Raw genomic sequence first — 57,671 nt, 5'->3', positions numbered from 1 at the left:
GCGGGCCACCTTCATGGGTCATCATGTCGCCAAGCTCTGCTACACTATCAGAAACATCAGCTCTGAAGAGATTTTCGCCAAAAAATTGTTTCATCACCGCTCCAGCTGGATGGCGATCATAGAAATGGCCGTTGTGGTGACCAGGCGTACTCAAAATTAAATCATCCTGGTCCGCAAAAGCAGTCAAATCACGTAGAAATTCTGGGACAACTTTTAGTTCATATTTGCTGGCTAATCGATCAATCAGCTCAGTCATGTTCTTTTTTTCATCGTAAACAATTAAAGGCACATCCAGCCTCAACTCTGTCGTCCACAAGTTGTGCATAGCTCGTGCTCGGTTGTCACCTTCTTTGATGACAACTGCCGCTAGGTCCGCACCATTAAGCTTTTCCTCTAATTCTATTGCCGGCCAATTTTTAGGTAAAAATGGCAATAGCTCTTTTCTTGCTGCAATCTTTAAATAATGCATCGGTATTTTTCCCTTCATATCCTTGATAAGTAAATTATACATTGTAAAAACTCTGGTATTGTAGTTTTATTTTCTATAAAATAACCTTCGGAGTAAAAAAGGACAAAGTATGTATTTACTAGATAGATTTTTAAAAAGAAAAAACAAGTCGCCTTCGTCTTAGTATCACCAATGGTCTAAATATTAGTGATAAGAGGAGAAAAAATGACTGAGGAAAAAAGTAAAAATAATTATATGGGTTGGATAACCCTCTCGATGTTCGTCTACATCACCGTTATTAGTTTTGAAGATCCATTCTATCCTTACCAAGAATATGGACTATTTGTTTTGGTATTATGGATCATCATGTTGCTGTTTTACCAATTGCCATACACTATGATTGCCACAGAACTTGGTTCTGTATATGCCGGAGAAGAAGAAGGTGGTATGGCATCCTGGATCAGACGCGGAACTGGGAGCGATTTTTTGGGTTATGCAACTGCTTGGATGTATTGGGCTCAGACCATTCCTTATTTGATTGACTGTGCTAGTTCAGTTGTAGTTTCAATTTCATGGGTTATCCTAGGAGACCGATCCCTGGGAGACCGTATGTCACCAATGGTCTTTAGTTTGATTACTTTCTTGATCATCTTGCTATTTTTGATCTTTGACAATACGGTTAAAGATGCGCTAGACGCTACTTCTTTATGGAGTGGAATTGCAATGGTTGTGATGACGATTGTATTCTTTGGCATGATCGTTTGGTCATTGACTCACGGCGGACATATTGCAACTAAGCTTACTTGGGATAACATTAAGCCACACCTTGACTTACACTACTTCTCAAGTGCCAGCATGTTGATCTTTGCCATGTCTGGTGCCGAACTAGTTGCGCCATACATCTCTCGCTTAAAGCATCCCCGCAAAGAATTCCCAAGAACTATGTGGTTATTATTCTTTGTTACTGCTTTAATGGTAATTTTAGAAACATTAGGTTTAGCAGTATTGTTTGATGCAAAACACATCCCTAACGACTTCAAGATGAACGGTGACTACTACGCCTTCCAATTATTGAGTCAAGAAGCCGGCATGGGTAACAGCTTAATGTTAGCTTACTCACTAGTATGTTTGGTCAGTTTGCTAGCACAAATCGCAGCTTTAATCGATGCAGCTAGTCGTTTCCTTGCTTCTGATACTGCAATTAACTACATGCCAAGTTGGTTATTGAAGAAGAACAAGAATGGTCGCCCAATTAACAGTTACATTTTTACAGCAGGTACGACCCTATTCCTAGTTATCTTAGGTGGTACCTTACCTCAAATCAATGACTTCGTTAACTGGTTATTGAACATCAACACCATCGTTTCGCCTTACAAGACCTCCGTTGTCTTCCTATGCTTCCTAATCATGAGATATAACAAGAAGCAATTCAGCAAAAATGAATTTGTCTTCATCAAGAACCGTAAAGGTGCCTTGGCAGTTGGTTGGTGGTGCTTCCTTCTAACCTTCATTTGTGCCACGATGGCCTTTTTGCCACAAAATGGAAAATTCGGAACTGCTACCTGGTTCCATCAATTATGGATGAACATTATTGTTGTTTTATTCCTATTCGGAACAGGATTTATTTTGCCCCTTCTTCGCAAGCTTGAAGTAAAACGTCAAAAATAATACTCCAAACTAAAAGCAATGAATCACTAATTGTCGTGATCTATTGCTTTTTTGTATAGAAATTATTTCTTCAAAGTCTTATTTACCACGACTAGACAGATTACACCAATCAAGCTGTAAACTGCACCTGCATATCCCGTGGTAGTAATCGAGGTAACTCCCGCAACTTGCGCTGCTGTGAAGGATCCAAGCGAAATTCCTACATTGGCAAAAATTGAGTTCAGCGATGAAGCCAAATCAAGCGACTGTGGATAGTCTTGGCTTGCCACATCAAGGAAAAATACTTGCGTAGATGCACCATAAGCTGAAATAAAACTCGACAGCAAAAATGCAAGCACATAAGCTAACCAGCTGAAATGAATGAACACACTTAGCAAAATCAAAGTCAAAGTCATTCCAGAGTAAATGTAAGGCAAAAGCTTCATGCCACCCTTGTCTGCAATTACCCCTCCGACTTTATTCCCAATAATTGAGGCTAAACCGAGCCCCAAGAGTAGCCAATTTAGCCAAGAATAACTAAAATGCATTTCATTAGTGATCAATGGCCGAATGTAAGTGTAATATGTATATTGAGCTGCACAAACCATAACGACGAAAATAACTGAATAAAGAATCCGGCGATCGGCAATCAAGGCGAATTGATTGCTTTTTTCAGTGGTGTTTTTGCGCTTAAGATCGGTATTTCTTGGCACTAACCCAATCAATAGTAGCAGACAAATTACAGTCAAGATAGAAATCAGCCAAAAACTCATATGCCAAGAAAAATAAGTACTGATCATTGTCCCAAGTGGTACCCCAACGACTGAGGCAATACTAAATCCAGCAAAAATCCAAGATAAAAGCGAAGCCCTTTTATTAATTGGAGCGATAAAATTACCGAAAATGAGCACAATAGAGATAATTGTCCCGGCAGTGCAAGCTGTAACAATTCGCGAAAAGAGCAAAGAATAATAATTGCTAGACATCGCAGTCCAAGTATTTCCCAGCAAAAAAATCATAATTAGAACAAATAATAATTGATGGCGCTTAAAATGATGCGCTAGACTTGTGATAATCGGCGTTGAGATTGCATAAACAAGTGCAAATAAAGTTACGATATAACCCAAACTTGATAGCGAAGCATGAAATTCTTTGGCAATATCGGGCAAAACACCAACAATCATGTATTCATTGCATCCCAGCATAAAAGCTACAAAGACAAATAGAATCGAGCGTAAAGTGTACTTTGACATGGTAACATGGTAAAACCTTTCTTTTGGATTACTAAAATTATAGTTTTTATCTAGGAATTTTTAAAGATAGAAAATTTGATCTCATTTTGATTGATCGTTTTCAGACATACTTATACAAAAATAGAAGCCATAAAGATAAATGGCTTCTATTTGATTAGCTGAAAATTTTTAAGATTCTACATTTACAGCCATACTTCTTCCCTTTGCATAGTGTACAGCTAGGCCAATTGCTAAACCGATAAGTGCTGGTACTAGCCATGACATGCCCATTTGAGCAAGTGGCAAATGAGCTCGAAGACTTGCTACAGCAAGACCGAAACTGCTCTGACTAACAACACTTGGAAAGGCTACAACCATATCTCCCAAAGCTGGTACGACTGTAAATAGAATTACAAAGAAGTAAACTACGCTATCCTTATTAAATAGTGGCGAACATACTGATAACAAAATTAATACCATTGACAATGGGTATAAGAACATCAACATTGGCGTTGACCAAGCGATGATTTGATCTAGGCCAAAGTTAGCAGCAAGAAATGAAGAAAAACAACTTAGGAAAAGCCAAGTATGATAGCTTACCTTTGGAAAATGTTTATGGAAGTCTTGAGCAAAAGCTGCTACTAGACCAACTGCTGTAGTCAAGCAAGTAACTGTCAATAGCAATGCTAGTAGTGCTTGCCCAAATACCCCGCCATAAACATTAACAATTTGGTTAAACGCAACGCCGCCATTGTCAGATACTGAAAAGCGACCTAGCGACATGGCTCCCATTAAGATTAATAGCAAATAGATAAAACCGATTGCCGATACTCCAACAAAACCTGATTGAGCAACTACCTTGGAGATTGTTTTTGAACTCTTAAAGCCCATTCCCCTAATTGCTGTAACAACCGTAACACCAAATGCAAGGCCGGCTAAAGCGTCCATTGTATTATAACCTTCCAAAAAGCCATTAACTAAGGCAGAATGTTGATATGCCTGAGTTACTGTAGCCACTTGAGGATTGCCTAGAGGATTAAGAAAAGCAACAACAAATACCAAAAATAACAAGCCTAAAAATAGTGGATTTAAAACCTTACCGATATTAGACAAGATATTGTTTTGATGGTAGGAAAACGCAAAAGCTGCTGCAAAGAATAATACTGAAAAGATGAGCAAAGATACTTTTTCAGCATTTTGTGGTACAAATGGTGCAATACCAACGGTGAAAGAAACAGTTGCTGTTCTTGGAGTACCAAACAACGGTCCAATGGTCGCATGAATCAAAACCATAAAAACAACTGCAAAAACTTTACCTAAAGGCTTACCAATATCATAAACTCCTTCAGAGCGAGTGATTGAAACAGCCAATACCGATAAAAGTGGCAACAAAACTCCGGTAACCAAAAAGCCGGCTGCAGCTAAGAGCCAATTCTTCCCAGCTAGTTGTCCAAGGTGAAGTGGAAAAATTAAGTTCCCGGCACCAAAAAATAGACCAAATAGTAGGGATGCAACAACTAAATATCCCTTCCACGTTAATTTCTCTGATGTTGAATCTTTCATAAATACAACTCCTTTTTCACTTTCTTGAAAACAAAAAATCCCTCAACCAGAATAAAGTCTGATTGAGGGACGCTTGAGCGTGGTACCACCCTGTCTTCATATCACTATTGCTAGCAATATCTCTACACGTGCAGCCAGTAATCCTGGCGATACGTCGGCACTGTAATGGGTGCTCCCACTCCTTCTTACTATAAATTAAGAAGTTGAACTCAAAAGTGATTTTCGCCTAAACTTTATTTATCTCCTTGCACCTAACGAGACTCGCTGAAAACTTGGATTAGGTTACTCTTCTTTATCTTTGTCTTCGGTTAATTAAATTGTTAATAATTATTTTAATCGGTTATCGGTGTTTGTCAACATGTTTTTGTAATTATTTTTTAGCTAATAATTTAGCTGTGCGGTTTTATTCAAATAACTTTGCCATATATAGAAAATATAATCAATAAAATATTTCTATCATTTCCCATGTATATTCTATTAGAAAACGCTTTCGGTTATTTATACCATAGATTGTGAAGGAATTAATTTTGTATTGATGAGAAAAGGTGTTGCAGATGAGCAATAAGAAAAATAAATATCTTGGGACTGCTGGTTCAGTCTACTTTTCATATTTTGTGATGGGTTTGGGGGATGTCCCTACTTGCACAATTTAAATCAGAATTTGCACAAATTTGGCATACAAATATCGCTGGCGTTTTAGCAGTTGGTGGGGCTGTTGGTATCGGTGGTATTTTATCAACTTTGATTACTGGGCCAATTTCAGATAAGTTTGGTCGGCGTGCATCGGCAGTGATCGGCCACTTAGGATAGACAATCTACTACATTAGGCTTTTATTTGCACCAAATCAAACTGTTGCCTATATCATTGCTATAATTGGCGGTATCTCCAATTCATTTTTGAATGCATCTAATTTTCCAACCTTGATGGAAATTTTTCCTCAATCTTCATCAGCAGCCGCTTTAATGTCAAAATTTGCAATTAACTTAGGACAGTTCTTCTTGCCAGTAGCAATTCTGCTCGGTGGTTTTGTTGGTGTACCATTTAGGGTAGTCTTTATGTCAACTGGTATTGTCTACTTAGTACTTGCTACACTTTTAGCATTTCTGCCTTACCCTAAACAGGTTCAAAAAACTGCGAACAATGAAAAAAATAGCAACAATTCTGTCCAAAAATCGTTTAGTCTTGGTACAATTTGCCTAGTTTTTATGGGCTTTACCACCACTGCAGCTTTTTTGCTTTGGATCAATACTTACCAAGAGCTTGCAAAATCATACGGGATTGCTCAGCCAAGTACCTTGCAATCTGTTTACGCAATTGGTGCCTCAATTGCTGTTTTGTTCAATTCATTTATTTTGAAAAAAGGCATTAAAGAATTAGATATTTTAATCTACTACCCACTAATTAGTGCAGCTAGCCTATTATTGGCATATGCTATCAATGCTCCATGGATTTTATATGTAACTAGTCTATGCGTCGGTTTCTTTGCAGCTAATGGTCTTTACCAATTAACTTCAGCTGTATTGGGAAATCTATACCCAACCATGAAAGCTACGACTCAATCATGGGCGGGACTATTTTCAGCTTTTGCTCAATTTGGCATTATTTCAATGGCAGCTTGGATTACGGCAATCGCAGGCAATGCAGCTCCTAAATACATCCTTTTATTGAATGTTGCCAATATGGTTTTAAGTACTGCATTAGCACTATTAGTTAAACGCGATAGTAAAAATCATTAGTAATATACGAGGTAGGTAAAATGTCAGAAAAAGATATTATAATTATGCGAGATGGCTTGAAGTTAGCAGCTAAAGTGTCAATTCCAAATACTGAAAAATATGATGTCGTAATCCTAGCTTACGGCTTTATCGGTATGATGGATCCAAAAGTAAATGACCTACTTCCAGTTCTATTGCAGAAAAAAGGCTTAGCTACAATTAGATTCGACTTTAATGGACATGGCCTTAGCGATGGAATGCTTGACAATATGTCAATTTTCAATGAGCTAGAAGACTATCAAGCAATTATGAACTATGCCCTTCAGCTTGAAGGAAGAGATCATCTTTATTTAATCGGTCACTCTCAAGGCGGCGTTGTTTCTTCAATGATGGCAGGCTACTACAATGATCTGGTTGATAAGTTGGTTATTATGTCTCCAGCAGCTGCCTTAGTCGATGATGCAAAGATCGGCACTTGCATGGGCGTTGACTATGATCCAAATAACGTCCCTGAAAAGCTTGATTTCAAAGATTTTCAGTTGAATGGCTGGTACTTCAGAACGGCGAAATTTATCAACGTTTACGAAACAGCTAAGGTATTTCATGGTCCAGTTCTAGCCTTGCATAGTGAAAATGACAAGATTGTAAATCCATATGCAAGCCGCCACTTTGAAGCTGTTTTGGATAACTGTGAATATCACCTTGTTCCTGAAAGCGACCATGGACTGCATCAAAATAGAGCCGAAGTTTATGATAGAGTTGTCAACTTTTTGACTAAGTAGATATAAAACTTTTATAAGCAAATACCCAGGTAATCAAATCGATTGCCTGGGTATTTTAGCTAGAGGGGAGATCTAGTTTTACTTATCTTTTTTCAATATCGCCACCAGTTGCTAAGTAACCAGAAATTACTGGAGGAGTGCCCCATGGAATGATGATGTAAGTTGAATTTACTCAGTGCAAAGAAGTTGCGATATAAGCTAAAGTAGTAGCTACCATTGGCGTTAAAACAAATGGAATTGCATAAACTGAGTTAAATACGATTGGCATATCATACATCATTGGTTCATTCACTATAACAGTATACTTATTCATGTTCTTGCAAAAAATCAACTACTGCGCCATAAAGATTGGCATCGCTTCTAAATTTACATAATTCAACCTTAGGTTCAATGTCTGCAATGGATACTCGAGCTGTAACTTGTTGTATTTTTTCACGCAAAAGTGGTAGCAATCGTGGATTATTGGATACTCCGCCACCCAAAATAAATTTTTCAGGATCATAAGAATATTGTAGATTATAAATTGCAACTGCAAGAGATTCTAACATTTTTTCACGCAAATCATGTGCAAGCTGATTGCCTTGATCTGCAAGATCAAATACTTCCTTGCCAGTTAAATCCTCATCCGTAATTTCATTATACTTCCGCGCCAAATTGACTGGTGAACATGCTTCACTCAAGGTTTCGTGGTCATTTACCTGCATAAAACCAAATTCACCACCGTAGAGATGACTACCATGAAAAATCTTTCGATTGATGATAATAGCTCCGCCGACTCCTGTTCCTAAAACTAAGAAAAGAATATTCTGGTTATCTTTTCCAGCTCCGTAAGCAACTTCAGCTAGTGCGGCGCAGTTAGCATCATTTTCAACACTTACAGGCAAACCAAATAATGCTTCTAATTTATCAAAAATAGGAAATCCATGAATATATGGAATAGCACTTGCACCATCTATGCGCCCTGCTGACTTATTAACTGCACCAGGAGAGCTAATGGCAACGCCACTAATATCACCATATATATTCTTGATTTTTTCAACTTTAATCTTTAATACATCATAAAAATCATCAAGATTATCAGGTGTTGGTTCACTATCCATAGTAACCAACTTCTCATCAACCCATGCACCAAACTTAATACTGGTGCCACCGATGTCAATAACTGCTAAATTTCTCATCCTTAATGTTCCTTTGTCATATTTAATCATGAAATCTATGCTTTTATTATAAAGAAAGCCTTTTCAATAGCAAATATTTGTATCGAAAAAAGTATACCTTTTGCCCAAAATAAATAGGCATTGATTAAAAACCTGAATCAATGTCTATCTATTTTCTACGCTAGATTTTCTATTTTTCTACAAATAGTTCAACCTTCTTTTGACTCTTAACCTCAAATAAACCTTTATCTGAGATTTTTAGATTTGGCGAAACTAATAGCGATAAAGTTGAAAAGGACATAATTTCATTAGTATTTTTGTATCCCAAATCTCTCATCGTTTGTCTAATTTCGCCAATTTGTTTACCTAATACTTCAATTGGTTGATCACTAACAACTCCCCCAATTGCTAGTGGAGCATTTGCAACAATCGTATCCCCTTTGGCAGCAATGTAGCCGCCTTGCTGGTTAATCAGTTTATGCTGGATTTTAATCATGCCTGAAATGTTGGTACCCATCACCATCAAATTATGATGATCATGCGCCCAAGTAGCTCCCACTGCGCCATCTCCACTAATAGCACGATCCACCAATCCTAATTGGTATTGCCGTCCATCAGACTTTCCATAGCGCTCTTGAACCAGAATTAACGCCAGGCCTGCTTGTTTCCATAGAACTTTGTGATCCTTAACTTCAACTTTTTTCTGTACGTAGTTGGTAAATGTGCCCACTTCATTAAGTTGCATGACATTAGCTAAAACTGCCCCATTTTGGACTAAGTTGGTGGTTAATTCTAAATCTTTTTCAGATAATTTAGTCGCAATAACTGAATGTCTTAATTCTGGTAAAAATTCATAATCTGCTTCTTGATAGTCTGTCAAAAATGGTTGGCCATTTTTGTAAACTTTAGAAATTGCAAACTTTTCAAGATTGTCCAAAACAACAAAATCAGCCACTCTTCCTGGCGCAATTGCTCCACGATCCCATAATCCCATATGCCGAGCAGGTGTATAAGTAGAAATATAAATTGCGTCCTCTGGTTTCATCCCCATTGCAATAGCTTTTTCGACTAAAGCATTCAAATGACTAGTAAGTAAAAGATCTGGCATAGAGTCATCCGTAACTAAGGCTACATGCTCAAAATATTGATGATTGATAATGGTATCTAGCACTTCTTGATGCATGGATTTAAGCTGAAGCTCAACAAACATTCCATTACGGATCTTTTCATCAACTAAAGCAGCCGTTTGCTGAGTATGGTCTGTTGTTACACCTGAAAAAATAACTTTTGCTAAGTCTTCTCCGCAATAGGCTGGAACATGTCCTTCTAGTGGCATTGTAGGTCGAATTTTTTGGCAGGTATTAATAATATCTTTGATCAAAGTTGGCCCTTCTGCCGTCATCTCTTTAAAGTTCATTACCTCACCTAGACAAATAAATCTAGGATCTTTTAGCAACTCTTCAACTTCATGAACACCAATTTTTCCACCTGTTGTTTCCAGTGCTTCACTTGTTGAAGGGACTGATGAAGGTATACCAAAGAAAATATCTATCGGCGATGGTTGATTGATAAAGTTCTTTAGTCCAGCTATTCCAGCAACATTTGTAATTTCATGGTCATCAGCTACGATAGTTGTAGTTCCATATTTGCCAATAGTTTTACCCATAATTTCTGGAGTAGTCATCGAACTATCAATATGCATATGAGCATCAATCAATCCTGGAATAAGATATTTTCCAGATAAATCGATCACCGTTTTGGCTTCAATATTTGGTAATTCTCGATCAATCCAATAAAACTTGCCATCCTTAACTGACACAGTAACCTGTTCAAATTTTCGCAGAAAAACATTGAACACGTTGGCATTTGTTATTAATAAATCTACCTTGGTCATAATCTCACCTATAAAGAAAGGGGCGACTATTGCCAACCCCTTTAATAACTATTGATTCATAATCTTATTCCATTGATTAATCCATGAAGACATATGGTCATTTACATAGAAGAAATCAATTGTCTTTGCTCTCTTGGCAACATCACCATAGGTTTTATTAGCAGCTTCACTATCAGTCAATTTTACCGCTGTATTTACAGGGGCGTTGTTTAGTGACTTGGCACCTGCAACCTTCTTTTGAATCTTTTGACTCAAACGGAAATCAATATACTTGTAAGCAGCATCCTTATTCTTGCTATTCTTCAAAATAGCTACATTGTCATAGTTAGCATAAGTTCCAGATGCTGGCACTACATATTTCAAATTTGGATTAGTTGCTTGAAGCATCCCTACTGCATAATCACCAACAACTGCTGCTTCAATTTCACCCGTCTTAAACATATTGCTTAAGTCAGAGCTTTGAGCATAAGTCTTAACTACATTAGGCTTCAATTCTTTCAAGGCCTTAAAAGCTGCAGCGCCATTATCACTAGTTACGGCTGTTTTGGCATGGTCACCTGCTAAGTAAAGCATAGCTGGGCCAAAAGTAGTAGTGATGTCTGGAATTGCAATCTTTCCTTTTAGATTTTTATCCCATAATTGATTCCATTCCTTGAGATTTACCTTTTTTGGGTTATAAACAATCCCGATACTATTTAAAGTATAAGGAACAGAGTTTGTTTGCTTTGCCAACTTTTGTTGCGCACTAGATAAATATTTGAAGTTCTTCAATTTGCTGAAATCAAGTTTGGCAAAAAGTTTCTTCTTAGCGCCAGTTACTGCATTGTTTTGAGCTAATTCAATTACATCAACGCCTGAATTAGGATTGTGTTGAATTTGCGTCAATCGAGTCGAGCTATCGCCAAATTGAGTTGATACCTTAACGCCATTTTCTTTGGTAAAAGGCTTTAAAACATCGTTTTGCATTTGCTTAGTAGAAAGACCAAAAGTTGAAACAACGATCTTTCCACCATTTGAACTTGAGCCTGCTGAACATGCGGAAGTAGCCACTGCAACTCCAGCAACAATTAAACCTGCAGCTAAAACGCCAATTTTTTTGAGCTTCATAAAATTTCCTTTCAAAAATCCCAATAACTATTCTGACAGTGCATGGAGATGTTTAGCTGGTAAGAACAAGCTTACTTGTTCTCCCACTAAGCGCATCTTTTTGCGACTTTCCTCAACTTGAAATTCACCTAAGTCCGTTTTGATCCGATATTTAAAACTTTGACCTAGATATTCATTGCTGATAATCGTACCTGACATAACATTTTCAGCTTCATCTTGGCTCGTTATTTCAATATTTTCAGGTCGAATTGTCAGCAGCTTAGCATTTTTACATTCATCAACTGATTCAAAGACTCTTCCTTTCACTTGAATACGATGCTTATCGATTAGCTGAGTTTGCTCAAAATGAATAAAGTTGTCATAGCCAATAAAACGGGCTACATATTCAGTCCTAGGATGATGGAAAATGTTTTGCGGAGTATCAAATTGATCGATCTTGCCTTCCTTCATGATCATAACTCGATCTGAAATCGCAAAACATTCTTGTTGGTCATGAGTGACAAACAATACTGTCATCTTCAATTTCTGTTGTAAGCGACGAATCTCTTCACGCATTTTTAAGCGCAATTTTGCATCAAGATTGCTCAGTGGTTCATCCATTAGCAAAAGTTGCGGATTGATCACCAAAGCTCTAGCTAAAGAAACTCTTTGCTGTTGTCCACCAGAAAGTTGAGCGGGATATTTTTTGACGTATTCAGTTAAACCAGTAATTTCCAAGATCTCTTCAACTTTTGTTTTTATTTCTGACTTATTCATGCCGTGCATTTTTAGTCCAAAGGCTACATTTTCAAAAATATTAAGATGCGGGAACAAGGCATAACTTTGAAAAACCATTCCAAAATTCCTTTTATATACTGGAACCTTCGTCACGTCCTTATTATCAACTAACACTTGACCAGAACTTTCATCTAGCAAGCCTGCAATAATCCGCAAGGTTGTAGTTTTACCACATCCTGATGGTCCTAAAATCGAAACCAACTCTCCATCTTTGACAGAAAAAGAAATATCCTGCAAAATTTTGTTTTTTCCATCATATGATTTTGCTAATTTTTTTACTTCTAAATTTGCCACGTTTTTCTCCTTATTTGGTTAGGCTCTTAAGACCAATCGCCTTTTCTACTAAAAACATCATTAATCCAGTGAAGACCATCAATAGTACTGAAATTGCAGAAACTGTTGGATCATAGTTATTTTGCAAATAATTAAGGATCGCAGGTGGCAACATTGTCAAAGATGGTCCATTCATAAATAGCGAAATTGGCATATTGTTAAATGAATTAATAAAACACATCATGAATGCTGCGATAATGCTAGTCTTAATATTCGGCAAAACCAATAAAAAGAAGGTCTTTCTTGGCGAACAACCATAAACCCAACCAGCCTCTTCAATATGTCGATCTAAAAGCAACATACTAGCCGTGATCAGCCGAATTACATAAGGTAAACAAAGCAGAAAGTGTCCAATAATTAAGCCAATGAACACTGGGATTCTAATGGTTATGACGATGGTTTGATAGAGTGCAAAGCCAATAACAATTTCTGGTATCAAAGTTGGGCTTAAGAAGAATGATTGAAACCATGATGCTTTGGGAACATTGAACCGGGTTAAGGCGTACACAGCAGGGATGCCAATAATTAAGGCCAATCCACTAGCAATCAAAGCAACTAATAAACTTGATTCAAACCCAGCAATAAAATCTGGTTGTTGAAAAATATTGGCATACCAATTAAAAGTAAAGCCTTCGATAGGTAAGGAAATTGAATTTTGCGTGTTGAATGAAGTAATAACAACCAATATCAATGGCAACATTAGAATTGCTAATACAATTATGGATATTACGGTCAATATTTTGTTTTTGGAATTAAGCAAGACTTGGCCTCCTATCTAACATATGGCTGATGCGTCTCATTAACCACATTGAAAATGCCGAGATTAGAATTAAGACAATTGCAACCACACTAGCACTCTGCCAATTTCCAAGGGTCATTGCTTGTTGGTAAATCAGCGTTGACATCACTAAATGACGATTACCACCTAAAATTTGCGGTGTCGTATATGCTGTCATTGTTCCGGCAAAAACTAAGATACATCCCGTAAAAATTCCAGGAGTAAGCTGAGGAATTAAAACTTTAAAGAAGCTAGTCAATGGTGTTGCACCTAAAACTGCAGCAGCTTCTTCAACCTCAATATTCAATTCCGAAATACTGCCAATCAGGGAAGTAATCATAATTGGCAAAAATAGATAAACAGATCCGATCACAATTGAAATATTTGTATAGAGAATAGATACTGGCTGATTGCTAATATGCAAGGCCATAAATAACTTGTTTAAAATTCCATCCTTGCCCAAAATAATTATCCAGGCAAAGTTTCTTACGACCGCATTAGTCAGCATTGGAAACAAGATCAGCAAACTTAAAACTTGCTTCACTCCTACTTTTTGTCTTGCAATCCAAAGCGAAACAGGCAGACCTAAGACTAAAACAATGATGACAGTTATCACTGAAATCATGAACGTTCTAGCAATAACTTGCAGATTGTACGAGTTTTGTAAAAATCTAACATACTCAGCAAAGACGTTCCCTTTGGCTTGGAAAGTAGGAATTGCTATTTGGATCAGTGGGAAAAAGGTAAAAATCAAAACTCCTAAAAAAGCTGGAACAATTAAATGTATCGCTGATCTATTGTTCATATTCGTCCTCCTTTATAGCTAAAATTATACAATATCAGCTTATTAAGTCAACAAAATACGAATAATATAGGTAAAATAGTCTTATATCGTGCAGTTTTTAAGTCGGTATCGAAACAAAAAATAATCAGGTAATCGATATGAACTCATAAATCTGATCTCTTCAGTCGCATATTAATCTTCGTTCGATAGCTGTTTCCTTAATTTCGATATACCAAGTTGTATCATCCTCTTTCTGCCCATCCAGATAACATTCCATAATACTTCTGTTTATACCGATTTTGTCTTATTTAAATAATTTGGGCATAAATAAAAACCTCGAAATTTTTGTCCGAATTTCGGGGTTCATATCATGTTTGCTTTACTTTTTCAATATTTTACTTTTATCAATTCTAGAGGTGCCAACCTTACCTGAATAACTGCTAAGTCATCCATAAATTCTACTTCAACTTCATCAACTTGATATGCATCTTTTTTATATCTAGTAACTTCCACCTGGTGATTTGGTTTAAGAGTATAATGCCAATTTATTTGTTCATATTCATCCAAAGTAAAGTTAGCTATCCAAAGTTCACGACGCGTACGATCAATCTTCAGTTTAACATTTGGCATCTCCGTTAAGTAATCAACTGGTCCAATTTCATCAAGCATCTGCTTAATTAGTCCCTCCTTATAAGATGAATATTGTGCTTCCCAGCCATACTTTAAATCTGCACTTATCGGTAAAAGTATCGCCTTATGATCCACTATCGTCATCATATTTCCTAATTTCTGATCAATTGAGTTATAAGCTGAGGTCCATACTTGTACGTCAGCATCCTTTTCATAATCAAGAGATAGATAACTTCCAGTATGTTGCAACATAGTGACTCTTGGATCTTTAACATTGTTAACTTGACGTCCATCTGCTTGTTCAAACGATTGATAAGCCGTCTTAGGTTGATACCATTGAGCTTTGACAATATGCAAAAGTTCATTAGCCAAGCCCAAATCAATGATAGCTTGAACACTTTCACCATCAAGTAAAATCTTATTGCTTGCAAAAAGATACCTAATTTCTGCCTTAGGCAGTCCACGAAGCAATTGACCTGAAATTGCTAGTGTTTCATTTTGAATATTATTAACAGTAGCGTGATCAATCGGCAATATCGTTGTCGCTATGCCGAATGAACTTAATAAACTAGCCCATTGTTTATCCTGTGGCAATAATTCATCAACCAACTTGCCTGTGATAGTCTGACCATAAAAAACAGCATCTTGATCAACTAAAACCTTAACACCAGCTAAACCACCAACATCCATCCTAATTTCTGCCAATTTTGAGACAAATGGTTTAATTTGGCTTAACAAGCGACTATAATCCCAGCTATCGTTAATACCATTGCCCATCATGTCAAAGATATTTAATAAAATACCCTTAGCCCCCAATAAAGCAGTAGTAATAATTTGAAAGGCGATGAAATTATTGGATTTTACTTGCCTAGTCCACATACTATTTTCTAGTTCAGGATATAATTCAGCTTTTGCTCCTGCATAAGCTGCTGTAATGACGCTATATTTTTCAAAATCTCGGCCATACATTATCGGGGATACTTCGTTATATGCTGGCAAATGTGGACGAACTACTCGGGGGTGTTGCGCTTTTTTGCCTCTTTGAGCATCTAACAAGCCCGCCCAATCTCTTGCCTCAACTGCATGCCAATCTGGAAACGAAGTCATTTGCCCTAGATCAGTTTCAGGACTCACTTCATGAACTGCTTTCTCGATCAATTGTTCAACTTCAATCATTTCTTTGCGCGCTTGATTTAAATAAATCTTGCGCTCGTCCGTTACCTGCCCTGGGGCTAGCAACGCTTTGACGAATTCATGCCTTGTCACTTTTTTCCCTAATTTTTCCTGATATATCTTCATATGTCGTGGACAAAAGCACATTAATTTTAGAGGTGAATGATTATAATGTCTGAAATCATCTTCTAGCCACAAACGCTTAGGGTGGATTGAGGCATATTGCGTATATCTTTCTACAAGATATTGGCGCCATTTAGGATCAGCTGGACAAGCCATATCTTTAGCCTTATTGCCTTCAATATCAACAAAAGTATCAAATCCAACTTTATTATCTATTTTAAATCCTCTATCTGAATGCATGATGGTAGTCCATGGATTTAAACTAGTAGTTATCCCCATATCTTTCAATTTAGCTTGAAGCTCTTTTATTTGATCTAGCCAGGGCTGAGTTTCTTCTCTTGTTAAGTGACTATGGTTTAACTCTTCCGCATTGATAATAAAGCAAACATCATCAATCTGCGCACTCTTAACAAAATTGAGTAAAGCTGTATCCTTTTCCGCAGAATTGTGTCTTATATCAAAAACATATCTAAGAGAGTACTCGAACATTTTGTATATTCCTTTACTAAAAAAGGGTAACAGCTTCATTCAAAATCTATTACCCTAAATTCTTCTATCCTACTTTTTCATATTAGCTAAGAAATTATTTACGTCGACTATACCGTTCTTAGCAGCTAATACATAAGCTCCTTCTGTACCTACCATTTGAGAATTTACCCATTCAATAACCATTGCCAAATTCATTCCAACAATCAAATGAATTTTTTTGCCACTCATAATCAAACGACTAATAGTATTAGCAGGAGTGCCACCCATCAAATCAGCGAAAACTAAGATTTCATCGTCATTACAAGCTTCAATTTCTTTATTAAACTTAACTTCAAAATCTTCAGGACCTTCTTCAGGCAATAGACAAACTGCATGAACATGTTCTTGTGGTCCCATAATCAATTCACAACTCTCCTTAACTCCAGCTGCCATTTGTCCATGACTAATCAATATTAAATCTTTACTCATAACTCTTCTCTCTTCCATATTTAGTTTTATTCAATTAAATTCTTAATCGATATATATTAGCCTTCAATCCAATATGATTTGGTAAGAAGTCATGTTTAAAATAATTCAAATCTAGAGGTGACAGTGATTAAAGGCTAATATATAACGACCAAGACTACTCATGATCGTTATATTTTTTCTATGCTTTAGTTAAAACTCCAAGTCCACCTAAAACAACACAAAGTACTAACACAATTAGAATTGCCTTGGTTGAAGTCATATTCTTTTTACCCAAAAGCCAGTAAACAAAACCAACAATTGCAGCAGGTAATAACTTAGGAATAATCATATCCAAGTCATTTTGAATATTTACAGAAACTCCACCAATGTTTGGAACCCAGCCAAACTTAACATTAATCATTGTTGCAACTAAGGCACCTACCATGAACACACCTAAAACAGTTGCAGCATCAGTCAATGCATTCAAGGTATCTCTCATTTCAGTAACAAGCGATACACCTTTTTCGTATGCAAAGTGTAATTGTTTCCAACGGAAAACACATATTGCTATGTTAGCAAGTACCCAAATGAATAAACCAGTTGGGTTTCCTTCTTTAGCCATAGCAGCTGCCAACGCACCAAATACAGCTGGAATCAAAGCAGCAAAGATTGAGTCACCGATTGCGGCAAATGGTCCCATCAAACCAACTTTCAAACCGTTAACTGATTCTTTTCCTTTAATACCTTCATTTTCTTCGATAGCAAGGTCAATACCAGTTACAATTGTGTTAAAGAATGGCGAAGTGTTGAAGAACTGTACGTGAGCCTTCATCATTTCTTTTAATTCAGGAGTGCCATCACCGTACATCTTGCGAAGTTGTGGCAAAATCGTGTACAAATAGCCACTATTTTGCATTCTTTCATAGTTCCAGCCTAATTGGAAAGCAAATAATGAACGTTTATTAATCTGCTTAATGTCAGCATCAGTAATTTTGTAGTTTGAATTAGAGTTCATCATCAGTAATTTCCCCCTCATCACTCACACTGCTTGCTTTTGGAGCTGCAGCAACACTTGTAGTTGAACTAATAGCCTTCTTGTAGTACAAGATTGCTAAAGCAAAACCAATCAAAGCAATTGCTAACATTGGCAATGAGTTAAATGTACCAACGAAGTTCTTGTTAACTGCAGCAACACCGCCACCAAGAGCTTGAATGTTACCAAATACAACTGTAAGCAAGGTAGTAATAGTAAAGCCAAGAATCAAGTAAGCAACATGCTTCTTAACTGGTAAGTAGCGAAGCAAAATTGCAAAACCGACAGCTGGTAAAGTAGCACCGGCAACTGACAAACCAGTTCCAAGCCATGCCCAGCTTCCGTTCAATGCATCTGCAATACTTTGAACTAAACCACGACCAAACGCTAAAGCAATAAATACAGGGATTGCTCTTGATAGTGACCATGGCAAAGCACCGTATAAGAAGTTACGCTCAATTGCCTTGTAGTTAAACGTTTCAATGTAGTGATCAACTCTGTGAGCAAAGAAAGTATTGGTAAAACGAGCCAAGATATCCAATTGAACCATGATAGCAGCTACTGGAACAGCAATAGAAGAAATTGCCACTTGTGGGCTCATCCCGCTAACACTTATTGAGAAAGCAGTTGCTAAAGTAGTACCAATGGTTGCGTCGATCTTTGAAGCACCGCCAAAAGTACCAACACCTAAAACCATCAATTGCATACCTGCACCAATTATCAAACCGGTTTTAAGGTCTCCCATGATTAAACCCACAACAAATCCAGCACCTACAGGAGTGTTAAAGCCTGTATAAAGGGTTAATTCATCAAGAATTTGGAATCCTGCATACAACGTGATTAGAATAATCTGCCATATAGCCATCGTAATTACTCCTCCTATCTAACTGCATCCAACAACTTCATAAAGTCATGTGATTCATCACTAGGAGTCAATTGAGCTGTCAATTCAACACCTTTTTTAGCAATCTCATCAAAGACTTCAATATCCTCCTGCTCAACATTTATCTGTTTAGTTACAGCTTTAGTTGTTGGAGTTTGTGACATAGTACCAACATTAATAGATTTCAGCTGAACTCCTTCATTAAGTAGCTTCAAATATTCTTGTGGTTTTTTAGCTACAAGAAATACTCTTTGCTTACCATACCTTTCGTTGTTAATATGGTCAGCAGCTACTTTATAGTTAAGAACACTCAAGCGAGTGGTCATAGGTGTTGCCATCCTTAAACCGCTTTTTTGAATATCATCTGTTGAAGCAGCGTCGTCAATTACAATAATTCTGTCAACTTGCAATTTAGGTGTCCACAAGTTGGCCACTTGTCCATGGACAAGTCTCCCATCTATTCTTACACCAACAATGTTCATAATTTCTCTCCTCTACTAGAAAAACATCAATTAATGTAACCGCTTTCTACAATTATATTATAACTGGTTATAACCACCTTGTAAATGATTTATGCAAAAAATTATTATTATTTTATTAGTCTAGACCAGAAAATTAATATGGCAAAAAATTATATTTATTTTTGTCTTTACTTGTACAGCTTTAAATCTATACATATCTATAACTAAAAATAAAAATAGCTAATAGTTAGGCTTTTAATCCCCATTTCCTATTAGCTATTTTTATATACTATACAAAATAAAAATATATTTTAATTTTTATTCAATCTATAGGTTAACTGTTCAATAAACTTATCTTGTCCTTTTTTACCGTCACTATCGTCTTTAAAGACTCCCGCAGATTGCAAAACTGCTTCAAATATTTCAATAACTGCTTGCCTAATTATTTCATCTACATTATCGGCCGTAATGTGGTTTTCAAGCAACAACTGCTTCGCCCATTTTTCATGCTTTTCTGCCATATCATTAGGCTGATGCAATAAATACTTCTTCACTTCTTGTAATTCATCTTTAAGTCTTCCAGGTAATATTGCTCTGCCCATAACCTCAATCAAGCCTATATTTTCTTTTTTAATATGCCATAGTTCTTCATGAGGATGGAAAATGCCTAAAAGATACTGATCAGATGTATTATTATCACGCAAAACTAAATCTAAAATATATTTATCGTCTTCCCGATGCATGATTGGAGTAACAGTATGATGCCTTTGACCAAATTCATCATAAGCGTGAATCATTATCGTTTGATCAGAATATTGATCCCAGAAATTTATGATTAGATCTGCCAACTTAATCAGCTGCCTCGTATCGCTAGAAATCAACCGCAAATCGCTCATTGGCCAATCAACTATCCCGCATTTCACATCAGAAAAGGTAGGAAAGTCTATCACTTGTTTAATTTTTGCCTTCATCATTGGAAATATATGTTTACCACCTTGATAATGTTCATGAGCTAACATTGATCCACCAACAATTGACAAGTCAGCATTTGACCCAACAAAATAGTGTGGTAACATACGTTCAATCTCGATCAGATTTATTAAAGTTTGTTGATCAATAACCATCGGAACATGCTTTTGATCTAAAAATATACAGTGTTCATCAAAATAGGCATAGGGAGAATATTGCATCCCCCATTGTTGTCCACCAATAGTCATTCTGACTATTCTTAAATTCGATCGAGAGTTTTTACCATAATCACCAAGATATCCCTCATTCTCCAGACAAAGCGCACATTTTGGATAATCATTATTTTTAATAAGAGCAGCTTTAGCTATCGATTGTGGATCTTTTTCTGGCTTTGACAAGTTAATAGTAATTTCTAATTCATGCCCCTTGCTACTGGTTCCCTCATAAACAATATTTTTATCAATCGCTTTTTTCTTTATGTAATTATTCTTTATACATAAGTTGTAAAACCAATCAGTGGCTTCTTTGGGAGATGTCCCCATCTTTTCCCAAAAAGTACGATTTATCTCACTAGGGATTGGCGTAGCTAAATCGTGCAATAAATCATTTAAAATTTCTTTAGAAGTAGTATCATCAACTATTTTTTTATTCTTGACAGCAATTGCCACTAGTTGATCAACCAAATCACTTGAAGAAATATCTTCATCATCTTCTCCAACCAATGCCTTTATTTTGTTTGTTACATAAACACGATCTAATGGCGAATAGCTGCCACTCTCAATTACTTGTTGTGCAAAAGCTTCTATTGCTGTCATAGTTAATAAATCCTTTTCGTACCATCAACCAACTCTGCATCATAAAAACTTGCATTATATCCAAACTTATCAAAGTAAATTTTGGTAAGTTTCTTTTTAAATTCAGCAGCATCAGTTTTCTTTACAATGGCGATAGCTGATCCACCAAATCCTCCGCCGATCATTCTAGCGCCAATTGCCCCGTTAGCCCATGCACTTTCTGCCAGAGTATCTAGTTCTGCACCCGTAACTTCATAGTCATAATGTAGACTCACATGTGAAGCATTCAATAGATGTCCTAATTGTGATAAGTCGTTCATTTTCATGGCATTGGTAGCACGAATTGTTCTCTCATTTTCCAAAACTGCATGTCGAGCTCGCTTCAATTCAACGGCATCATTGATCAAATAACTGTACTCATCCAAAGTTTTTGCATCAAGTTCACCTAAGCTTGTAATATCTAATTTCTTTTGCAATTTCTTTAGTGCACTTTGACATTCTCTAACTCGATCATTGTATGCTGAGGATGCTAGTGTATGTTCTTTATTAGTCGACATGATCACAATTTCATAGTCACCCAATTTCAACGGCATGTACTCATATTCCATACTGTTGCAATCTAGGAAAATAGCAGCATCCTTTTTACCCATAATGCATGCAAACTGATCCATAATACCTGAATTCAAGCCAATAAATTCATTTTCTGTTCTTTGGCCCATTTTTGCTATAGAAATTGAATCATCATCTAGTAAAAACTTATCCTTCAAGATTTTGCCCATTAACATTTCTAAAGCAGCTGATGATGAAAGACCTGCTCCTGATGGAAGTGTCGCATTGATGTACAGGTTAAAGCCATGATTTATTTTGGCGCCATCATTACTATGTCTCAGGTAAGTTATCATTCCTTTAAAATAGTTGATCCAAAAGCGATCGCCTTTTTCGATCGTTTCATCTTCAAGATCGAATTCAACCACACCACTTGCAATATTTTTAGAAAACATTGCAACAGTTTTATCTGTTCTTGCTCCATATACACCATAAACACCTAAGCTTATTGCAGCTGGAAATACATGACCACCATTGTAGTCGGTGTGTTCCCCGATAACATTAATTCTTCCTGGTGAAAAATATATTTCTTCTCCAGCTGAACCAAAAACTGACTGATAGGCTGACAATAGTTCATCATTATTCATATTTATACCTCATTCATCAATTCTGATATTTAATATCAAAAAAGCTAAGAAACACTAAATAATTTAGTGAGTCTTAGCTCTTATACTAGTCATAATTAATATTCTATTTAGTAGCTTGATATCTTGACTCACCATTCAAATATGTTTCAACTAACGTCATATCCGGGTTTAAAACGATAAAGTCAGCATCCTTATCTGGCTTTATTGACCCACAACTTGCCAAAATATTTACACTTTTAGCAGGAACATATGAAGCCATCATAATTGCCTTTTCTGGCGTCACGATGGTCCAATCTACTACATTCTTGACTGCATCTTTTAATTGAAGAATACTACCAGCTAGACTGTTATCTTGCTTTAGTCGAGCCATGCCATCTTGAACATAAACTGATAATTCTCCCAGCATGTAGTCTCCATCTGGCATCATCCCTGCTTCCATGCAGTCAGTAATCAAAGCAACATGTTCAGGGCCAACTACATTGATCAACCCTCGTACAAGAGCTTCTTCAACATGATGTCCGTCGCAAATCAATTCATCAACTACGTTGTTTAATAACATTGCAGCATTGGCAATAGTAGCTCCATGGTGAGCGGGATCTGGCATTCCATTAAATGTATGAGTAAATACCCTAGCTCCTGCTTCAACACCAGCTACAGCTTCGTTAAAAGCTGCATTAGAGTGTCCCAAAGCTACAACTATGCCCTGCTTAGTCACTTCACGAATAAATTCTCTGGCGCCTTTACGTTCAGGTGCCATTGAGATTTTTTTTAGTAATCCTCCCGAAGCATTCAACCACTTATTGAACAAATCAAGGTCTGGATCACACATATACTTGGGATTCTCAGCCCCAGCATGTTCCTCTGTAAAAAATGGACCTTCAAAATGTAATCCTTGAATCTTAGCTCCAGTTTCCTCTCCATGATGCTGGGCAAACATCTGACAAATCCTAGTCAAAGTTTCATCAGCTGCAGTAATTGTTGTTGGCAACCATGAAGTTACTCCTGCACTAAGCAAAGCCTCAGATAATCGATTGATTCCTTCCCAATCGCTACTCATAACATCTTCTTTTACTGAGCCATGGATATGAGTATCAACTAATCCTGGAGCAATCCATTTGCCTGAATAATCATGAATTTCGGCAGTTGATTTTGGTACTTCTCGGTGATAAAGACCAAATTTTCCATCATCTGTTATCTCTAAAAATCCACCATTTTCGGTGCGATTTTCTAAAAAGAATTTATCTGCATGAACATAATAAGTCATAACTTACCTGCTATTTGCTGTACTCGTGAATAGTAACACCCTTAACTACTCTATTAACCGTTCCTGTTGGAGATGGCGTATCCGGAGTATTTCCAACTTTAACTGAGGTCAATAAGGCTATTGTTTGAGCAAACATAATGTCTGGGAAGGCCATGTATGCATCTGGCAACAATCTTGCTTCGCTAAAGGCGAAGAATCTACCACCAAAGTTCTGATCATCCTTATTTTGTCCTACTCCCATTACTAATGGAACAATTTCATCATTCTTAATTTCATCAAGAATATCTAAATCATATTGACGAGTGTAGGTATTGTTTGAAACAAAGTCGAAAACAATTGTCTTATCATCCAAGAATGACTTTGGACCATGGCGAAGACCCATTGAAGTATCAAACAAAGCTGCTACCTTACCTGCAGTTAATTCAAGAATCTTCAATCTTGCTTCTTCTGCCAAGCCGCCAAGTGCACCACTACCGATGTAGGTAATTCGGTCAAAATCAGTATCTACCAGAGCTTGAATTTCTGATTCTCTAGCTACTACTTCCTCACCCATCTTTGCAATTTGTTCTACAAAACTATGCTTTAATTCGTCTGAAATAGTGTCAAAAACAAGCAAGGTTGCTAGTGACATACATGAAAATGAACCTGTCATCGCAAAACCTAAATCAAGTGACTTTTCAGGCATTAATAAAACCAATCCATTAGGATCATCTTGTAAATCCTTAGCCAAGAACCCTTCTGGAGCACAAGTAATAGCAATTTGGTAAAGATTCTTGACAATTTGCTTAGCAACTTCGACAGTTGCGACAGATTCAGGAGAATTACCACTACGAGCAAAGGAAACTAAGATAGTCGGGGTATCTTCTTCTAAATAATATTCTGGAGTAGAAACAATTTTAGTTGTATCAATTGCTTCAAAATTATATTTAGTGCGATCTCCATACTTTCTAAGATATGGCATCACAGTATTACCAACATAAGCACTAGTTCCTGCGCCGGTAAAAATAACTTTAACCTTGCCAAACTTTTCATGAATGTTAGTTAAAAAACTTTCAATTTCTGCTTTTTTAGCTTGGTAAATATCCCAAGTTTGGCGCCATAAATCTGGTTGTTGAGCAATTTCTCTAGTAGTAATATCTGCACCTAGTGCCTTCAATTGTTCATCTGTCTTTTCAAACATGTCTACACCTCATAAAATCAATAAATATTGTTATACTGTTTTGACTGATAAATAAACTTATCTCCTCTAGCCAAAGCCTTGGTATATTCAACAGATACATTTTTATCATTAATTGTCCGTCGATATATCTTCATCGCCGCATCTCCTTCATTAACATCGAGAATTTTGGCTACTCGAGCATCCAAATTAACTGCCTTAATATCTTCAAAAGCTAAAACACTGATTTGATGATATTTCTTTTGCATAACGTTATATAAGGAATCTTGCTCAACATCTTCCAAGACAAAATCAGGAAAAAGTTTCTTAGGTAGATAAGTTTTACTATATAAAAATGGTTCCCCGTTAGCCATACGCAAGCGCGTCAATTCATAGACCCGCTCGTTAAGCTCCAGATTTAATTGACCGCTAATCTCTTCATCAGCAGCAACGACACCGAGAGAAATATTTTTTGTGCTTGGCTTAAAACCATTGCTAGTCATTTTACTAAAAGAATAAGTGGTAGATAAACTAGCTTGAGCCCAAAAATAAGATGAAACAAAAGTTCCTTTGCCATGTAAACGATAGATAATTCCTCTTTGTTCCAAATCCCCCAAAGCTAGGCGAATCGTGCTACGACTAACGTTATATTGTTTAACCATTTCTCGCTCACTAGGAAGTTTATCATTAGGAGCATACATCTCTTTGATTTCTTTCTCGAGCCGATCCATCAGCTCACGATAAAGCGGATTAGCCATTTTTTCGTCTCCTTTATAACTGGTTGGTACCACTTATGAGTCAAGTATATCATAAATCACTCAAAAAAGCGCTTTCTTTTTGTGAATAGAAAGTAATTATCAAATACGAAATTCGATAATTACTCTCTATCTTATCATAATTGCTTCGCTAATTTCTGAGCTAATTGACTACATTCTTTTGCTTTATAGAGATCACCTTCAACTTGATAAATATGCTCAAGTAAATAATAATCTGCTAACTTTTGCTCGTTTGCCTCATGATTTAAACGCTGTTCGATGAGCTTCTTTTTGCTGGTTTGATCTTCAACCATCACTTCATATATCGTCATCAAATAATCCTTTTGAGCCTCGTTTCTTCTAGCTGATTTGACCTTGTCATAACAGATTTTTGCTTTTGGCTTATTTTTCAAACCAATATAGTAGTTTAGTGCATTGCCAAAAAAGCTTAATTTTTGTTCGCTAGTTAAATTCAAGGAAGCTATCTCATCAAAAACTTTATCAGCAGCTTCAATATGATTTTCTGCAATTGCAGCATTGAATGTCAGCGATAAGCGAGTATAAGCCGAAACAGTTTTTTTGATTGCTGGATCATTAACCAACTTATTGAAAGTTTTCAGATCTCCCTGTTGCAAGCTGTTAATTAATTTATACGTATTTTTCTGTGTCCGCCTTCTAAAATAAACTTCGAAAATTAAATATAGAACAAATAAAACAAACAAAATAATATAAAAAATTGGTTTCATTTCAATTCCTACTCCCTGCTATTAACTTAACTTTATTATCCTATATTTTATACAAATGTAAAAGTTTTCATAAAATATTGACAGCGTTTACAATAATGAGTATAGTTTAAATAAATAGAAAGGATAAAGGTCAAATCTTATGGAATTAATATTAGTTAGACACAGCGTCAGCAACCACAATACTGGCGATATTATTTCTGGTGCTCAAAGCAATCCCGACCTTAGCCCGGTCGGGATTGAAAAAGTTCAAAAAATTTATCCCAAACTAGACTTAAAGAAAATCGACCAAGTTTTTTCTAGTCCACTCAATCGTGCAGTTCAAACTGCTAAATTATTGACGAATGACCAAAAAGAGATCATTCTAGATCAAAAATTACTTGAAATGAACTTTGGCTCTTGGGATGGTAAATCTGTTACTCCATTATACGATCTATACCCCGATGCTTTTGATTGCGAAGGCTTAATCACTGATAATTACCTCAAATATGCCAAAGATGCCGAAAGTTTCCAGGATGTTATTGATCGAGTTCAGTCATTTTATGACAATCTAAAAGCGAACTATAAAGGGAAAACTGTTATGATTGTTTGTCATGGTTTTACTATTAGAGCCTTTATTGCCGCCTTACTTCAAGTTGACATTGATAAAATCGGCACGGTTGATAATATTTCCTTTACTGAGTTTAATATTGATGATCAGTCAGACCGGGTTCAGATGAAGGGATTTAATCAAAAATTGCCTATTTATTATGGAATCTAAATAAGCTAGAGCTTTTTGCTCTAGCTTATTTTCTACCCAAAATCAAATATTATTTGATATTACGTAGAAAAGTGCTAGGGAGACATTCCGTCGAATGAATCCCTAACACTAGGTTAGTATGTTTGTATTGTTGCTATTCTACTGTTAACTTTTCTTTCCAAGACTTAGCACCAACTAAGGCAGCATTCAAATTTTCAATATTTTGCTTACCTTGTTCAGCTAACCACTTGCTTCCTACTTCTTCTCCTTCAGCAGCAAATGGCTTGATAGCAGGCTTCCAAGTAGCACGACCACATAAGACACCATTAAATTCGGCACCGGCTTCTTCTGCCATCTTAATTTCGGCGATAAATTCTTCTGAAGTTACCCCTGCAGATAAGAAAATGTATGGCAAGTCAGTAGCATCCGATTGGTCCTTCAATAATTGTAAAGCTTCGTCTCTGGTATGAACCACTTCTCCATCAGTAAAGCCTTCTACATATTTGAGATTAAATGGCAATTCCACCTTTAATACACTAACATTATATCGAGGATCTGAGAATTCCTTCATTGCTTCAATTACTTTATGAGGCTTAATTTTAGCATATTCTGGGCTCTTGACATCATCCATCTTACCATCATAAGTAAGTAATTCTAAGAACAATGGCAAGTCAGTAGCCTTAGCTTCTGCACCTACTCTTTCGACAAAAGCGCGCTTCTTATCATTAATTTCATCAGGTTCATCAGCATCGTAATATACCAAGAATTTAATTGCATCTGCTCCTGCTTCCTTAATTCTCAAACCTGATTGATCTTCAATCAAGTCACACATTCTACCAGGTTCAGTAGTATCATAGCCTGTCTTTTCATAAGCTAGTAACAAGCCACAATTCTTATCTCTTAGCTTAGTAGCAGGCAAGCCATATTCAGGATCTGTCAAAATTGATGATGCATATGGTGTCAATTCTTTAGAAATAGCCTTCTTAAAATCAACAATTGTTGTTTCATCAGCTGGCTTATTTGCAGCTTCTGCTAACATTCTCTTAAGTGATCCACGTTGATCAATTGCAAGAGCACTGATTACTCCAGCTTTATTCGATAATTTTTCCATGTGCTTAGCAACTTCAAATGTAATTTTACGCATATTTTTCTCCTTAAAATGAATCCGCTTTCTTTTACATATATAATGATAGCATTTACATTTTGTAAAATAAAGTGGTTCGTACCAGTTAATTAAAATTATTTATCGCTAAATAACTTTTTAATTTCATCAGCAGTTTGGCTGACTTTTAATTTATGTACAAAATCAGCATGTGTGAGTAATTTAGCAGTGTTAGAGAGATATTTTAGATGATCTTTACTATCATTATCTGGAATTAGGAATGAAATTACAGTATCAATCTTTTTACCATCCAAAGAATTCCAATCAACGGGATGTTTAAGCTTTAACACTACCATAGCAGATTTAGTAATATTTCTAGATTGAGCATGTGGAATAGCAAAACCGTCTGTCATTCCAGTTGAGCCCTCTTGTTCACAAACCTGGTATTGTTTATAAATTTCTGATTCATCACTTGCCAAACCATTTTTAACTGCTAATTTAGCTAAATGTTTTAAAGCTTCATCACGAGAGTTTACGTCTACATCAAGTTCAATATTGTTTACATTTAAAATTTCGTCAGGATCATATTCAACTTTAGGAGTATCAATGTCTACCTCTGCAGACTTTGTATCTTCTTCAAATAAGCTTGGACTAGCTACAACTGGTTGACTATTTTTTGATTTATTAGCAATTATCGCTAATAAAAGACCTGAAACTATTGAACCAACTATAATCCATAATACCCATAAAAATGGTTTATTAACTAACGGTAAAACAATAAAGCCACCATGAGGAGCAGGAACTTGGATTTTTGAAATATAAGTCAAAGATGCTGCTACAGCGGAACCAACCATGAAAGCAGGAATATTAAGCAATGGATTTTTAGCAGCAAATGGAATAGCCCCTTCAGTGATATGAGTTGAACCTAGCAAAAAGTTAACATAAGCAGCTGCTCTTTCATCATTTGAATATGCCTTCCGATTAAACAAAACTGCAAAACCCGTTGCAAGTGGAGGAGCAATACATGCAGCGGAGACCCCTGCCATGAAAAAGTAATTGCCTTGGGCTAGCAAGGCTGTTCCCGTTACATATGCAGCCTTATTGATCGGTCCACCAAAGTCAGCTACACACATGATACCAATAATAATACCAAGTAAAATGGGATTACTATTTTCAAAACCCTTTAGCCAATTCATCATAAAAGTATTTAAAGCATGAATTGGTGTATTCAAGGCGAACATCAACATCCCTGTAATAAATACCCCTAATACAGGAAAGAGAAAAATTGATTTCAAACCTCTAAATTGCCGATCTGGCAAAGCTTTAAATAATTTTTGCAATAGTAAAACTACAATTGCTGATAAATAGCCACTGACAATGGCACCTAAGAAACCACCGCCACCGTTATATGTGATCATACCTGCAGCAAAACCAACTACTAAACCTGTTCTCTTAGCTAAGGCTTCAGCAATAAAAGCTGATAAAACTGGAACCATTAAATTCATTGTAGTCCCACCAATAGTCATTAACATTGCAGCAAATTGATTATATTAATCACTTTTTGGATCAGCTGAAAAAAATACCCCAAAAGAACGAAACAGCAATTAAAACCCCACCTGCAACTACAAACGGTAACATATGAGAAACACCATTCATCAGCGATTGATAAATAGTAGTTGCCAAACTGATAGATGTACCTTTAGTTTCTGAAGTGTTAGCCTTTTCTCCCGCTTTATATATCAGAGTTTGTTCATCAAGCGCTGATTTAATTAGATCTTCTGGATCTTTGATACCCTTAGCTACAGGTACAATAACAAGCTTTTTTCCAGCAAAACGATCAGGATCAACATCAATATCAGAAGCAATAACTACCGCCTTAGCGGCTCTAATTTCTTCATCTGTTAACCTATGTTCAACACCAGTTTGACCATGAGTTTCAACTTTAATTGTATAACCAAGTTTTTCAGCAGCCTTTTCTAAAGCTTCTTCAGCCACGAAAGTATGGGATACCCCCGTTGCACAGCCAGTAGCGGCTACTAAATCATATTTAGACATTAATATTCCCTCTCTTCTATTTGAACATCTGCTAATAATCCTTCAATTTGGTAATTTGTCAATCCCATCTTGCTAGCAGTGTCGCTACCAGCAGCAATCGACCTTCTTGACTTGACCATCAGTTAAATACTTTCCAATGAAAGTCCCTAGCATCGTATCTCCCGCACCAACCGTATTTAAAACCTGGATTTTAGGTGCATTACCAAAATAAGCTTTATCCTTACTAATCAATGCACCTCCACGCTCTCCAAGAGATACTAATACATATTGGCATCCTTGTTTAATTAACTTTCTGGCCAAATTAATTACTGTTTTATCATCAATTGGTGTTAATTCACCAAAATAACCCGCTAATTCCTCATCATTTGGCTTCAATAAAAATGGATGGTATGGTAAAGTATCTAATACTTCTGGATAGCTAGAATCAATAACTAATTTAACCTTTTTCTTTTGACATAATTCTGCTATCCTGACAAGATAACTATGTTCAATTCCAGTTCCAAAACTTCCCGATACAATCAATAGATCATTCTCTTGTAATTCTCTTGATAACATCTTTAGAAAATCTATTTGAACTTTTTCACAGATAATTGGCCCAGGATTAACTTCTTTATATTCTTTTCCTTCACTCAATACTCTAGTAAAAACATTAACCCTAGTAGCTTGATCTACCTTCAAAAACTTAGTTGGAATACCTTGTTTTTCTAATCCCTCTTTGACATAATCGAGAGTGAATCCTCCACCAATACCAGTAGCAATATTAGATATACCTAATTTTTGAAGGATAAAAGAAACGTTTACACCCTTACCATTAGGCTGAAGTTCAAAACTCTCGGTTCGATTAACTACTCCTGCTTTAAGCTCCTTAGTGATAATAACTAAATCTATCGCAGGATTTAAGGTCACTGTATAGATCATTTATAATGCTCCCTTCTAACTTATCAACATCTTCAATATAAGAAAAAATTGATGTAAGGATTTTCCAAATAAATCGTTTTTTTATTAATTTATGTAAAGGTTTACAAAATGGCTAATAAAGACTTAAGTAATGCAGAATTATACTTATGGAATCTAGTTCAAAACAATCCCGAAAAAATTGCTAAAATGTCAATTGTTGCTTTAAGTCAATTTTCTAATGTTTCAACTGCAACAATTGTTCGAACAATGCAAAAAATGGGATATAGTGGTTACACCGCTTATCGAGAATCACTGAAACTTAAAGAGGGTGCTTTTAGCATATTAAATGATGTAGATGACAAAATACGTGAAGTTATTACTAAAAATGAAATCGAAATGAACAACACTCTTCATAATCTAAGTTACTCGACAATCGAAGATAGTATTTCAATGACTAAACAAGCTTCCAGTATTTATCTTTTGGCCCGAGGTTTTTCGGAAGCAATTGCAAAAGAAATGATGATCAAATTACAGTTAACTGGCAAATATGCCCAATTACATACTGACCCTAATATCATTAAAACTGTTGCTAAAAATATTCGTGCGAATGAAGAAGTTATCTTTGTATCTTTAAACGGTGAAACTGAAGAATTGGTTGAAGCAGCTAGAGAATTAAATCATAATGAAGTGCCAATCTTAACTTTTACAACTAATAGAGATAGTTCATTAGCTAAACCATCTACTTTACTATTTAATGGTTATATTTCAAAAACAAATTATTTTCCAGATTATGAAGTGCGATCCAGGCTTCCATTGCAGATTATGACTAGAATTTTTGCTGACGCCTATTCTGTTCGGACAGGTTTCGCTAAAGCATAGAAAAAGCAGCGACTTTTTAGCCGTTGCTTTTGATCTATCGAAAAAATTTTAGAACTTACATAACTTGAACTACTTTTTAAAATTAATCGCCTTAATAAATTGATTCTTACCTACAGTATAAAATTTCTTGCCATTAATTTTTACAATTGAGCCATAGGTATTAATTTTACGACCCTTTTTTGTTGCGTTAGTTGTCTTTTTAACTAGCTTTCCAAATTCATCATAGATAAAAGAATTTCTCTTCAAAGTTCGTTTAATCGGATCAATATTATTAGCCGCTACATAGTGGGCCTTATCAATTCGATAATATTTTTTACCTGCAATCGTTAATTTACCGTAAGTATTAATAAAATTGAATCGTTTCAAAACTAATGTATTTGTTCTTTTACCTGCCTGATCGTAAAGATAAGCATTATGATATAGATATTTTATTATTGGAACTGCTGCTTGGTCTGAGTTAGTAGTTGCATTATTGTTTTCATCACTATTACTTATTATCTCAAGTTCAGTTCCCTTACTTATATCATTAGTTTGTGAATTATTTTTATGCTTTTCTTTGACAATAATTTTTACAACCGTAGATCCATCTTTTTCTGTAGCTTCCTTTACAATTTTAAAATTATCAGAAGCATTTTCTCTCTTCAATGTTGAATAATCGAACTCATCTCTTGGATGTGAGAAACTTAATTCGTATCCATCATTTATCTTTTTAATAATATATATTCCGGCTTGCTTAAGAACCAAGTCTTTTGAGAGCATATAAGGATTATCGTTATATTTAACTACTCCATACATGTTATTCTCTTTATCATATACGGCTTGAATATCATTTGTTTGTTCAACAACCTTTACGTCAGCTTGAATTTTTTTAAGAGCATTTTGATCTTTATTCGGTACTAACACATATGCTATATTTTCACCATTTTCGGTTGTTGTATGTATTGCCGTTAAAAAAGTATTCGTTATCTGATCATCTGATTGGCCGTAATTGATTTCCCTCCAACTATGTGTTCGTTGATCTTTATTAATCTCTAAGGTAAGTGGCTTTAAGAATATATATCCAATTCTTTGATTATTATCGTCTGCATCGATATACAAGGTCTGTACCGTTTCAGTAGTTGGATCAGTTAGATCTACTTCTTTGCCATTAACATAGACCTTACGATTTTGATCTGAAATCTTTCGGTTTTCAACAGTAGTTACACTTGGATCATTACTATTATTTTGAATATCAGTAGTCAAAAATACAATTTTATCGCCAAAGATAAACCATGCTTTACGAGCCGTTAATTCCTTATTAAAGTTTATGAAATCCATAGCAACTGTAGCTGATTTTTCACCCAGCTTTGTTGCCCCTACAAAACTATTAGGTAAAACAGCTTGACCGCTTCCATCTTCTCGTTTAGTAGTTAATTCGGTTGTACCCGGCAATTTATATGGATCAATAGTTGGCCAATATCCATTACTATAATGTGCCAAATCGCCATTATACAAATAAATCATGCCATCTGAAGTATACCAACCATGGCGATTTTCATTATTCATATCCTCATAATTTTTAGTTTTATCAGAAAACATGCTAATTGCAAAAGAAAAACTATCATCTACATTATTGTAGACAAATTTATCCATGTTATTAAAGAATTGAATATAATTCTTACCCTTTTCGGTGATAATACTTTTATCCGTCAATAACTTATTAAATAATGCTATATCAGTATATGACTTTAGATTTTGATAAGGAACATAAAAAGTATCATTTGCAATCTTTCCCTTAACTACAGATAATAAATGTGATTTTATATTTGCATCACTTGCTTGAGCGATTCTGACAATTCCACGCAAAGCTTCAATTGCTGCTGCATGACTCTCAGCAGTAGCTCGACTGATAGAACGCCCACGAGTCATATCCATCAATTCACCATTTATAACGATTGGGAAATAGGCTTGATCAGTCCATCCGTACACGATATCAGTCTCTTCCTTTGGTAAGGCAAATTCTGTATTTGAAATCATCGGCATAATTTGAGAAAAGCCATCCATCAACACATTGCCGTAAGCTCCAGTATATGCCACACCGTGTAAGTCTTTATCAACATGATCAATATACGATCCATCTTTATAAAAGCCATTACCCTTTTCAACATAAGTTAAAGTTGGTAAAAGAACATCAACACCCTTTTGAATTCTTGAACTATCTCCTTTAAGTGCACCTGCTAGGATAGTAACTTTACTTAAATCTGTTGCATTTCCACCAATTGCAGGAGCATGATCTGCAGATAGTAAATGTGTAGGATCTGCCAAAAATTTATCGACCGGTAATAAATATTTTTTGACTTCTGCATCACTAAAATATAGATTAGCATACGTTAAAATATTTACAATCGCTCTTGGTACTCCTATTTGGTAATCCCACCAATTACCAACGATATCTTTATTTTCATTATAAACTTTAGCATATAAGTAAGACATCCCATCCTTCAATTTCAATGCTAACTCACCATTTTCATAATATTTAGAAGATTTATTAGTTAGTACTTGAGAAAATTGTTCTAGTCTGCGGTAAATTGTAGTTATGTTTGCTGATTTATTAAAATCAGTTACGTCGCTGAATATACTATTACTTTCTTGAGTTGCATCCCATTTAGACAAATTATTAGCAACATCGCTTTCAGTTTTATCAAGCAATGACTTCATATATGGATTACTATCATCATAGTTTTCATTACCTAAGGAAACATTTTCCCAAGAATCTAGGATTTTATCATAAACACTCTGTTGATGATCAGAAATATTTAGCATGAACTGTCCAATTTCTTTCTGATCTTTGGTAATTAATACTTTCGTGCTTCCTGATTTTTTCGGAATAATCAAATTATTTTTAACAGTCGCAACTTCCGAATCCTCAATTTTATAATCTGCATTAGATAAATTAGTTAGATAATACTTGTTATCTTCAAGATTAACCTCACCATTCTCAGCTTTAGGTTCCTCTTTTACATTTCCGGATTTTTTAACATACTCTTTAAAGCTTATATTATCGAAATAGGCATCTCCTGTACTATTTTCAAAAAACACTTCAAACTTAATTTGCTTAGTTTCTGGTGAAAATTGAAATTGCTGATTAATATGTTTGGTACTTGTCTTATTAGTATATGGAGTAAAAAATTGCTCTTTTGGCAAAATTTCCTTACCACTGTCATCTAGACTTCTAGTCCTAACTCTAACGCCAGCACCTTCTAAGTCTTTAGTTTCAACATCATAATCCATAACATATTTTTTACTTGAATCAATTTTAATTGTTTGAGTTACTGCTGCCCTGAATTTGCTATCAGAAGAAATGTGTAATTTGCCGTCTTCAACTTCCACTTTAGCATTTTCAGTAGCAGTTGGAATCCACGGACTATCCCATGATTTTGCAGCTTCCCCTGTCCACTTACCAGTTTTTGAAGCAGTTTGAGAAAAATCACCATTTTTCACCAAATTTTCTACTGTAGTTTCGTTATCTTTATCTGTACTGTCATTTGTACTATTTGTATTAGTTATAGTTGTAGCTGAATTATTGGTTAAAACCGGATTGCTCGTATTATCATCTGCTGCTAAAACTGTTTGATTTGGAGTAAAGTTCAAATAAAATACTCCTAAACATACTGAACAAGCACCAACAGTTAATTTACGAATTGAAAAGCGTTTTTGTGTACCAAAATTAATTTTCTTTAACATCGTTGTATACCTATATTTTTAGATAAAAAAGGCAGCAATTCTAGTTACGAATTACTGCCTTTATTCTAGAGGGGGAGATTTTTTAAGTTTATTAATTATTCAGAGATTTAACTAATTCATTTACATCCACGAGGCCATTTCTGGCAGCATCAAGATAATCTGATTCTTGAGATAATATTTGGCTATTTACCCATTCAATTATCATTGCCAAATTCATCCCTGTCATCAAATGAATATTAGCTCCACTTGCAATTGCCTTATAGATGGTATTAGCAGGAGTACCACCCATTAAATCAGCAAAAACAAGAATTTCTTGATCGTTAATATCTTTTGTCGTTTCTTTAAATCTTTCATAGAAAGATTCTTGACTGTCCTCTGGAAGAAGAGCAACTGTTCGGATATGATCTTGCGATCCCATAATCATTTCACAACTCTTCTTCATTTCATCTGCAAGATGGCCATGACTGATAAGTACTAATTCTGTTGGCATAAGCTCTCTCCTTATGATTTAATTTCTTCGAATTTTTGGCGATATTTTTTAGCCATTTCACTAACTGCTACGTAATTTCCAGTAGCTGCATCTTTAGTCAAATTACTTCCAGCCCCAACTACGCTAGCTCCAGCTTTGAACCACTCTGCCATATTATCCAAATCAACACCACCTGTTGGCATAATATTTACATATGGAAATGGTCCTTTGTAAGCCTTGATCGCACCCTTACCTGCAACATTACCAGGGAAAATCTTAATCAACTCAGCACCATAGGCTAAGGCTGATTGAATTTCAGTTGGTGTAATACAGCCTGGAGTATATGGAATACAATATAGATTGCAAAGCTTAGCAACTTCGCTATTAAAACTTGGACTAACGATAAATTTAGCACCGTTAATAATAGCTAATCTAGCCGAAGTTGGCTCCAAAACCGTTCCCGCACCGATAATCACATCTTCACGATCTTGATATTTTTTACTTAAAGTTGAAATAACTTGATCTGCTCCTGGCACAGTAAAAGTAAGTTCAATTGCAGTAATTCCACCTGCAATAACTGCATCAACTGTTTTGAGCGCTTGTTCCTTATCATCACCACGGATAACAGCTACCACACCAGAATTTACTAGTTTATTTAATAGTTCTGATTTTTGCATAATTAGTTTTCTGCTTCTTTCAAAAATTTATCTAGCATACTTGGATCTGGATAGCCGTCATTATCGCCTGGCGACATCACAGCCATCGCACCGATCGCATTGCCACGGCTAACGGCTTCTTCTAGAGATTTACCTTCTAAAATTCCGCTCAATAAGCCAACAGCAAAGCCATCACCAGCACCAACTGTATCAACAACATGATCCACTTTAAATCCAGAAATTATTGGAGCATCTGCTTGCCCACGTCTAAAGATCATCGCTCCTTCAGGGCCCATCTTAATTACTACTGTTTCAGTAATCTCACTTTGACTAAAGAACTTGTCTGCAATTGCTCTTGGCTCAGTTTCTCCTGTCAAAATGGCCCCTTCTTTAACTCCTGGCATAATCATTTTTGCTGACTTAGCTAAGTTATTGATTGTTTCAATCATAATTTCTTGACTAGGCCAGACTGCTGGCCTCAAGTTAGGATCAAAAGAAATTGAAACATTGGCTTTTTTAAGTCTTTCTAGCAGATGGAAAATTACATCTGGAGTCTCCAAAATACCTGGTAAGATTCCCGTAATGTGAGCCCACTTTACGCCAGCAAGTTCAATTTGATCAATAATTTCTTTTGATAGATGAGCTGCAGCTGATCCTTTTCTCAAGTAAAACGTGATAGGATCACCAGTACTTGTCTTAGATTTAAACATGCAGCCCGTTGGATATTTAGAACTAGTATATAAGTACTTAGTATCAATCTTTTGTTCAGCGATTGCATCCCTTAAGAATTGCCCAAACGGATCATCGCCAACCACACTCACATAATCAACAGTATGGTTCAATCTAGTCAAACCAACTGCAACATTTACTTCTGCACCTGCTAAATATTTGGTAAAACTTGTTGCTTTATCAAGGCTCACCCCCTCTTCAGTCGAAGCAAAGAGGACGAGAGGTTCTCCAATTGTAATTAACTCTGCCATTGTTCTTTTCTTTCTAACGAACTAAGTAACCACCATCAACTGGAATGATTGCACCATTAATGTAACTTGATGCATCACTTGCTAAGAATACAGCAATACCCATCAATTCATATGGATCTGCCCAGTGTCCTGCAGGAATACGATCAAGAATTTCCTTGTTACGTTCCTTATCAGCTCTAATAGGAGCAGTGTTTTCAGTCTTAATGTATCCTGGAGCAATTGCATTTACAGTAATGTTGTAAACGCCAAGTTCTGAAGCAAATGCCTTAGTAAGTCCTGCAACACCGTGCTTAGATGCAGTATATGATGGAATAAATTTACCACCTTGGAATGATAGCATTGAACCGATGTTAATAATCTTTCCATACTTTTGCTTAGCAAAGACCTTAGCTGCAGACAATGACATGTGGTAAGCAGCTGATAAGTTGATTGAAATTACGCGGTCCCAATCTTCATCTTTTGATTCAAGCAAAGGATTTCTTCTAATCATTCCTGCATTGTTTACAAGAATGTCGATGCGGCCCATCTTCTTAACTGCTTCTTCTACTACCTTGTCAGTAATACCAGGTTCAGTTAAGTTAACATCCATAAATTCAACTTTGCGACCACGCTTTTCAATTAATTTACGGGTGTTTTCCCATTCAAGCTTACCGAAAGTTGGAATAAAGATATCAGCACCAGCTTCTGCCATGGCAACTGCATAACCTTGTCCCAAACCAGTGTTACCACCAGTAATAATGGCAACTTTTCCAGTCAAGTCAAATTGACTCATCTTGAACTTGTCTAATTCTTCTTCATGACGTCTAATTTCTTCTTCAGTTTGGTGAATTTCTACCATTTCTAGATCCTCTTTCTTTTTATCTTATTTTTATTTCAAATCTTCCATAGGAATTGCATCCATATCATCATATGTTTGGTTTTCACCGCACATAGCCCAAATGAATGAATAGCTTGTAGTACCTATACCGCAGTGAATTGACCAACTTGGGTTAGCAATCGCTTGTTCATTTTGAACTACGATATGTTTAGTTTCATCAGGTCTACCCATAATATGGAACAATCTTGTATCTTCATTTTCAAAGTCGAAGTACATGTAAGCTTCCATTCTGCGAGCATGGGTATGAGCTGGCATGGTGTTCCAGCCATTACCCTTTTCCAAAACGGTATAACCCATTTGAAGCTGACAGGTATCCATTTGTGATGCATCAATATATTTATAAATCGTTCTAGCATTCATATGATCTTGATCGCCAAGCTTCATTGAAATTGCATCCTTAAATGGGAGTTTCTTATTGGGGTAATGTTTATGAGCTGGAGTTGATACAATGTAAAACTTAGCTGGTCTAGCACTATCTTTAGATGAGAAAATAATATGCTTTACACCTTGACCGATATAATAGCCATCTTGCTTAACCATATTTTCCTTTTCACCATCTATCTCAATAGTTCCTTCACCACCTATATTGATTACTCCTAACTCACGTCTCTCCAAGAAGTAATTAACACCCAATTCTTTTGATAAAGTGATCTCAAGTGGTTCATCTGCTGGAGTAACTCCTCCAAAAATCATTCGATCATTGTAAGTATATGTGAGAAGAATTTTTCCAGGCTCAAAAATTCTTTCCATCAAGAACTCTTCTCGCATTTTATCACTGTCAAAATGTTTGATGTCCTCCGGACTATGAGCATATTTATAAACTAAATTCAAATTCATTTTCAGCCTCATTTCTTATAAAGAAATATCATTTATCATTTTATACAAAATAAATTTAACGCTTACACGTGAAAAATGCAAGCGTTTTATCAGATTTATTTTTTTCTTCCTATATTGTTTCTAAAATAGAAAGCTGGGTTTTCTTCAGCAAATCGATAAATTCTCTTTTTCTTTCGTCAGATAACCTATATTTCGGTGTACTGATGCTAAAGGCACCATATAAATGTCCATTTTTGTATAAAGCAGCTCCTATACAAAAAACATCCCTTTCATTTTCTTCATCATCCACAGCATATCCATCACGCTGGACAATCCTAAGTTCATCAGTCAATATTTGTGGATTAGTAATGGTTTGAGTTGTTATTGCATCAAAAGACTCGTTGTTAAAGTAATGTATCAATTTACTTTGACTGTATGTTGCAAGCGACGCCTTTCCCATTGCTGAAGAGTACAGCCTCATTGTTCCACCTATTTGTGACTGCATTTTTATGCTTTGAGGGCTTTCAAGCTTTTGAATTAAAACTATTTTATTATCCCTAATAACGCCTAAATTAACTGTTTCCTGGGTCAAATCACGGAGTTTTCGTAAATATGGACTTGCTGCCTCTACAATATCAAAACTTGATATTGCTTTTTGGGCGTAAGGAATCAAGGATATTCCTAAACTGTATTGTTTCGTATCCCCATTTTTTCTCACAAAGCCAATTAATTCCATAGTGTTCAAAATCTTTAAGAGAGTTGGCTTTGGTCGACCCAATCCTTTACTTATGTCAGCAAGAGTAGGTGCTCCTTCATAACTTAATAAGAAATCTAGAATTTCTTTTTGCTTTATAAGAACCGTCCCATAAGGTTTTACTTTAGTAGAGTCCAAAATAATCCTACCTCTTTTCTTTAACTTCAAAAATTTAAACTACACATTCTATAAGTTATCCTACACAAAAAAATCGAGATTGTCTCTCATTTGGAAATAATAATATCAAAATTTTATAAAAGGTAAATATATTTTTTGAACAGCCAAAAAATATTTTTTCTTCAAATCATTGATATCATGCGATTTTTATACTTTTATAGTCTTTTTTACTGTTTCTTATAAAGAAAAAGCGTTTACATTTTTTAGAATTATGCTTATACTATTGTTGCAAGATGAATCGAAACAATAATTTTTATTTATCAGGAGGAAACGATGAGCACAATCAAGAAAGAGATGTTGGTTGATCCTACAAGAATCAAAAATGCATCTGGAATCTCTGAGACTGAGCTTGATCATGCAATCAATGATGTAATTAAGAAGGTTAAGCGTAATATCGTTAAGCTTGGGGAAACCTTTCCAGACTCGTCTACAATCAATAATACATATGCTACTGCAAAAAATGTTGAATGGACACCTGGGTTTTGGACCGGAATCTTATGGTTATGTTATGAAAATTCACATGAAGAAGTTTTTAGAAAACTAGCCGAAAAAAATGTCGAAAGTTTTTACGATAGAATTAAGAACCAAGTAGATGTCAATCATCATGATCTTGGTTTCTTATATATCCCATCTTGTGTTGCAGCCTACAAGTTAACCGGCAATGAGCTCGGAAAAAAAGCTGCGCTAATGGCTGCGGATAAGTTAATGGAAAGATATAACCCAAAAGGAAAATTTATTCAAGCTTGGGGAAATATTGGCGACAGTGATAATTACCGGTTAATAGTCGATGCTATGCTTAATATTCCACTTCTATACTGGGCTTATAAAGAAACAGGTAATACTGATTATCTTGAAGTAGTAAAAAATCACTACGCTACTACTTTAAAATATGCAATCCGCGAAGATGGATCTGCATACCATACTTTCTTCTTTGATCCTGTAAGTGGTGAGCCTTTGGGTGGGAAAACCCGTCAAGGTTATTCAGATGATTCTAGCTGGGCAAGAGGTCAAGCTTGGTTAATCTACGGAATTGCTTTGAACTACAGCAGATTGCATGATGATTCGGACATTGATACTTTCGAATCAGTAACCAACTACTTCTTAAATAGATTGCCAAAAGATTTTGTATCTTATTGGGACTTAATCTTCAGCGATGGAGATTATCAATCTAAAGATTCTTCAGCAACTGCAATTGCAGTTTGTGGTATGAATCAAATGCAACGCTTCTTGAATCCAGATAGTGAACTTTTCCCTATCTATGAGAAAGCACAAAGTGTAATGCTTCATAACCTTGTTGAATCATACACAGATGAAAAGACTCAAGGCATTACCGCTTTGCTAAATCATGGTGTGTACTCCTGGCATTCAGGTCACGGAGTAGATGAAGGAAACCTATGGGGTGACTACTTCTATTTAGAAGCATTAACCAGATTTAAACAAAATAATAATTGGAATATGTATTGGTAGGAGGATGTAAAAATGGCTGAACCAAATATTGTAATGACAAGAATTGATGAACGCCTAGTCCATGGTCAAGGACAAATGTGGATTAAGACACTTGATATTAATACTTGTATTGTGGCAAACGATGAAGCAGCTGGAGACCCTGTTGCTCAAACTTTGATGAAAGCCCTTATTCCAGGTAACATCGCTATGAGATTTTATAGCGTACAAAAAGTTATTGATATTATTCATAAGGCTAACCCAGCACAAAAGATCTTCATTATTGTTAAAGACCCTGAAGATGCTTTGAAACTTGTAGCTGGCGGTGTTCCTATCCACGAAATGAATATTGGTAATATTCATAATGCTCCAGGAAAAGAAAAAATCACCAGATCTATCTTTTTAGGTGAAGAAGACAAGAATGCTTTGAGAACATTATCTGAAAAATACAATGTTTCATTCAACACCAAGACCACTCCATCTGGAAATGATGGATCTGTTGAAGTGGATATTAAAAACTATCTATAGGAGGATGTAAAAATGCATATATCTTTAATTCAAGCAATCCTAATTGGATTGTGGACCGCATTTTGTTATGCTGGTATGCTTTGGGGTATTTATACTAACAGAGCATTGGTTTTAAGCTTTGGGGTTGGTGTTATTTTAGGTGATATCCCTACTGCATTAGCTTGTGGTGCTGTAGCCGAATTGGCCTTTATGGGATTTGGTGTTGGTGCTGGTGGTACTGTTCCACCTAACCCAATTGGCCCCGGAATCATTGGTACTTTGCTAGCAATTACTTCTGCTGGTAAAATTACTGCTGCTTCCGCTTTGGCTTTATCAATTCCATTTGCTGTTGCAATCCAATTCTTACAAACTTTTGTTTATACTCTTTGTGCTGGATTCCCAGAATCAGCTAAGAAAGCTTTGAAAGCTCAGAACTTTACAAAATATCGTCTGATTTCTAATGCGACTGTTTGCTTGTTTGCAATTGTTGGTTTCTTCCTAGGCTTCCTTGGTGCTTACAGTATGAGTACTCTTCAAACATTAGTTAAGATGATTCCACAATGGCTATTGACAGGTTTATCAGTAGCCGGTGGTATGCTTCCTGCTATCGGTTTCGCAATGATCATGAGCGTAATGCTTAAGAAGGAATTCATTCCATTTGCATTACTTGGCTATGCGTTAGCAGCCTACTTTACCACCCCTGTAATCGGTATTGCTATATTTGGTACTATTGTTGCACTTCTGGTATTCTTCTTCAGCGGTAAGAAAGATGCCAATGCAACTACTAGTTCAGCAAACACAAGCACGGAGGAATCAAGAGATGACTGGATCTAAAGTATTTACTAAAAAAGATTATTTAATTACAACTCTGAGAGCATACTTTTTACAAAACGGCTTTAATTACAGTAACTATCAGGGTTTGGGATACTCACTTGTCATGTATCCTGCATTTAAGAAGCTATACGGTAATGATAAGGCTAAATTAGCTAAATCGTTGGAAGAAAATACTGAATTTTACAACACTAATCCTAACTTCTTACCATTCATTACTTCCATTCACATGGCAATGGCTGATGGTGGTGCAGACTATCAAGAAGCTCGTGGTATCAAGATGGCCCTCATGGGACCTTTGGCTGGTATTGGTGACTCACTATCACAATTCTGTATTGCCCCATTATTCTCATCAATCTTTGCTTCTTTAGCTATGAGTGGTGTAACATTAGCTCCTATTTTCTTCCTTTTAGCTGAAAACATTACTTTGTTAGCTATCAAGCTTGGTGTCGGAGCTTACGGACACAAACTTGGTACTAGCATGATTGATAAATTAAGTAGTCAAATGGCTGTTATCTCTGATACAGCAGCTATGATCGGTATTACCGTTATCGCTGGACTTGCTGCTACGTTCGTCAAAATGAAAGTAGGTATCACCTACACCGTTACTGCTAAAGGGGCTACTGGTAAATCAGTTATCGACATTCAACAAATGTTAGATAAGATTGCTCCAGCTCTATTACCTGTATTGTACACATTATTAATGTACTACTTGATCAAAAAACGTCACTGGACTACTTACAAATTAGTTATTCTGACTGTAATCGTAGGTATTGTATTAAGTGCATTAAAGATTTTGACTACTGCTTAGAATAATATATTGCACTGAGTATATCTCAGTGCTTTTTTATTTCGAAAGGACTTGCTACATGATTAATTTAATTCATTTAAAACAGCAAATAGATCATCGAATTTCACTTCTAAATCCAGATTCCTATTCTACCCTCATACCTAAGGATGAACAGTCTAAATTTATTTCAGAAGCTAATTTATTATTAAACCACGATTTCAAATTTGATCGTCGTTGGGACATGGAGAGATGTACAAAGATTTATCACTTAGACCAGTTAAATTTTGAAACCATCAAAAATGATGATCCAGAATGGAACTTTATGCTAAATCGGATGGATTGGTTGAATTATCTTTTTTTAGCAGGAGTTTTAACAAACAATAGCAAGTATTTTGTGAAAGCAAAAGAACTAATCTTAACTTGGATTAATCAACACCCCATAATTATAAATCAAAATTCAACTCGAACTCTTGATACTGGTATTAGACTGGTCAATTGGATAAACTGTCTCACCTATCTAAGCTGGTCAAATCAGATAACTGATGCTGAATTAGAAAAAATTTCCTCAAGCATAGAAAAACAAATCTTATATCTAAAGGAAAACTACGTACCTAAATACCAATTGAGCAATTGGGGAAGTATTCAAGTATGTGGGATTCTTATCACCCTTCCCTTCATCTATAAAGATTTTGAAAACAATGATCTATATCAATGGGCTTTAAATGAACTAAAACTTCAATTAAATTTACAAGTTTTAGATGATGGAATGGATTGGGAACAATCACCAATGTATCATGTTGAATTATTATTAGCATTACAGCACTTATTGTTTTTCAAGCCTAATAAGATTATCGAAAATTTAGTTCTTCCTATCATTAAGAAAATGTCCAATACTCTGCAGCAAATAGTTACTCCTAAAAAATTATTGCCAAACTTCGGTGATAGTGATCAAGTTTCACCTAACGATATTCTGGCTAATAGTGCCTATCTACTCAAGGATGAACAAATTAACTATTTTGGCGAATTCTCATATGAAGATTTGATATATATTGGTCAAAATTTCTTAGAATATAAAAAAATAGGAAAACGAAAACCTACAAATCTAAACTATCTAGGTTTTTCGAGTGGTAACTTTGCCTTGCGCTCCAATTGGCAAATAGATTCCAATTATCTATTTTTCAATAATGGTTCAATGGGTAGTGGTCATGCTCACTCTGATAACCTTCACCTTTCAATATATGGTAAAGGAGAGCCAATTTTCGTTGATTCTGGTAGATATACTTATCGCGAAGACCATCCAACTAGAATCTTACTAAAATCAATGCAGGCTCATAATTCTGTACTCATCGACAATTATGAACCAGCAAAACCTAATAGTAGTTGGGACTTTGATTCTTATTATAAAGTTCTACCAACCTTCTATAACACTAAAGAAAGCATCCATTATCTAGAAGGATCAGTAGTTGGAAACAACCCGTTAGAAATATGGACAAGAAAGGTTATTATGTTAGAATGTGGCGTCTGGATTATATCCGATGAAGTTTCAATTTCTGGTAATCACGAGATTAACCAACTTTGGCACCTATATCCATCAACAGATTACAATGATGACATTATTAAGACTCCAAATTCCTCTTGGAAATTCATTCATTCTGAATCTATTGAATTAACTGATTTCCCATTTTCGCCAAAATATAATGAAATTGAGCAAAGTAAAATGATTACTTTAAAAAAATCTTTTACGGATAATGTTTCTCTTTCAACAATTTTAGCAAGTACTGATCTGAAAATTGAAAAAATTCCTATTTTACAAAACTTTGATCGGCCTGTTAAAGAAGAAACTGCTGAGGGATGGAAAATAATCACTCCTAGTCATGAATATTGCATCGCTATCTTTCATCAAGAAGTATTTACAGGAAAAAAGATTTTCTCGATTGATGATACGCCATTCCACCATCAAGCTTTTGCAACCATTGACCATACCCCCTTGGCATTAAAGAACTAGAATAGAGGTTTATTATGAACAAAATCACCCTTTCACTACTCAACAAGGATAATAAAGTAGTCAAAACTAATTCTGACGGATACGACACTTACCTTGGATTTAAACGAGCATATGCTTTAGGCGACTATTTTCAAGTTGAAGTAGATCACTGCCCTTGTTATATAGTTGTTCAACTGGATCCTGCATTATCTCCAGCTCTAATTTATTTGACAGATAAAATCTGGAAATATGATATATTCTTCGACTTACAAAGAGAATGGCCTTACAGCAAAGGTGTATTTTCAAACAGATTTTCTTATGCAAAAGTAAGATTTGCAAATCCAGAAGAAATTGCCATGCATCAGAATCTAGCTGTTAACTCACATGATCAACATCATAATTCAAACGCTTTTCCTCATGCATCAGCCAATGCTGAAACACGTAATCTAACAGTTTTTTGGGCAAAAAATGCTATTGACGGCTACTTAGAAAATCACGGGCATGGCAATTTTCCTTTCCAATCATGGGGAATCGATGGTCGTGAAGATGCAGAATTAACGATTGATTTTGGTAGGAAAGTCAAGCTAGATGGCATAGGAGTTGTTTTACGGGCAGATTATCCTCACGATACTTATTGGAAAAAGGCCACATTAAGGTTTTCAGATGGCAGTGAACAAGATATTCATTTGGAGAAGACAGATAAACGGCAAAAGTTTGAAATTTCTTCTGTTATTACTGATTCATTGACGTTTACTAAACTGGTAAAAGACCCATCTTCAGATGCTTTCCCCGCACTAACAGAATTAGAAGCATACGGATATAATATTCTTACCTAGACTTATAAAGATATTCATGGACTAAAAAGTTCGAAGTTGATATGCATCCTCGAAATTCTTATCCGAATTTCGAGATTTTTCTTGCCGATACTAATTTAAAAATATCGATAAAAGTATTTTCATTTGTGTAATAATAGATTGGATAATAAGTTTGGAGGAAAGATATGAACTCTACATATGTAATAATAATTGTAATTTTAGTTGCTTTAACTTTTATAATTCAGTTTTATAGTCAATATAAGAGAAAAAAATTGATTTATAAAATTACGCCTTTGGCATTAAGTGAGGATACGAAAGCATTTGATCAGTTAATTGATCAAAAAGAAACTATCAGAATTATTCCCGAATATAATAGAGCTGTGCTAAAGTTAAATTCATACCTTTATCACAACGATCGAATTAGGCTAGAAGAACTTTTTGTTCAAATTGAAAAAGCTCATTTTACTGAAAGACAAAAATTAGATTTCTATATTCGTGAATTGATGTATTACATGGATCAATTAGATAAGACCAAAGCTCAAAAAGTATATAAAAAGATTAAAACTAATAAGAACTTTTCAAAAGTTAGAGGTCAAATTGAATTACCATATAAAGTTCTCGTGTTAAATGAAACCGATAAGCTTGATCAATTAATAGAAAAGTCAAAATCAGAAGCTGATCCTCAAAAACGAGTAGCCTATTACATGCTTATATCTCATATATATGAAACCTTGAAAGATAAGCAACAAGCAAAAAACTATCAAGATAAGGCAAAAGAAATTTTGAAAAATAATAAATAAAAATCTCGAAACTTTGATATAAATTCCAAATTTATAACATCTTATCAACCAAACAAAATAACGATGAATGCTATGAATCCCGAAATTCGGACAAGAATTTCGGGGTTCATATCACTCAATGGCTTATTTCAAATATTTGCTTAAGCTGTCAATCGATATGGAAAACTGATGACCATTTTCGCTTTCATATTTCTCTTGTCTTTCCTACCTTGCCGGATGGAAGTTAGATAGTATGCGATATTCACCAGCATTTTCTTGAAGCTTGCTTCAGAATTGTCACTTGAACTAAAACTCTACTTGAATGCACAACAAGCCATTTTGAAGTCGAACTGATACAGATATTTTCTTTTTCCTTTCGTATGCTGGCCCAATCCCATGGACAAGCTGACTGCATTGTATATGGAAAAATGAGCGTACAATTCCATATAAACAAATTGATCCTTCTTTGAATGGAACTGTGCTGCACTTAGATCATACTTGAGCTCTCTAAATGAAGTTTCGATTCCTCAGCGAAGATGATAAACCTCCTTTAATCGAGACAATGGGAAGCTTTCTCTGTCTAGATTGGTTATGTGCACTTCCCGTTCATTCTCAGATCCTGGCGGATTGATCCTAAACTTGCAGACTCTGAACTTGACAGTGCAAAGTCTTTCGAAGTCCTACCGATGATCTTTGGCGTTTTTTGAAAGGGAGACTTTATGCTTAGAATTGACAAGATGAAGCTTCTCCATGTCTTTATGAGTCTTGAAGTAATAATTTGAATCCGTAACTCGACAAAATAAGTCGATATGATATTCATGATCTTCTAGACTAGCTATCTCCTTAATTCCGCCCTTGTCTATTTTAGTACGAATAAGATTCTTGCATCCATCAAGTCGATTGCAAGTCTCGATTAGATTGAAGCTGCTATAGCCTCGATCCATCAAGACTAAAAATTCTTGATCAGTTCCATTCAACTTCTTTAACATTTCCAGGGCAGCTTGACGCTCATCCATTTTCTGCCTGGGCTGGATGGATATATCAATATAGAGTTTATCTAAAATATCGTAAAGTGCATTGACGTGAATCTGACAATACTCTTTTTCATCAGTGCGTTGAAAGAGATTTTCTGAATTTGGATTGAATGGAGGATTGAAATCGGAGCCGTCGATTACCAAGATCAAATATCGATCATCCAAAAGTTTATGATCAGATTTAGCCTTTTGTTGCTCAAAAGTAGATGCAGTCATTCTAAGATTGACGTCTGGAAATGCCTTAAGCAGCTCCCATTCCTAGAATGACTCTGATCAAGTCGATAGCGTTTAGCTTGCGAAAGCGTGTGAAAGCGTGTTTAACAACGGACTATTTGCCGATATTCAATGCGATATTATTGATAATGTCATTTAGTAGTTTTAGAATATTTTTATGAATATTATTCATAGGTGTATGTCCTTTCTATGCGGAAAATGAGGTGAGGGCGTGCACCTTTTATTTAAATTGAAAAAGAACCGAATCAAAACGATTCGATTCTTGAGTTGAATAATTTGTCAAGCACTTAGCTTAGTGACATTGATAAAATATCGAAATACGGTTCTAAACAAAGTTAATCAATAACATGGCCCAAATTAGGATTTCATTTCAGATTGCTTGGTTATTTCATTAGTTTTCACTTACAACATTTAGTCCAGCTAATCTACCAAATGTTATCGCATGACTTGCCGTTAATCCCGGAACTCTATCTGGATAAGATCCCCAGAAGAATCCACCTGCACAATTACCAGCTGCATAAAGTCCTTTTATTGGATTGCAATTTTCATCTAAAACGTTCATGCTATCATTTACACGCACCCCATCTAAAGTAGCCAACAAAATTCCACCTAAAGTTACTGCATAATATGGTGCTCCATCAACTGGGAATAAACGATAAGCTTCCTTACCAAACTCGGTATCCTCACCTTTTTGGCACATTTCATTATATTTTTTAACTGTATTAATCAATGTATCTTTTGGCAAATTCATTTTTTCAGCCAATTCCTCAATACTATCAGCTTGTTGAACATAACCCAGTTCAAGGAATTTTTTCAATAGCTTCTTTTCTCCATCAGTGTCAAAAATTCCTGGCCAACCTAATCTTGAACAACCTAAAGTGTGGAATTGTTTTAAGTTATCCATGGTCTTTTCATTCCAAATCATAACTTCAAGATGACCTGGCTGATGCATTAAGGAATTCATTGCGAATTGATATGGGGCACTTTCATTAAAGAATCTTTCACCACGAAGATTTACCTTAAGTAAAGGATATGATCCTAAAACAAATTGATGACTTTGCCAATCATTAATATAAAAATCTATGATATTGGTACCTACTGGTACAGCTCCTCGATCAAAAATAATACTTGCTGGTTCTTCATCTCGGGCTGCACCAACTTCCATAGCTGCAATCTGACCAGACCCATCATCTCTTGGGCCCTGTCCAAAAGTATTTTTCTTAAGTAAAGTTGGAGCCCATTTCTGCATTAAAGCCAAGTTATTTCCATAACCACCAGTACAAATCACAACACCCTTATTTACATATATTTTACGAACTTTACTAGTGTCTTCATCTCTTACTTCTAATCCGATAATTTTATTTTGACTATCAGTGATAAGATGCTCTAGCTTTGTCTTCCAAGCAAAGTCTACCCCCATGTTCTTCAATTCCTTTATCATGTATCGACCCCAGCCGCGGTCCCATGATTTATCATCAGAAGTGACCTCATTTCCAGTAGGAAAAGCTTTATTGATCAATGTTTCATACTTAGCGTCAGCTTCAACATACAAATGGTCACCATTTGGTTCTAAAATATTTTCTTCAAGCCAGTCTAATGCTTCACCACTTTCATTAGCCCATTTCCATAGAAGTTTTTGGTTAACATTATCTTGTGCAAATGCTGATAAAAATTCTACTAATTCACGTTTGTCTATTTTAATTCCTGCTTGTTTTTGCGCACTACTATTGACAGAAGCAATAGTATTTCTATACAAATAATCCACTGTACTTTCTTTATCAATAACCAGTACTTTGGCACCTTTTTGTCTAGCAGCCCCAGCTGCCATGCCTCCAGCATTGGAAGCTCCTACAACAACAACATCGTATCTTTCTTCTTTCATAATTTTTCTCCTTTTTAAAGTGGATACATCAATTGAGGAACAATTGCACCCATAATAATTAAAATAACAGCTAACGGCCAACCTGCTTTAATGTAATCTTTCAAACTATAGCCACCAGGCTCCATTACATATGCATGCATTGCTGAACCTATTGGTGTCAAAAATCCAGCTCCAGCTGAGCAAGTAACAGCTAATACTGCACCGCGAGGATCAAGCCCCATCTTTAGACAGGCTAAGGTAATCAATGGAATAAAAATAGTTACAGTTGGCAAACTTCCAATAAATTGTGCAACAATGAACGAAACACAGAAGAAGATTCCCATAATCAAAAATGGATTACTAATTCCACCTATACTTTTGGCCAACAAATTACCAATCATTTTTCCTGCGCCTGTATAAGATAATGCATCAGCCAACGACAACATACTTGCGACTAAAAAAATAATATTAAGATTAATTGCTTTTAATGCTTCTTGATTAGTCAACGTACCACTAATAACTAATAATAAGGCCCCTACCATAGCTATTACATAGGCTTGGATATGGATATATGTAGAAAGTATCATCAAAATAATAGTTGCCAAGATTATGGTAATAGCTATTTTATTTTTAACTGGTGTTAACGCTTGTGCTTGCGAAGAATCTTTGGTATGACTCTCACTTAGCTTTGTATTTTCAATATTTGGTAATAACTTTGGAGCTATAAAAGTTAAATATAGGATCATAACTATAATGAATGGCAATCTAATAAACAGAAAATCATTTATATTTAGTGCAGATTTAGCACCTAGATTCATCATTACAGAAGACCAAGACATATTTAAAGCACCCGTACCTAGAAACCAAGCTCCTGCACTAAACCATGCAATCGTTGCTAAAGGCCAAAGAATCTTGCTCCTGGGGAAACCCGTTTCATCACAAATTCCAATTAGAATTGGTAATAAAATTACAGTTGCAATTGTTCCGCTAGTACAAATAGATAAGAGCGTAGCAATTATAGATGTTATTAAAATCAAAATTTGTGGTTTGTCCTTAAACCTACCAATATATTTTGTAGTTGCAGTTAAAATACTTGTCTTTTGAATTACTGCACCTACAACAAACATTGCTGCAAATAAAACTACACTAGTATTAGTAAATCCAGCAAAAACCCTTTCTGGTGGTAAAACATTAAAAATCAATAGAGATACCAAAACCAAAGAACCCGTTATAGATAGCGAAACCTTTCCAGAAATGAAACAACCTATTACCATCAATAATATTATTATGGCAATCCACATTGAACTCATAAAAATACTCCCTTCGTATGTTAGCGATTACAGTATTGATTTTAAGGCACTAAATGTAATATGATGAAAACTGTTTAGAATGTTAACATAACGAAATGGAATATTAATATGAACTCAATGCAAATTAATTGCCTACTGGCACTTGGTGAAACAGGCTGTATTACTAAAACAGCTCAGAAACTATTTGTAACTCAGCCAACAGTTTCTAAAAATTTGAAAAATTTAGAAGACGAATTAGGTTTTAAATTGATTCAAGTTATCGGACATACAACTAATTTCACTTCTCAAGGTGAAGAATTTTATCATTTAATGTCTAATTTGAATAATCAATTTCAATCTGGCTTAAACGATATCTATAACGAAAAAGAATCCCAGCCAATCAAAATTTGCCATTCTCTTCTTCCCTTTGAAAAAGCTTATTTACCTACTTTTGTTAACTTATACGAGAAGAATAAAAGTAGAAAAATTCAATTATCTAACTTCTATCCTTCCAGTCCTTATCAAGATAACATAGAGTTATTTTTTCAAAATAAAGCAGATTTTATTTTGATCCAGGAAGATTTTTTTCAAGGAGATAATAGAATTGGATTCAGGCCTCTACTTGAAGCGGGATATTCTGTAATTATTTCTAAAAACAATCCCTTATCGAAAAAAAGATACATTAATTTTGATGATATAAAGCACGAAAAAATATGGATCTGGGACAGTAAAAATTCTGTAAAATCCGTTCAAAAAATTGAAACTATGCTACAAAAGGCAAATCCGGAGATAAATATTTCTAAAGTTAACAGTGTTGCTGGTTGTGAAATGTATGCCGCAACCAATAAAGGAATTTCAGTAGTACCAAGTTTTTCTTATGATAATAAAAATACGAATGTCGTATACAATTTTCTGGATTGCAATATTTCGATAGTCTATGGCGCCAGTTTCCTAAAAAATACGACCAATAAGTCGTATTTTTCTGATATAATCCAGTACTTAAAAATAGCAGTTGATGCCGAAAGGCAAAAATGGTGATTAAATTATATAAGTACCAATAATAGAGAAAATGAGCAGACTAAAAGGCTTGGCTCCGGTAGAATATCGGAAACAAGCCTTTGTTAGTTAGAACAAAAAATCGTCTACTTTTTGTGTGTCCGTGCAGTATACTATAAGTCTTCAATTAAAAATACCTGACCAATTACTGGCTAGGTATTTTTGCAGTCTATCATCATTCGCTTTCACTAATAAAATCTTTATACCAATAGTACGAATCCTTCAAATATCGTTTATAACTGCCATCACCAAAATCATCTACATCGACATATATCAATCCATATCTCTTACTCATTTGTGTAGTAGAAGCTGAAACCATATAGATGCCACCCCAAATACAATACCCTAGTACTTCAACACCATCTTCTTTGATTCCTATCATCATTTGATCGATGTGTTTTTGCAAATAGTCTATTCTATACTTATCATGTATTCTTTTATCCTTTGTCAGATCATCTCTAGCCCCTAACCCATTCTCTAAAATGAACAACGGCTTTTGATATCTAGAATAAAGCTTATTCATAGTTAATCTTAGGCCGATAGGATCAATTTGCCATCCCCATTCAGTTGTTTCCAAATGGGGATTAAAAACTCCAGTTATTCGATTAGCATTCGTTAGTTTTAAGCCATGTGTATCAGCTGCTGCACAAATTGATGAATAATACGAAAATCCAATAAAATCAGCAGTATTATTTTTTAGCAATCTTAACTCTTCAGAGGTTGTTCTTAGCTCAACTCCAAGTTTTTTCATCCGTAATATCAGTGATTTGGGATAATGTCCTCTAAGTTGTATGTCGCTAAATTCAAGTGTTTCATTCATTATTTGCTCTGCTTTTAGAACATCTCTGGGATCGGATGAATATGGATATACCATCGTACTAGTAATCATACTACCAACTTTATTATCTGGATAATTTGTATGGATATACTCAATAATTTCACTTGATGCAATAAACTGATAGTACATAGCCTGATATAAAATAGTATTAAAATTTTTCCCTTTAAATCGATCCTCAATTAATCCTGCAGAAGAATAGGGATGTCGTAAGATACTATCAATTTCATTAATCGGAATCCAGTACTTAACAACACTATGGTATCGATCAATCACCGTTTTAGAAAATTTAACAAAATAATCAGCAACTCGTTTATCATACCAAGCATCGTAATTCAAAAGCAAATTCAAAGGCATCTCATAGTGTGACAAGGTCACAATCGGTTGAATATTATATTTTCTCAATTCTTGAAAAAGATGATCATAATATTCTAGCCCTGCTAGATTAGGTTCTAAATCATCTCCATTTGGAAATATTCTACTCCATGCTATTGATAATCTGCAGGCCTTAATACCTAGTGAAGCTAACAATTTTATATCTTTTGGATATTGATGATAAAAATCAATTCCATGACGTTTACCCCATAATTTTGAAGATGAATCCTTAATTGCATCCTTAATTTGAGTAGTAGTCATTTTATTGACAGATTTATAATCAGTTTTTGAAGATGAAGGGTTGAATTTTTCACAATCAGCAATTGACATTCCTTTTCCATCCTCATTCCATGCACCTTCTATCTGGTTAGCCGAAGAACTAACACCCCAGAGAAAATCTTTTTTTATTTCTAACTTTGACATTGTCATACCAAAACCATCACACCACTATTATTGTTAACGTCTGTATTTTCTAATTTTGGAACATTCAATACTTCCAAGAAATCTGCTGAATTTGTAATAATCATTATTACAGTTGGATCATATCCTTCTGATTTTAACCTTCCAAGATCAAATTCTATCAACTTATCGCCAATGCTAATCTTTTGACCTTTCTGAACTAACTGTTTAAATCCTTCACCCTTTAATTCAACAGTATCGATTCCAATATGAATTAACACATCTGCGTCATTATCAAGATGTAAGCCTATTGCATGCTTTGTTTCAAATACTGCAGTAACAACTCCATTAGCAGGAGCGACGATAGTCCCTTTGGTAGGAACAATTGCTACACCTTTACCCATTACTCCACTTGAAAAAGTTGGATCATTCACTGATGATAAATTTTCAAGCTTTCCTTCAACGGGACTACATAATTTGTGCTTTTCTCCTTTTATAATAATCTCTTTATTTTCACTCTCTTGAACTGGATCCTCAAAACCAATCATCCACGTAGCAATAAATGTTGCAACACTAGCAACAATCATAACTAGGACGGCTTGTAGTACAAAGTTTTCTGTTTTGGAAACCCACATTGGCAAACTCAAAATTGCTGGAGTTACATAAATAAACGCTTTTAATTTTAGAAAACCGGCTACTAAACCAGCAATCGCGGAACCTATCATTACCCCATACATCGGTTTCTTTAAAGGTAAGTTAACACCGAAAAGGGCAGGTTCTGTAATACCACCTAAATACGCTGTAGCACTAGATGACAAAGCCAACGATTTCAATTTCTTATCTTTAGTCTTCAAACCTACTGCTAATGATGCAGCTGCTTGAGAAATATTTGAACATAAAGCAACAACTCTAATAATCGGATCGAATCCCTGGGTTGCAACAAGTTGAATACTAATAGGAGATAGAGCTTTATGAATGCCTACAGAAACAAGCCATGGATAAATTGCTGCTAATACAGGGATAGCAATAATTCCTACATTGTTGAATAGCCACATCGAACCAGTAGCAATAGCCTCAGAAATAATGTTTGAAATTGGGCCTATTACTAAGAAAATCAATGGAGCCGTAATTAACATTGTTAACATTGGTTCCATGAATACTTTGATCATTCCAGGTGTAACTTTCTTCACACCTTTGTAAATATACGACATAATCCAAACTGATAGAATCGCAGTGATTAAAGTACCTGAATATTTAATTAATTGAACTGATAATCCAATAAAGTTAACTGGTTTAGCTGCTTTTATAAGATCCATCCAGATTGGATGAACTGTCACCAACCCCATGAACGCACCTAAGTATTGATCTGTCTTAAAAACCTTCGCTGCTGAAAAAGCCACAAATACCGGCATGAAGAAATAACCTGTATCGAAGATCAAATTTAGAATTTGATATGTTTGATTTGTTTCCGTTAAAATACCTGACATTGTTAAGATAAGGAGTATAACTTTTCCCATACCTGCTCCAGCAAGCAAAGGTATAGCCGGAGCAATTGATCCGGTAATTACTCGAATTACACGATCAAAAATAGAACCCTTATTCTTGTTATCCGTCGTGCTATCACTAATAGAAATTTTTTGCATTAATTCGGAATATACATCGCCAACCTCATTACCAATAACTAATTGGTATTGACCAGCCTTTTTTACTAATTGTAAAATTCCAGGAATATTTTTTACAGCTTCATCATCTGCCTTAGACTCGTCTTTTAATACAAAACGTAGACGAGTGGCACAGTGTACAACAGAAGAAATGTTTTTTCTCCACCTATTGCAGACAATATTTCTTCAATCATTTGATCGTACTTCATCTTTTCTTTCCTCCCTTGTAATTTTATTGATATGAATTGCTAGATACATTACTTCTTCATTATTAAGTTCTTAATTGTACTGATGCCTTATATATTCTTTTATCTTCAATGCACATAGATAAGCATCAATATCACTTTCTTTTATCACCTCCAATATTTCCTTGCTTAAATCACCGTAGGGCTTTTTATCTGTTTCATACATCATTCTTTGCCAGAAAAACTTCAAATGGACAGCAAAACGCTTATAGTTCAGGGTTTTATTATCCAAATCTATTCTGAAATAGTGACGAACAAGCTTGGTTATCTCTCTTATAAATTTCATGGATCGTTGAAATTCATCAATATCCTGCCCCAACTCTCCACTTATCAAGTGAACAGCAATAAATGCCGCTTCATCCTCTGGAAAATCAACACCAAATTGGTGATTTAACAACTTAAGAGCCCAGACACCATAGCTATATTCTTTTGGATAATAGTCCTTAATATCCCATAAAAATTTATTGCTTAGATAAAGCCCTTTTTGTGCTCGCTCTACACTCGTAGCAAGGTGATCTGTCAACGTTATATAGACACTATCTGTTAATCTAATTCCTTCTTCTCTTTTGAGTCGTTCACAAATTTTTTGAGATAATTCAAAGTATACAGGATCTATTTCATGAACAGTATCTATTACATTTTTCCGTTGAATTTTTGAACTGGGACTGAAGCTTTTATATATTTTGGCTTTATCAACTAAATTACCAATTTTTTGGTTAAAAGCTATTCCCTTTCCTAATAGTATTACTTCTGTACCATCGCTCTTTTCCGCAATTACTGCACTATTATTCAAAATTCGTTTTATTTTCACATAAAACCTCCCAAGAAAAAAAGAGCGACCTAGTGCCACAAAATGGCATCTAAATCGCTCTTGCACTTTCGTTAACAATACGATAATTCTTCACTTCTATATCACATGATAGCGCTTTATTATAAAAAGTCAACAGTATTGAATACTCTTTGATTACATAACTAAAACTTGAAAGCACCAAAATCAAGATCAAGTCTTGTCGCTGTTGAGCTTTTCTGGGCTTTATTGGTTTTTATATGATCTGTTTCAGTGCAATTTGAATGAATC

General features: G+C 35.4%; 48 protein-coding genes, 3 pseudogenes and 1 other annotated feature (1 of these 52 running past the window's edge). Of the genes and pseudogenes, 14 read left to right on the top strand and 37 right to left on the bottom strand.

Features of this window, described 5'->3' with window-relative positions:
- On the bottom strand, window positions 1–469 hold the start of the coding sequence (locus BN53_RS01465) for a putative ornithine decarboxylase (RefSeq protein ID WP_009559111.1). The gene continues 1,622 nt to the left of window position 1, outside the view; only the first 469 of its 2,091 coding nucleotides appear in the window; its start codon is at window positions 467–469; its stop codon lies off the left edge, out of view.
- Between the two features lie 204 nt (window positions 470–673).
- Between BN53_RS01465 and BN53_RS01460 the strand changes: the two genes are divergently transcribed.
- Window positions 674–2,116, top strand: a complete 1,443-nt coding sequence (locus tag BN53_RS01460) for an APC family permease (protein WP_009559110.1) — start codon at window positions 674–676, stop codon at window positions 2,114–2,116.
- A gap of 62 nt (window positions 2,117–2,178) precedes the next feature.
- Here the strand turns inward: BN53_RS01460 and BN53_RS01455 are convergent, their stop codons facing one another.
- Both BN53_RS01455 and brnQ read right to left on the bottom strand, forming a co-directional pair.
- The gene (locus tag BN53_RS01455) at window positions 2,179–3,348 is read right to left on the bottom strand and encodes an MFS transporter (RefSeq protein ID WP_040537247.1); all 1,170 of its coding nucleotides are present in this window, start codon (window positions 3,346–3,348) and stop codon (window positions 2,179–2,181) included.
- A 168-nt stretch (window positions 3,349–3,516) separates the two neighbouring features.
- Window positions 3,517–4,890 carry a branched-chain amino acid transport system II carrier protein gene (gene brnQ, locus BN53_RS01450; RefSeq protein ID WP_009559108.1) on the bottom strand — a complete coding sequence of 458 codons (1,374 nt, stop codon included), beginning with the start codon at window positions 4,888–4,890 and terminating at the stop codon, window positions 3,517–3,519.
- Between the two features lie 62 nt (window positions 4,891–4,952).
- Window positions 4,953–5,198, bottom strand: a binding site (T-box leader).
- 322 nt (window positions 5,199–5,520) lie between these two features.
- Here brnQ and BN53_RS09810 point away from each other — a divergent pair.
- Genes BN53_RS09810 through BN53_RS01440 form a run of 3 tightly spaced genes read left to right on the top strand, consistent with a single transcriptional unit; the run spans window position 5,521 to window position 7,388 of the window.
- Window positions 5,521–5,700: a hypothetical protein gene (locus BN53_RS09810; protein ID WP_009559106.1), complete on the top strand. Its 180-nt coding sequence runs from the start codon at window positions 5,521–5,523 to the stop codon at window positions 5,698–5,700.
- Window positions 5,701–5,703: 3 nt separating this feature from the next.
- Complete coding sequence (locus BN53_RS01445) at window positions 5,704–6,627, top strand: MFS transporter (protein ID WP_337466317.1); 924 nt, start codon at window positions 5,704–5,706, stop codon at window positions 6,625–6,627.
- 20 nt (window positions 6,628–6,647) lie between these two features.
- Window positions 6,648–7,388, top strand: a complete 741-nt coding sequence (locus BN53_RS01440) for an alpha/beta hydrolase (RefSeq protein ID WP_009559104.1) — start codon at window positions 6,648–6,650, stop codon at window positions 7,386–7,388.
- A gap of 172 nt (window positions 7,389–7,560) precedes the next feature.
- On the opposite strand, the gene BN53_RS09745 is transcribed toward BN53_RS01440, so the two are convergent.
- From BN53_RS09745 to BN53_RS01355, 18 genes are all read right to left on the bottom strand, one after another.
- Window positions 7,561–7,701 carry a Protein of unknown function gene (locus tag BN53_RS09745; RefSeq protein ID WP_009559103.1) on the bottom strand — a complete coding sequence of 47 codons (141 nt, stop codon included), beginning with the start codon at window positions 7,699–7,701 and terminating at the stop codon, window positions 7,561–7,563.
- Complete coding sequence (locus BN53_RS01435) at window positions 7,694–8,596, bottom strand: ROK family protein (protein WP_009559102.1); 903 nt, start codon at window positions 8,594–8,596, stop codon at window positions 7,694–7,696. Before BN53_RS01435 ends, BN53_RS09745 begins: the two co-directional genes overlap by 8 nt.
- A 139-nt stretch (window positions 8,597–8,735) precedes the next feature.
- Complete coding sequence (locus tag BN53_RS01430) at window positions 8,736–10,439, bottom strand: adenine deaminase C-terminal domain-containing protein (RefSeq protein WP_009559101.1); 1,704 nt, start codon at window positions 10,437–10,439, stop codon at window positions 8,736–8,738.
- 48 nt (window positions 10,440–10,487) lie between these two features.
- Complete coding sequence (locus BN53_RS01425) at window positions 10,488–11,546, bottom strand: ABC transporter substrate-binding protein (protein WP_009559100.1); 1,059 nt, start codon at window positions 11,544–11,546, stop codon at window positions 10,488–10,490.
- Window positions 11,547–11,573: 27 nt separating this feature from the next.
- Window positions 11,574–12,617: an ABC transporter ATP-binding protein gene (locus BN53_RS01420; RefSeq protein WP_009559099.1), complete on the bottom strand. Its 1,044-nt coding sequence runs from the start codon at window positions 12,615–12,617 to the stop codon at window positions 11,574–11,576.
- Window positions 12,618–12,627: 10 nt separating this feature from the next.
- Window positions 12,628–13,416 carry an ABC transporter permease gene (locus BN53_RS01415; protein ID WP_040537245.1) on the bottom strand — a complete coding sequence of 263 codons (789 nt, stop codon included), beginning with the start codon at window positions 13,414–13,416 and terminating at the stop codon, window positions 12,628–12,630.
- Window positions 13,409–14,239, bottom strand: coding sequence for an ABC transporter permease (locus tag BN53_RS01410; protein ID WP_009559097.1), 831 nt, complete (start codon window positions 14,237–14,239; stop codon window positions 13,409–13,411). Before BN53_RS01410 ends, BN53_RS01415 begins: the two co-directional genes overlap by 8 nt.
- 366 nt (window positions 14,240–14,605) lie before the next feature.
- Window positions 14,606–16,633, bottom strand: a complete 2,028-nt coding sequence (locus BN53_RS01405) for a hypothetical protein (RefSeq protein ID WP_009559095.1) — start codon at window positions 16,631–16,633, stop codon at window positions 14,606–14,608.
- 69 nt (window positions 16,634–16,702) lie between these two features.
- The gene (locus BN53_RS01400; RefSeq protein ID WP_009559094.1) at window positions 16,703–17,101 is read right to left on the bottom strand and encodes a PTS sugar transporter subunit IIA; all 399 of its coding nucleotides are present in this window, start codon (window positions 17,099–17,101) and stop codon (window positions 16,703–16,705) included.
- Between the two features lie 178 nt (window positions 17,102–17,279).
- Window positions 17,280–18,098 (bottom strand): PTS system mannose/fructose/sorbose family transporter subunit IID, encoded by an 819-nt coding sequence (locus tag BN53_RS01395; protein ID WP_040537244.1) that lies wholly within the window; start codon window positions 18,096–18,098, stop codon window positions 17,280–17,282.
- Window positions 18,085–18,978, bottom strand: a complete 894-nt coding sequence (locus BN53_RS01390; RefSeq protein WP_009559092.1) for a PTS mannose/fructose/sorbose/N-acetylgalactosamine transporter subunit IIC — start codon at window positions 18,976–18,978, stop codon at window positions 18,085–18,087. The genes BN53_RS01395 and BN53_RS01390 overlap by 14 nt, the downstream gene beginning before the upstream one ends.
- A 14-nt stretch (window positions 18,979–18,992) precedes the next feature.
- Window positions 18,993–19,478, bottom strand: coding sequence for a PTS sugar transporter subunit IIB (locus tag BN53_RS01385; protein WP_009559091.1), 486 nt, complete (start codon window positions 19,476–19,478; stop codon window positions 18,993–18,995).
- A gap of 290 nt (window positions 19,479–19,768) precedes the next feature.
- Complete coding sequence (locus BN53_RS01380; protein WP_009559090.1) at window positions 19,769–21,241, bottom strand: UDP-glucose--hexose-1-phosphate uridylyltransferase; 1,473 nt, start codon at window positions 21,239–21,241, stop codon at window positions 19,769–19,771.
- A gap of 2 nt (window positions 21,242–21,243) precedes the next feature.
- Window positions 21,244–22,413, bottom strand: a complete 1,170-nt coding sequence (locus BN53_RS01375; RefSeq protein ID WP_009559089.1) for a galactokinase — start codon at window positions 22,411–22,413, stop codon at window positions 21,244–21,246.
- A 103-nt stretch (window positions 22,414–22,516) separates the two neighbouring features.
- Window positions 22,517–23,677, bottom strand: a complete 1,161-nt coding sequence (gene nagA, locus BN53_RS01370; RefSeq protein ID WP_009559088.1) for an N-acetylglucosamine-6-phosphate deacetylase — start codon at window positions 23,675–23,677, stop codon at window positions 22,517–22,519.
- A 10-nt stretch (window positions 23,678–23,687) separates the two neighbouring features.
- Window positions 23,688–24,857, bottom strand: coding sequence for an SIS domain-containing protein (locus tag BN53_RS01365; RefSeq protein WP_009559087.1), 1,170 nt, complete (start codon window positions 24,855–24,857; stop codon window positions 23,688–23,690).
- 17 nt (window positions 24,858–24,874) lie between these two features.
- On the bottom strand, window positions 24,875–25,591 hold the full coding sequence (locus BN53_RS01360; protein WP_009559086.1) for a GntR family transcriptional regulator: 717 nt from the start codon (window positions 25,589–25,591) through the stop codon (window positions 24,875–24,877).
- Between the two features lie 134 nt (window positions 25,592–25,725).
- A complete protein-coding gene (locus tag BN53_RS01355) occupies window positions 25,726–26,334 on the bottom strand; it encodes a hypothetical protein (protein ID WP_009559085.1) in 609 nt (202 codons plus the stop codon).
- Window positions 26,335–26,473: 139 nt separating this feature from the next.
- Between BN53_RS01355 and BN53_RS01350 the strand changes: the two genes are divergently transcribed.
- Window positions 26,474–27,091, top strand: a complete 618-nt coding sequence (locus tag BN53_RS01350; RefSeq protein ID WP_009559084.1) for a histidine phosphatase family protein — start codon at window positions 26,474–26,476, stop codon at window positions 27,089–27,091.
- A gap of 133 nt (window positions 27,092–27,224) precedes the next feature.
- On the opposite strand, the gene BN53_RS01345 is transcribed toward BN53_RS01350, so the two are convergent.
- The 3 genes and pseudogenes from BN53_RS01345 to pfkB form a co-directional block, all read right to left on the bottom strand.
- On the bottom strand, window positions 27,225–28,214 hold the full coding sequence (locus tag BN53_RS01345) for a tagatose 1,6-diphosphate aldolase (protein WP_009559083.1): 990 nt from the start codon (window positions 28,212–28,214) through the stop codon (window positions 27,225–27,227).
- A 95-nt stretch (window positions 28,215–28,309) separates the two neighbouring features.
- A pseudogene (locus BN53_RS01340) lies at window positions 28,310–30,227 on the bottom strand (fructose-specific PTS transporter subunit EIIC).
- A pseudogene (gene pfkB, locus BN53_RS01335) lies at window positions 30,227–31,145 on the bottom strand (1-phosphofructokinase). Before pfkB ends, BN53_RS01340 begins: the two co-directional pseudogenes overlap by 1 nt.
- Window positions 31,146–31,253: 108 nt before the next feature.
- On the opposite strand from pfkB, the gene BN53_RS01330 reads away from it, so the two are divergent.
- Window positions 31,254–32,003 carry a MurR/RpiR family transcriptional regulator gene (locus tag BN53_RS01330; protein WP_009559079.1) on the top strand — a complete coding sequence of 250 codons (750 nt, stop codon included), beginning with the start codon at window positions 31,254–31,256 and terminating at the stop codon, window positions 32,001–32,003.
- Window positions 32,004–32,072: 69 nt separating this feature from the next.
- Here the strand turns inward: BN53_RS01330 and BN53_RS01325 are convergent, their stop codons facing one another.
- From BN53_RS01325 to BN53_RS01295, 7 genes are all read right to left on the bottom strand, one after another.
- Entirely contained in the window at window positions 32,073–35,726 is a 3,654-nt protein-coding gene (locus tag BN53_RS01325) for a polysaccharide lyase family 8 super-sandwich domain-containing protein (protein WP_009559078.1), read from the bottom strand.
- A gap of 91 nt (window positions 35,727–35,817) precedes the next feature.
- Window positions 35,818–36,216 carry a PTS sugar transporter subunit IIA gene (locus BN53_RS01320; protein ID WP_009559077.1) on the bottom strand — a complete coding sequence of 133 codons (399 nt, stop codon included), beginning with the start codon at window positions 36,214–36,216 and terminating at the stop codon, window positions 35,818–35,820.
- Window positions 36,217–36,227: 11 nt separating this feature from the next.
- Window positions 36,228–36,872, bottom strand: coding sequence for a bifunctional 4-hydroxy-2-oxoglutarate aldolase/2-dehydro-3-deoxy-phosphogluconate aldolase (locus BN53_RS01315; protein ID WP_009559075.1), 645 nt, complete (start codon window positions 36,870–36,872; stop codon window positions 36,228–36,230).
- A 2-nt stretch (window positions 36,873–36,874) separates the two neighbouring features.
- Window positions 36,875–37,831 carry a sugar kinase gene (locus BN53_RS01310; RefSeq protein ID WP_009559074.1) on the bottom strand — a complete coding sequence of 319 codons (957 nt, stop codon included), beginning with the start codon at window positions 37,829–37,831 and terminating at the stop codon, window positions 36,875–36,877.
- A gap of 13 nt (window positions 37,832–37,844) precedes the next feature.
- Window positions 37,845–38,669, bottom strand: a complete 825-nt coding sequence (gene kduD / locus BN53_RS01305) for a 2-dehydro-3-deoxy-D-gluconate 5-dehydrogenase KduD (RefSeq protein ID WP_009559073.1) — start codon at window positions 38,667–38,669, stop codon at window positions 37,845–37,847.
- Window positions 38,670–38,699: 30 nt separating this feature from the next.
- Window positions 38,700–39,545 (bottom strand): 5-dehydro-4-deoxy-D-glucuronate isomerase, encoded by an 846-nt coding sequence (kduI, locus tag BN53_RS01300; RefSeq protein ID WP_009559072.1) that lies wholly within the window; start codon window positions 39,543–39,545, stop codon window positions 38,700–38,702.
- A gap of 109 nt (window positions 39,546–39,654) precedes the next feature.
- Entirely contained in the window at window positions 39,655–40,416 is a 762-nt protein-coding gene (locus tag BN53_RS01295; protein WP_009559071.1) for an IclR family transcriptional regulator, read from the bottom strand.
- Between the two features lie 312 nt (window positions 40,417–40,728).
- Here BN53_RS01295 and BN53_RS01290 point away from each other — a divergent pair, with 312 nt between their 5' ends.
- The 7 genes from BN53_RS01290 to BN53_RS01260 all read left to right on the top strand — a co-directional run bounded on the left by BN53_RS01290 (window position 40,729) and on the right by BN53_RS01260 (window position 47,625).
- Entirely contained in the window at window positions 40,729–41,922 is a 1,194-nt protein-coding gene (locus BN53_RS01290; protein WP_009559070.1) for a glycoside hydrolase family 88 protein, read from the top strand.
- A gap of 12 nt (window positions 41,923–41,934) precedes the next feature.
- Window positions 41,935–42,426 (top strand): PTS sugar transporter subunit IIB, encoded by a 492-nt coding sequence (locus BN53_RS01285; protein WP_009559069.1) that lies wholly within the window; start codon window positions 41,935–41,937, stop codon window positions 42,424–42,426.
- Window positions 42,427–42,438: 12 nt separating this feature from the next.
- Window positions 42,439–43,239, top strand: coding sequence for a PTS mannose/fructose/sorbose/N-acetylgalactosamine transporter subunit IIC (locus BN53_RS01280; protein ID WP_009559068.1), 801 nt, complete (start codon window positions 42,439–42,441; stop codon window positions 43,237–43,239).
- Window positions 43,226–44,047, top strand: a complete 822-nt coding sequence (locus BN53_RS01275) for a PTS system mannose/fructose/sorbose family transporter subunit IID (RefSeq protein WP_009559067.1) — start codon at window positions 43,226–43,228, stop codon at window positions 44,045–44,047. Before BN53_RS01280 ends, BN53_RS01275 begins: the two co-directional genes overlap by 14 nt.
- A gap of 58 nt (window positions 44,048–44,105) precedes the next feature.
- The gene (locus BN53_RS01270; RefSeq protein ID WP_009559066.1) at window positions 44,106–46,031 is read left to right on the top strand and encodes a heparinase II/III family protein; all 1,926 of its coding nucleotides are present in this window, start codon (window positions 44,106–44,108) and stop codon (window positions 46,029–46,031) included.
- A 14-nt stretch (window positions 46,032–46,045) separates the two neighbouring features.
- Window positions 46,046–46,846 carry a hypothetical protein gene (locus BN53_RS01265; protein WP_009559065.1) on the top strand — a complete coding sequence of 267 codons (801 nt, stop codon included), beginning with the start codon at window positions 46,046–46,048 and terminating at the stop codon, window positions 46,844–46,846.
- Window positions 46,847–47,010: 164 nt separating this feature from the next.
- The gene (locus BN53_RS01260) at window positions 47,011–47,625 is read left to right on the top strand and encodes a hypothetical protein (RefSeq protein WP_009559064.1); all 615 of its coding nucleotides are present in this window, start codon (window positions 47,011–47,013) and stop codon (window positions 47,623–47,625) included.
- A gap of 659 nt (window positions 47,626–48,284) precedes the next feature.
- Here BN53_RS01260 and BN53_RS09805 read toward each other — a convergent pair.
- The 3 genes from BN53_RS09805 to BN53_RS01245 form a co-directional block, all read right to left on the bottom strand.
- Window positions 48,285–48,854, bottom strand: a complete 570-nt coding sequence (locus tag BN53_RS09805; protein ID WP_009559063.1) for a transposase — start codon at window positions 48,852–48,854, stop codon at window positions 48,285–48,287.
- A 409-nt stretch (window positions 48,855–49,263) separates the two neighbouring features.
- A complete protein-coding gene (locus BN53_RS01250) occupies window positions 49,264–50,754 on the bottom strand; it encodes an FAD-dependent oxidoreductase (protein WP_009559062.1) in 1,491 nt (496 codons plus the stop codon).
- A 14-nt stretch (window positions 50,755–50,768) separates the two neighbouring features.
- The gene (locus BN53_RS01245) at window positions 50,769–52,043 is read right to left on the bottom strand and encodes an SLC13 family permease (RefSeq protein ID WP_009559061.1); all 1,275 of its coding nucleotides are present in this window, start codon (window positions 52,041–52,043) and stop codon (window positions 50,769–50,771) included.
- Between the two features lie 108 nt (window positions 52,044–52,151).
- Between BN53_RS01245 and BN53_RS01240 the strand changes: the two genes are divergently transcribed.
- On the top strand, window positions 52,152–53,060 hold the full coding sequence (locus BN53_RS01240) for a LysR family transcriptional regulator (protein WP_009559060.1): 909 nt from the start codon (window positions 52,152–52,154) through the stop codon (window positions 53,058–53,060).
- Between the two features lie 193 nt (window positions 53,061–53,253).
- Here BN53_RS01240 and BN53_RS01235 read toward each other — a convergent pair whose 3' ends face one another.
- The 3 genes and pseudogenes from BN53_RS01235 to BN53_RS01225 all read right to left on the bottom strand — a co-directional run bounded on the left by BN53_RS01235 (window position 53,254) and on the right by BN53_RS01225 (window position 57,404).
- Window positions 53,254–54,711, bottom strand: a complete 1,458-nt coding sequence (locus BN53_RS01235) for a glycoside hydrolase family 1 protein (protein ID WP_040537249.1) — start codon at window positions 54,709–54,711, stop codon at window positions 53,254–53,256.
- A 2-nt stretch (window positions 54,712–54,713) separates the two neighbouring features.
- A pseudogene (locus BN53_RS01230) lies at window positions 54,714–56,557 on the bottom strand (beta-glucoside-specific PTS transporter subunit IIABC).
- A 70-nt stretch (window positions 56,558–56,627) separates the two neighbouring features.
- Window positions 56,628–57,404: a PRD domain-containing protein gene (locus BN53_RS01225; RefSeq protein ID WP_009559056.1), complete on the bottom strand. Its 777-nt coding sequence runs from the start codon at window positions 57,402–57,404 to the stop codon at window positions 56,628–56,630.
- Between the last annotated feature and the right edge of the window lie 267 nt (window positions 57,405–57,671).

It is taken from the genome of Lactobacillus pasteurii DSM 23907 = CRBIP 24.76 (assembly GCF_000297025.1).
In the GTDB taxonomy this organism is placed as follows: domain Bacteria; phylum Bacillota; class Bacilli; order Lactobacillales; family Lactobacillaceae; genus Lactobacillus; species Lactobacillus pasteurii.
This window is presented reverse-complemented; position numbering and strand designations above follow the sequence as displayed.

Excerpts from the sequence above, each read along its gene's own strand:
- BN53_RS01455 (WP_040537247.1), bottom strand. The coding sequence starts at position 3,348 with ATGTCAAAGTACACTTTACGCTCGATTCTATTTGTCTTTGTAGCTTTT.
- BN53_RS01430 (WP_009559101.1), bottom strand. The coding sequence starts at position 10,439 with ATGACCAAGGTAGATTTATTAATAACAAATGCCAACGTGTTCAATGTT.
- BN53_RS01360 (WP_009559086.1), bottom strand. The coding sequence starts at position 25,591 with ATGGCTAATCCGCTTTATCGTGAGCTGATGGATCGGCTCGAGAAAGAA.
- kduI (WP_009559072.1), bottom strand. The coding sequence starts at position 39,545 with ATGAATTTGAATTTAGTTTATAAATATGCTCATAGTCCGGAGGACATC.
- BN53_RS01245 (WP_009559061.1), bottom strand. The coding sequence starts at position 52,043 with ATGAGTTCAATGTGGATTGCCATAATAATATTATTGATGGTAATAGGT.
- BN53_RS09810 (WP_009559106.1), top strand. The coding sequence starts at position 5,521 with ATGTCCCTACTTGCACAATTTAAATCAGAATTTGCACAAATTTGGCAT.
- BN53_RS01270 (WP_009559066.1), top strand. The coding sequence starts at position 44,106 with ATGATTAATTTAATTCATTTAAAACAGCAAATAGATCATCGAATTTCA.
- nagA (WP_009559088.1), bottom strand. The coding sequence starts at position 23,677 with ATGACTTATTATGTTCATGCAGATAAATTCTTTTTAGAAAATCGCACC.
- BN53_RS01285 (WP_009559069.1), top strand. The coding sequence starts at position 41,935 with ATGGCTGAACCAAATATTGTAATGACAAGAATTGATGAACGCCTAGTC.
- BN53_RS01375 (WP_009559089.1), bottom strand. The coding sequence starts at position 22,413 with ATGAATAATGATGAACTATTGTCAGCCTATCAGTCAGTTTTTGGTTCA.
- BN53_RS01440 (WP_009559104.1), top strand. The coding sequence starts at position 6,648 with ATGTCAGAAAAAGATATTATAATTATGCGAGATGGCTTGAAGTTAGCA.
- BN53_RS01405 (WP_009559095.1), bottom strand. The coding sequence starts at position 16,633 with ATGTTCGAGTACTCTCTTAGATATGTTTTTGATATAAGACACAATTCT.
- BN53_RS01320 (WP_009559077.1), bottom strand. The coding sequence starts at position 36,216 with ATGCCAACAGAATTAGTACTTATCAGTCATGGCCATCTTGCAGATGAA.
- BN53_RS01355 (WP_009559085.1), bottom strand. The coding sequence starts at position 26,334 with ATGAAACCAATTTTTTATATTATTTTGTTTGTTTTATTTGTTCTATAT.
- kduD (WP_009559073.1), bottom strand. The coding sequence starts at position 38,669 with ATGGTAGAAATTCACCAAACTGAAGAAGAAATTAGACGTCATGAAGAA.
- BN53_RS01380 (WP_009559090.1), bottom strand. The coding sequence starts at position 21,241 with ATGACAGCAATAGAAGCTTTTGCACAACAAGTAATTGAGAGTGGCAGC.
- BN53_RS01345 (WP_009559083.1), bottom strand. The coding sequence starts at position 28,214 with ATGCGTAAAATTACATTTGAAGTTGCTAAGCACATGGAAAAATTATCG.
- BN53_RS01325 (WP_009559078.1), bottom strand. The coding sequence starts at position 35,726 with ATGTTAAAGAAAATTAATTTTGGTACACAAAAACGCTTTTCAATTCGT.
- BN53_RS01280 (WP_009559068.1), top strand. The coding sequence starts at position 42,439 with ATGCATATATCTTTAATTCAAGCAATCCTAATTGGATTGTGGACCGCA.
- BN53_RS01410 (WP_009559097.1), bottom strand. The coding sequence starts at position 14,239 with ATGAACAATAGATCAGCGATACATTTAATTGTTCCAGCTTTTTTAGGA.
- BN53_RS01350 (WP_009559084.1), top strand. The coding sequence starts at position 26,474 with ATGGAATTAATATTAGTTAGACACAGCGTCAGCAACCACAATACTGGC.
- BN53_RS01365 (WP_009559087.1), bottom strand. The coding sequence starts at position 24,857 with ATGTTTGAAAAGACAGATGAACAATTGAAGGCACTAGGTGCAGATATT.
- BN53_RS01315 (WP_009559075.1), bottom strand. The coding sequence starts at position 36,872 with ATGCAAAAATCAGAACTATTAAATAAACTAGTAAATTCTGGTGTGGTA.
- BN53_RS01260 (WP_009559064.1), top strand. The coding sequence starts at position 47,011 with ATGAACTCTACATATGTAATAATAATTGTAATTTTAGTTGCTTTAACT.
- BN53_RS01310 (WP_009559074.1), bottom strand. The coding sequence starts at position 37,831 with ATGGCAGAGTTAATTACAATTGGAGAACCTCTCGTCCTCTTTGCTTCG.
- BN53_RS01400 (WP_009559094.1), bottom strand. The coding sequence starts at position 17,101 with ATGAGTAAAGATTTAATATTGATTAGTCATGGACAAATGGCAGCTGGA.
- BN53_RS01425 (WP_009559100.1), bottom strand. The coding sequence starts at position 11,546 with ATGAAGCTCAAAAAAATTGGCGTTTTAGCTGCAGGTTTAATTGTTGCT.
- BN53_RS01330 (WP_009559079.1), top strand. The coding sequence starts at position 31,254 with ATGGCTAATAAAGACTTAAGTAATGCAGAATTATACTTATGGAATCTA.
- BN53_RS01460 (WP_009559110.1), top strand. The coding sequence starts at position 674 with ATGACTGAGGAAAAAAGTAAAAATAATTATATGGGTTGGATAACCCTC.
- BN53_RS01275 (WP_009559067.1), top strand. The coding sequence starts at position 43,226 with ATGACTGGATCTAAAGTATTTACTAAAAAAGATTATTTAATTACAACT.
- BN53_RS09745 (WP_009559103.1), bottom strand. The coding sequence starts at position 7,701 with ATGAATAAGTATACTGTTATAGTGAATGAACCAATGATGTATGATATG.
- brnQ (WP_009559108.1), bottom strand. The coding sequence starts at position 4,890 with ATGAAAGATTCAACATCAGAGAAATTAACGTGGAAGGGATATTTAGTT.
- BN53_RS01240 (WP_009559060.1), top strand. The coding sequence starts at position 52,152 with ATGAACTCAATGCAAATTAATTGCCTACTGGCACTTGGTGAAACAGGC.
- BN53_RS01390 (WP_009559092.1), bottom strand. The coding sequence starts at position 18,978 with ATGGCTATATGGCAGATTATTCTAATCACGTTGTATGCAGGATTCCAA.
- BN53_RS01385 (WP_009559091.1), bottom strand. The coding sequence starts at position 19,478 with ATGAACATTGTTGGTGTAAGAATAGATGGGAGACTTGTCCATGGACAA.
- BN53_RS01435 (WP_009559102.1), bottom strand. The coding sequence starts at position 8,596 with ATGATTAAATATGACAAAGGAACATTAAGGATGAGAAATTTAGCAGTT.
- BN53_RS09805 (WP_009559063.1), bottom strand. The coding sequence starts at position 48,854 with ATGACTGCATCTACTTTTGAGCAACAAAAGGCTAAATCTGATCATAAA.
- BN53_RS01265 (WP_009559065.1), top strand. The coding sequence starts at position 46,046 with ATGAACAAAATCACCCTTTCACTACTCAACAAGGATAATAAAGTAGTC.
- BN53_RS01250 (WP_009559062.1), bottom strand. The coding sequence starts at position 50,754 with ATGAAAGAAGAAAGATACGATGTTGTTGTTGTAGGAGCTTCCAATGCT.
- BN53_RS01290 (WP_009559070.1), top strand. The coding sequence starts at position 40,729 with ATGAGCACAATCAAGAAAGAGATGTTGGTTGATCCTACAAGAATCAAA.
- BN53_RS01235 (WP_040537249.1), bottom strand. The coding sequence starts at position 54,711 with ATGTCAAAGTTAGAAATAAAAAAAGATTTTCTCTGGGGTGTTAGTTCT.
- BN53_RS01395 (WP_040537244.1), bottom strand. The coding sequence starts at position 18,098 with ATGATGAACTCTAATTCAAACTACAAAATTACTGATGCTGACATTAAG.